Origin of the sequence: Flavobacterium ichthyis (assembly GCF_009915155.1) — a bacterium.
GTDB classification, from domain to species: domain Bacteria; phylum Bacteroidota; class Bacteroidia; order Flavobacteriales; family Flavobacteriaceae; genus Flavobacterium; species Flavobacterium ichthyis.
The window spans coordinates 1-57,671 of sequence record NZ_JAABLM010000013.1 but is presented as its reverse complement, the minus strand read 5'-3'; the positions used below and the strand labels follow the sequence as shown (position 1 = coordinate 57,671).

Sequence of the window (57,671 nt, the reverse complement as noted above, 5' to 3'; positions counted from 1 at the left end):
CCCGTGAAGTTTTAGCCATTGTTCGGTTACTTCGCGATGGGCTTCTGTTCTTGAGGTGAAGAAAAAAATGATGTGTCCTTCATCGTACCAACGGTTTAAGGTTGTCAACGCATCGGGATATACGGCTGCGGTTAACATTCTTTCGGGTTGTTCGTTAGGAATGTCATCGCAAATAGTGCCGTCGATATCAATAAGGTAATTTTTGATTCCGGGTGGCAAAATTGGGCTGATGGCTTCTCCGTTTTCGGTGGCTGACAAAAGGTTTTTATCGATTTCTTCTGGTTTCATGTTGTGTTTTTTTTTCGTCGTGCCTGCGTGAGGGATTACCTCGTCTATTCGCTTCGCTCGGGTGAAGCGGCATCCTTTTGTGAAGTCCCGACACTTCGGGACGGAACAAAAGATACAGCGGAAAGCCCGACCCGGAGTTTACGGAGGGGCACGCCCAAATTATTTTAATTTTCGTTTTTCCAATTTAAACGGTCTTGTTGGCTGTATTGCCATGGTGCCGCGTTATTTTCTATATTGGTCATCATGGCGTTGAGGGACATTGGTGCGGCACTTTGTTCCATGACTAGATAACGACGCATGTCCATGATGATGGAAAGCGGATTGATGCTTACGGGGCATTCTTCTACGCAAGCGTTGCAACTGGTACATGCCCAAAGTTCTTCGGGGGTGATATAGTCGTTGAGCAAGGTTTTATTGTCTGGGACGAAGATGCCTTTGTTGGCATCGATATTTTTTCCTACTTCTTCAAGACGGTCACGGGTGTCCATCATGATTTTTCGTGGGGACAATTTTTTTCCGGTAATATTTGCGGGACAAGCTGATGTACAACGGCCACATTCTGTACAAGTGTAGGCATTTAGTAGTTGTACCCAATTTAAATCCTGAACGTCGCTGGCGCCAAATTTTGCCGGAGCTGCATCCGTTTGTGGTTGTGCGGCAAATGGATCTGCTGTTGGGTCGAGCATTAATTTTACTTCGGCAGTAACGGACTCGAGGTTATTAAATTTTCCTTTTGGGTTTAAATCAGCATAATAGGTATTAGGAAACGCCAGCAAAATGTGGAGGTGTTTTGAATAATACAAATAATTCATAAAGATTAAAATGCCTACGATGTGTAACCACCAAAATGTTCGCTCGAGAATAATTAATGTTTCGCTTGGAATGTTTTCAAACATCGGTGCGATGAAACTGCTAATTGGAAAAGCTCCGGCTTGAATGTAATGTTCGGTTCCTCTTTGTGCCAAAGTTGCATCTGCCGCGTTCATGAAAAGGAATAGCAACATCAGAGCGATTTCAAAATATAAAATATAATTTCCGTCACTTTTCGGCCAACCTTTTAAATCGTTGTGAATGAAACGTTTTAGTTTGATGATATTTCTTCGAACTAAAAAGGTGATGACTGAAAAAAGTACTAAAAACGCTAAAATTTCGAAGGAACCAATTAAAATGTTGTAGAAAGTTCCCATGAAGGCAAAAATTCTGTGGGTTCCGAACAGTCCGTCGATAATAATTTCAAGTAATTCGATGTTGATAATGACAAAACCAACATATACAATAATGTGTAAAACACCCGCAATGGGGCGTTTTACCATTTTAGATTGTCCCAGAGCGATTAAAGCCATGTTGGCCCAACGTTCTTTTTTATTGTCGGAACGATCAACGTCTTGACCGAGTTTGATGTTTCGGACTAATTTTTTAACGTTGAAGGCGAAATAGCCAAAACCGGCAACGAGTATTAGGGCGAAAATAATATTGTCGATGTAATGCATCGGGTTTGTTATTTAATGGTGTCGGTAACTTTTTTAGGCTCGTTTTCTACGTAGGGTGTATTTTTTCTTCCAAATACAGAAAAATGCACGTAACGTTTTGGATTATTTTTCACGTCAGCTAACAATTGCTTGAGTTCGTTTGAAGCACCTTCGAGGTTGTTATACATGCCGTCGTCTTTCATTAATTTTCCTAAAGAACCTTTGCCGGATTGAACATCATTGATAATTTTATCAACGTTGGCAATTGATTTTTCTAACTTTTTCATGCTTTCACCTAAATTCGCTTTATTAAGTGAATCTGAGAGTTTTGCAAAATTGTCTGATGTATGGTCTAAATTAGTGAAAGTATTGTTTAGCTTGCTTCGGTTGTCTGCCATAATGCCGTTTAAATTTTTGGCAGCAATGCTAAATTCTTTCATGGTTGCAGAAAGTTCGGCAATGGCGTTTTGTAGATTGGCTTGCGTTTGTTTGTTGAAAGTGGTGTTGATGTTCATTAGTAAACTATCAGCCGTTACAACGGTATGTTCTAACTTTGTTTGAAGGGGCGAAAGTTTGTCACCCAAAGAAGAAAGCATTCCAGGTTTTACATCAGTAGAAAGTTGTTGTCCGTCTTCGGCTTCCACAGTATCTTTAAAATTAGGAATCAACGCAATGTTTTTCCCGCCAATAAAACTTGGTTCGTAAATTGTAGCAATTGACGAACGCGAAATTGGAAAATCTGTTTTGATTTGCATTTCAACTTTTAATTTTCCATTGTCGTGCAAGGTAATACTGCTTACTTTTCCAACTGCTAAACCGTTGATGGTTACAGGTGCGGAAGGAGCTAATCCTTCTACATCGTCATAAACTGCATAAAATGTTTTGTAATCATTAAAAAGGTCTTTCCCTTTTAAAAAGTTGTAACCCCATACAAATAATGCAACTGAGGCGATAACGATAACTGCGATTTTTACTTCTCTTGATATTTTCAAAGCTTGGTGTTTTTGAACAAATTTAATTAAATAATTTTGACTTGTTTCTTAAAATTATTTTAATGCTTCTTGAATTGATACTTTTTTACCGTTTTTGTAGGCTACTAAAAAGGCAGATGTGTAACCTTTAGATTTTGCTTCCTGCAATAAAACTTTAGCGTTATCATAACTTCCGGTTTCGCCGTACATATATTTGTAAAGATTTCCTTCGGATGACATTGAGATATCATTCAATCCTTTAAAATTTGATGGAGTCAATGCTAATTTTGTTCCACTTGCCGAAATTTGAACTTTAAAAATAGTACCATTTAAAACCGGTTTTTCCGTAACAGGTTCGGGCTTGGTTTCCGTTTTAACTACTGGTTTTGTTTCCACTTTTGGTGTTTCAGGTTCAGCGGTTTCTTTTGGTTTTTCTACTTTTAGTGCTTCTTTGTCAATTTTATTTTCTACAATTACACCGCCATAATATTCTTTTTTATAACTGGCAATTGCGTCGGCAATGGCTTTGGCAATTTCGTTTTGACCATCTTCGCTATTCAAATAAGCCCCTTCATTTTTATTGCTAATGAAACCCATTTCTACCAAAATACTTGGCATGGCTGTTCTGTGCAAAACCAAAAATGGCGCTTGTTTTACGCCACGACTTTTTCTTTTGGCTTGATGAAAATTATCCTGAATTTTGCTTGCTACCGCAAAACTATTCATCAGGTTATCTTCTTGCTGAAGTTTCATTCCCACAATGGATTCTGGTGATTTAGGATCGTAACCTGCGTAAGTTAACTTATAATCTGCCTCCAATTCCACTACTTTATTTTCGGCTTGTGCCACTTGTAAGTTTGATTTTAATTTCGTCAAACCCATCACATAGGTTTCAGTTCCAAACGGTTCTTGACTCGGATTCGCATTACAGTGAATTGACACAAAAAGATTGGCGTTATTTTTATTGGCAATATTGGCTCTTTCGGACAATTCGATGAAAACATCTGTGCTTCGGGTATAAATGACATCAATATTAGGTTGTTTGTCGAGTAAGCGTCCTACTTTTAAAGTTACCGCAAGGGCGATATTTTTTTCGGCATAATTGTGATGAACTGCTCCAAAATCTTTGGCTCCGTGACCTGCATCTAAAACTACTTTAAATTTATCACTTTGTGCTTGAGTTCCTATTGTAAACATCAAAACCGTTGCAGAAACAAGCGGTTTAAAATTTTTGAAAATATTCATATTTTAATAAATGGTTTTTTTAATAAAAAAGACAGGGTTATAATTTTGTTATTTCCGTATTTTTGATGAAAAATATGTGTAAGTTTGGCACGTCAAAAATTAAGCCATATTTTTACAAAAATAGTATTTAAACCTTTGCATACAAACTTATTTCATATCGTTTTATTATCAATTTTTCTAACAATAGGAAGCCAAGTTGGTTATTGTCAGGAAACGCGAACGAACTCTACCACTATACCTACTGAAAAGCAAACCTTTACACCTTTGGATACAGTTAGTGCAAATCTTGCCGATGTGTTGCCACCAACAGATTCGACCCAAGTAGCAAAAGATTCTGTGGCGCCAAAAAAAGGTTTTTTGCAAAGTGTGGTAAAGCGAAAAGCAGCCGGTTACGAAAAATTTGACCAGAAAAAAAAGTTGCTTACTTTATACGATCAAGCCGAATTATACTACGAAGATTACGAACTTAAAGCCGGAACCATCGTAATGAACTACGAAAAAAACGAGGTTTATGCCGGAAGATTAAAGGATTCTCTAGGAAATTATACCCAACGTCCTGTTTTTAAACAAGGCAATAATATCGTCGAACCCGATTCGATTAGGTTTAATACCCAAACAAAAAAAGCGTTAGTTTGGAATTCGCGTTCCACTCAAGGCGATCTGAATATCAAGGGAGAAATTACCAAAAAAGAAAATGATTCGGTTTATTTCATCAAAAATGCACGTTTAACGACTTCAAAAAACATTGACGATCCAGAGTATTATTTTTTGGTGCGAAAATTAAAAATGGTTCCCGGAAAAAAAGTGGTCGTAGGATTGACAAACATGGTCATTGCAGATGTACCCACGCCAATCGGGATTCCGTTTGCGTTTTTCCCAACTACAACCGAATCGCGTTCGGGATTAATTTTACCATCGCCAACAAACTCTAACCGTCAAGGTTTTGCATTGCAAAATGGTGGTTTGTACCTCGCACTTTCAGACAATTATGATTTAGCTATTTTAGGAGATTATTATACAAATGGAAGCTATGCATTGCGTTTCGAATCAAGTTACGCTAAAAGATATCGCTTTCGCGGAAATTTAAACGTACGATTTGAAAATCAAATTCAGAGTGAAAGAGGTTTTCCGGATTACACCAAAACGCGACAGTACAACATTCAATGGTCTCATTCTCAAGACGCAAAATCAAACCCAAACTCTAGATTTTCAGCATCTGTTAACTTAGGAAGTAGCCAGTATTTCCAGCAATCTTTGAACCAAAGTAATGTGAGTTCCGCTTTGAACAACACTTTAAGTTCCTCGATAAATTATTCTAAAACATTCAACACAGTTCCGCAGGTAAACATGTCTTTAACGGCCACACATTCACAAAATACACAAACGCAAACCATTAACATGACATTGCCAACTTTTCAAGGAAGCGTGGATCGTGTATATCTTTTTGCTGGCGAAGACGAAACCAAAAAAGGATTTATCAAAAATTTAAACATTCAGTATAATATAAATGCTCAAAACCGTATTACCACAACTGATTCACTTTTCTTCAAACCACAAATGTTTAGAAACGCCGTTTCAGGATTTCAACATAGCATCCCTATCAATACAAATTTTAAATTATTCAAATATTTCAGTGTAAGTACAGGAGCAAATTATAACGAAGTTTGGACTTTTAAGACCATCCGAAAAAGAATGGGTATTGTGAACGAAACACCTACTGTGGTAAATGACACAGTTAATGGTTTTGACGCTTTTAGAACTTACAACCTTTCGGCAAGTATGGGAACTACTATTTATGGTACTTTTAATTTTGGCGAAAACAAAAAAATTCAGTCTATTCGTCACGTTGTCAGACCTAATATTTCTTATAGCTATACCCCAAGTTTCGATCAGTATTATGATACATATGACCCGAATGGAACCGGACAAATGTTAACAGAATATACCCGATTTGAAGGCGGAATCTACGGAACGCCATCTCGCAGAATGTCAAATATGTTAAACTTTAGTTTGAACAATACGTTTGAGGCAAAGGTTAGAGATCGTGATAGCACTAAAACCGAACCAAAAAAAATTATGTTGCTCAACAACCTAAATTTTACGACGACTTATGATATGACGGCAGATTCCCTAAAGTTAGCACCTTTGAGAATGAGTGGTGGAACGAATTTACTGAAAGATAAAATGAATGTGAACTTTGCTGCCACACTCGATCCTTATGCTTTGGACAACGCCAATAGAAGAATTGAACGCTGGAATATTGACAACGGAGGAAGTTTATTACGACTTTCGAGTGCGAATGTGACGATTAATTACTCTTTTTCCAGTACTGATGGAACCAACCAAAATGATCGAACTGATCCCCTTAAAAATCAAGGTTTAAGGAATGGTGGTCGAGAAGATGATTTATTTGGAACAGCAAGAGATTTAGGCGATCAACGGCAGAGTATGTTTAATGACGATGATATTGAACAAGAAAAAACCAAGTCAAGGTTTTACAACGCTGTTATTCCTTGGGATTTAAGACTTGCCTATTCCCTCACCTACTCTAACTCGCAAAGGCAAAATAGAATTACCAATAATTCCTTGATGGTATCCGGAAACGTTGACCTTTCACCACAATGGAAAGTGGGAATTTCCACAGGTTATGATTTTGTACAAAATGGTGTAACGTTTACCCAACTTCGTTTTGAGCGCGATTTGTTAAGCTGGAGAATGGATTTTAACTGGATTCCGATTGGAGATTATACTTCTTGGGGATTCTTTATCGGAATTAAATCATCAGTATTGAGCGATATTAAGTGGGACAAACGAAGACAACCTGATCGAATCATCAATTAATTGAATATGAAAAAAATAATTTTTACAGAAAAAGCACCAGCACCAATTGGTCCGTACAATCAAGCAGTATTGGCTGGAAACACGTTATTTACATCAGGACAAATTGCTTTGCATCCTGAAACTGGTAAATTGGTTTTAGAAGATATTGAAACCGAAACCAAACAAGTAATGGAAAATATGAAAGCAGTTTTAGAAGCTGCCGGAATGACTTTTGAAAACGTGGTGAAAACTTCTATCTTTATTATGGATATGAGTAATTTTGCGAGAATTAACGCGGTTTATGGTGCTTATTTTGATGAAAAATTTGCCCCTGCAAGAGAAACCGTTCAAGTGTCGTGTTTGCCCAAAAATGTGAATATAGAAATCTCGATGATCGCAATAAAATAGTTTTGTACCAAAATAAAACATTAAAAAAAGCCCTGATATTCAGGGCTTTTTTGCTTTTAGTTCAGCTTGTGGTATTCAATTAATCCGTCGATTGGTCTTCTTAAAACGTTTCCTAATCGGAGTCCGTTTTGTTCAAGAACGGTTTTCAATTCATCTTTCAAATAGAATGCGATGGAGCCTACAAAATGCACCGGAATTTCTCTGGCATTCTCAAATTGAAGGATGTAATTGTCCACAAATTTTTGCATGGCTTTGCGAACAAAAACATTGATAAATTCGTCATCTTTGTGCTGGATCAAAAATTTTGCAAAAGTGGCCAAATACGCATTTGGATTGGGTTCTTTGTACAAATTGTGTTTGATGGTATCCGGATCTAAATCATAATCTTTTTCAAATTGCTCTGCAAGATGTTTTGGCATTTTCCCGAAATGGTATGCCCGAATTAGAGAACGACCAAAACGGTTTCCGCTGCAATCATCCATTGCCATATAACCTAACGATTGAATTTTTTGGTGTAATTCCTGACCGTCAAAATAACTGCAGTTAGAGCCCGTTCCTAAGATTGAAATGATGGCTTTTTCGTTAGTTGGGTTAGTGGCGTAAGCGGCAGCATAAGTGTCTTCCTTTACGAGAATTTCTGCGTTTGGAAAAAATTCGGTGAAAGTTGAAGCCAGTTCGTTTTTCATTCTGTCGGTTCCACAGCCTGCTCCATAAAAAAATAAATGAGTTACATTTTTACGGTTTTGGTAGATATCGAAACGGTCTTCAAGGCGTTCAAGTACTTCGCTTTTTTCGAGTACTTCGGGGTTTAAACCCAGGGATTGTGTGGTGAAAAGCTTGTTTCCATTGTCGTCTAATGCAATCCAATCTGCTTTTGTTGATCCACTGTCTACTAATAATTTCATTTTTTGTTTGGTAATATTTTCCCGCTCTTTTTGGAAAATGTTTAAAAAGCGCCGAATGTTTTGTTTGTTAGCCCCGATTATCTTACAATACGCTTATTTTTATCGGTGTTCGGTGAACACTTCGTGTTTATAGCGAAAATCCTTTTTTTTCGGTTGCCCTGGATTGAAAGTCCGGGGGTAATTGAATAAAAAGATTGCAGCGGAAAGCGGGAAAATGATTCATTTTTAGCCTGAACGATGGCTTCAAATATAAAAATAAAAAAGTCCCGCCAATGGTGTTGACAGGACTTTTTTTAATATTAAAGGTTTGCGATATGAACCGATAAATCGATCAGTTTGCTTGAGTAACCGTACTCGTTATCGTACCATGATACGATTTTGAAGAAGGTAGAATTTAAACCGATTCCAGCTTTTGCATCTACGATTGAAGTGCGAGAATCTGAGATGAAATCTTGTGAAACTACGTCGTCTTCGGTGAAGCCAAGGATGCCTTTCATAGATGTTTCTGAAGTTTCTTTAATGACTTTCATGATTTCTTCGTAAGAAGTTTCTTTTGCCACTTTTACGGTTAAATCTACTACAGAAACATCTGCGGTTGGGACACGCATTGACATTCCGGTTAGTTTACCGTTTAGTTCTGGGATTACTTTTCCTACTGCTTTTGCAGCTCCAGTTGAAGCTGGAATGATGTTTAGAAGAGCCGCTCTTCCACCACGGAAATCTTTTCTTGATGGACCGTCAACCGTTAATTGTGTTGCAGTTGTAGCGTGAACGGTGGTCATCAAACCTTCTACAATTCCGAAATTATCGTTGATAACTTTTGCCAATGGCGCTAAACAGTTGGTTGTACAAGATGCATTAGAAACGATTGTATCATTTGCAGTTGCTTTTTCGTGGTTTACTCCCATTACAAACATTGGAGCGTCTGCTGAAGGAGCCGAGATTACAACTTTTTTTGCACCACCATCGATGTGAGCTTGTGCTGTTTCGAGGGTTGTGAAAATACCGGTACATTCTGCAACTACATCAACATCTACTTTTTCATCGTCCCATTTAATTAGTTTTGGATCTTTTTCTGCTGTAACGCGGATGAATTTATCGTTTACGTAAAGTTGTCCGTCTTTTACTTCAACTTTTCCATTGAAACGTCCATGAACTGAATCATATTTTAAAAGGTAAGCCAAGTGGTCAACATCTAAAAGGTCGTTGATGGCTACTACTTCTACATTATCTCTGTTAAATGATTCTCTGAAAACGATTCTTCCGATTCTTCCGAATCCGTTGATTCCTAATTTTACTTTTGACATTTGTTTGTTTTGCTTATGGCCGAAGTTTTGGTTTTTCAGCCGGTAATTAATACTAATTTGTTTATTTTGAATTTTTGTTTTGGTCGAATTTATTTAGGTTGTCATGATGTCTGAAACTCTGAGCAACTCCATATCGATTTGCGAATTTCCTTTAATAGCTTGTTCTAAGGGTGTTAACTCTACTTTATCATTCATCAGTCCTACCATATAATTGCTTTTCCCTTCAAGGATAGATTCTACTGCTTTTACACCTAAACGGCTTGCTAAAACCCTATCAAAACAAGAAGGAGCTCCACCACGTTGCATGTGTCCTAAAACAGAAACACGAACGTCGTATTCCGGCATATTTTCTTCTACATAATCTTTGAGTTCGAAAACATTTTTACCAATTTTGTCTCCTTCGGCAATGACTACAATGCTGGAAGATTTGCCTGATAATTTACTTTTTCGTAAAGATTCTAACAAACGGTCTAACCCAAGGTCTTCTTCTGGAATTAAAATTTCTTCTGCTCCAGCACCAATTCCGGCATTCAAAGCGATATGTCCGGCATCGCGTCCCATTACTTCTACAAAAAATAATCGGTTATGCGAACTTGCCGTATCCCGAATTTTATCGATTACTTCAACAACGGTATTAAGAGCTGTGTCGTAACCTAAAGTGTGTGTTGTTCCGTAAATATCATTGTCAATTGTTCCGGGAATTCCCATAACAGGAAAATCATATTCTTTATTAAAAACCAATCCACCGGTAAAACTTCCGTCACCACCAATCACTACTAAAGCATCAACACCTTCAGCTTTTAAATGATTGTAAGCTTTTTTACGGCCTTCTTCGGTCATGAATTCTTTAGATCGAGCAGATTTTAAAATTGTTCCACCTTTATTAATAATGTTATTCACACTTCGAGGTCCCATTTCTTTAAAATCGCCTTCAATCATTCCTTGATAACCGCGGTAAATTCCCACACATTCTACATCGTGAAATGCACAAGTTCTCACCACTGAACGGATAGCAGCATTCATTCCGGGAGAGTCTCCTCCAGATGTAAGCACGCCTATTTTTTTTATTGTTTTTGACATTTATTTGCTGTTAATACTGTAAAATTAGCAAACATATATCATTTTTAGGTAGGTGTTTTTAATAATTTAGGAAAGAATTGTAATTTCAAACGATTTCGTTGATAAGTTTTTTTATCACTAAAGAATTAAAGGAGATTTTTTCGTAAATTTTATGGGTTTGCTCAGAAAGTTAGTCGGCTTCTGGAGCCGATTGGGTTTGTGGTTTAGCGGGTTCGGCTTTTTTACGGCGTTCTTGAGTCCATTTAATATATTCCGGAGAAAAGTCCGAATCTGGAAGTTGATCGGTTGCTTGGTTTGTTTCTTCTTTTGCTTTTAAGCCAAAAATTTTAAACCAAAGTTCTCTTAAAGTGTCAAAATCTACTTCATAAGAAATACCAATACCTTGTGTATAATCAATTGCTTCGCCAAGATAATTATAATTAATGTCGTTTTCGCGGTTAAAAACGCGCAGGTTCAAGGTTCCATCATCGTTCACACGGTATCTGATTTCAACATTTCCAACTATTGTAGATTGGTTAACGCCTCCAACGGGAACCCCCACTTTTCCGTCAATGGAAATCCTGTCGTTAATTTGCGTAGTAATTGCAATCCCAAGTTGGCTACTGGTTTCTGCCATTGGGTTTCGATCGGCTTGTTGATAATCAAAAGCTACCTGAAATTTTCCTTCTTCGTCTTGAAATAAATCATTAAAAAGATTTCCGGCACGTTCGAACAAACTGCCGTAAACTGCCGTTCCTGCATTGTCTGAATTGATGAAATTTCCGGTTGCCAAAAGCGATAAAGCTTGGTTAACACGGGTATCTTTGTCATCTAACCTTACTTGTAATTCCGATTTTAAAACTGAACTAACTGTTGGGAAATTTATGGTAAAATCTGGTTCGGGATTGGTTAAATTTCCGGTCAAGCCAATGACAACTTCTACTGGAACTTTCCTGTTAAATGAAGCGTTTTCTTGCAAAATTGCTGGATTTGCCTGCGTTCTGTAAACGGCATCAATGTTTAATCTGGCTCGTAAAGGATCGCCTTCCCAAGAAATTGAACTGCCTTTTTTTACCTGAAATTTTTTATCGATTAATCCGCCGTATTTGAAATTATATTCTCCTTGTGCCACATTATAATCGCCCCACATATTAAATTTTCCGAGGGTACTGATTTCTAATCGCATTGTTCCGTCACCGGTTCCTTTCAATCCATGTCCAGAATTTCGATCGATGACAATTTCCACTTGAGCTTCGGGAGTAATTTTTAAATCAAATTGTAACTCTAAACCTTGATTAGCAATGATTGGTGCTTCAACAATACCTTTTTCTATATTGTATTTTTCTTTTGGACTTAAAAATTTTATAAACGAACTATTTCCGGCTCCAGTTGCAGAGCTAATTGGAATTTTGATGTCGGTACCTTTTTTAGATTCCGCCTGAACGGCAATAAATAATCCGTTTGTCGGCCCGTTAATTGAAGCGTTTCCAGCGATGAAAGCTGTCCCAAAATATAATGCATCATCAGAATCTTGGGTATCTAATGCTAATAATCTATCCGAAACGATATTAAGATCTAACACCCAATTTTTAAAATTTTGATGGCGAATATTTCCAGTTAAATAACCTACAGTATTGTACTTCGTATCGGTCATTTTCGCATCATTAAATCTAAATTGATTTTCGGTAAGATCCACAACGCTTCTTTCCTCAAACTCATAGTCAACGTTAAGATATGGAATTTTCATCCCAACTTTATCTAAATATAATCGGCCGTTTATTTGTGGATTTTCAAGCGTTCCTACAAAGCCAGCGTTTCCGGTGGCAAACCCTCGAATTTTAGAAATGACGTTTCCGCCCAAAGGACTCAAAGCACCTAAATTAAATTTTTCAAATTTAAAATTTAAATCAAAAACCGTTTCTTTATTGAGGATTGCAATGTCTCCAGTGGCGCTAAAATTTTCAACATTTTCATTCCTTAAGGTCGAATTTACACTGAAACGGTTCAAATTTTCATCTCCTTGAATGTCCACAAATAAATCTCCTAAAGCCACATCATTCACGAAAAGGCTATCCACCGAAACTGTTGAAGTAGGTTTATAAACATTTTTATTTTGGAAAAAATTCAGTTTTCCGTTGAGATTTCCTTGAATTCGAAGGCTGTCGATTTCTGGAAGCAATTTGCCCAAATTCACTTTTTCAAAGTTGAGCGAAAGGTCTTTATAAGTAGAATCTTTTAAAATTCCAGAAAGCTCAATGCGTTGGTCATTATGAGTCATCAAAATATTATCGATATTAAAATTCTTCATTTTTTTATCGAAAATAATCTTGTTATCGGCAGTATCTTCTTCGTTTAAAAACCATAAATAGTCTTTAATGTTTACCTCTGATTTTTTAACCCCAACTACGTTGTTGTTATTTTCGTCAATGGTGTGGTAAATATTAAATTTAAAATAATCGCGGTTGAGTTTTCCGCCTTTAAATTCTGTTCTAAAGAAAAGTGTGTCTTCTAATTTTACGTTAATTGTAGAAAATTCAGAAATTTTATAATTTTTAGTTTTAATGCTATCAATACCAATATACGCGTTGTAAAGCGGATTTTTATTGTCAATTTCTAAAAAAACTTCGTCAAAAGTGTTGTTAGCATAATTAATTTCGGGTGAATTAAAATTCAGTTTAAATTCGTTTGTATCTGCAATTAATCTCCCAGAAATTTGGGTGTTAGTACTTAGCGATAACTGTGGCAAAAATATTTCAATCAATTTATTGTAGATTGACAAATTAAAATCTAAATATTGTCCTTTGCTCACCTTATTCGGACGATAATTGGTATATAAACTTCCAATGGCGTTTTCAATAATTTTGCCTACTTCGTTAAACTTGTACTTTCCGTGAATTTCGCCTTCAACAACATCTGGAGAACTAATGGTAATTTTTCGGCTTCCATCTTCACCAAAATTTGAATTGAGTTTAAAATCATCGAAAAAATAAATATCATTTTCGTTTTGATAAGAAGTTTGCGAAATCAAAATATCGCCGTGCATGTTATCTATATTGTTACCAGACATTTGAATCGTAATATCACCTTTAAAAAGGGAAAGTGTATCACGTTTTATCAAATTCAGCTTATGAAGATCCGCATAATCGATGATGGCATGAAAATCATAACGGTTTTCACGTTTGCTTAAATCGACTAATCCATTAAAATCAAGTTTTACGTTTTCATCGTTTACCACAAATTTACCTTGGAAAATAGGATTTTTGAGCGTTCCATCAACTTGAATATTTTTGTAATTATAATTTCTATAATTTAACGCATATATATTTCCAGTTACTTTTGTGTTTAGAAATTCACGCGTGAAACCTTTGCCCACAACATTCATGTCAACTGTTACCGCACCAAAATCTTTTTGACCGAGAAATTTACCAATGTGAAATTGATTCAAATTAATATCTCCATTGTAAGAAGCATTATCAATGTTGTTAATATTGTCAATGTCTAAAACGGCTGCTAACTCTCCTATTTCGGTGGTGAGATATAAATCTGTTTTTACATTTGTTTTAGAAACTTGTGCGTTTCCAGCGATGTCAAACTCACCTAAATACGCCAAAGATGAGGGTAATTTTTCGCCTAAAATTCGAGGTAGAATAGTTTTTAAATTGTTATAATTTGAAGACAATTTTTCAAATTCTCCTTTAATCAAAAAAGCGTTTTTATCAGGATTGAATAGATTTTTAAAATTGATGTCGCCCACAATTTGCGATTTTTTATCCACTACCATTTTTAAATTTCGAGTGTAAAAATCGTTCATCGTTCCGGCAAGAATTGTTGAGAATTCAAAGGTTTTATTCGGGCCAAATTCGCTGTAAAACAAGTTTAAATCATTGGTAGAAATCGCACCAGAATCAATATCAGCATCAATATGAACTTTATTTACGAAATCTCCAAGACCACCTTCTTTATAAGTTAACACAATGTTTCCAGCCATTTTTGATTCTTTCGTGGCAAGCGACATTTCTTTCAACAAAATACTTTCTTTGCTGTAACTAAATTTTCCGGTTAGATTTTTAACTTCTAATTTTCGATGATCTAAAAAAGAAAATTTTCGGATTTCTGTAGTAATATCGCTTCCGTAAATTTTAAATTTTCTGATGCTGGCTTCCATTTTTGTAAAATCAATCGCCACCTGATTTTCAAGATTTTCGTTAGAAACTTTAAAATGGCTTTTAGTCAGATAAATATTATCAGCTGTGAGTTCAAAAGGTTTGGTTGATTTTTTTCCAGTATCAAATTTTTTTACAAAAACATTGATATTCGCTTCCTTCTCATTTTTGTAATTTTTCAGATTGAAAAACAAATTATCTGCATAGATATCTCCAAAAAGCAAATCGCCAGATTGTAATTTCTTAAAACTTAAAATATTGGTTTTTATAGAATTAGCATAAATAAGTGTATCTTTATGATGGTCTCTTATTAAAACCGTTTTTAATTTTACGCTTCCAAAAACTGAAATCGCCACTTTGTCCACATTAATATCTGTGCCATAAGTTTCGTTGAGTTCTTTGGTTACATAATGCGCAATTTTAGTTTGCACAAAAGGTAATGAAAGTGCAATACCAAGTACCAGCAAAAATATAATGATCCCCAAAAGGATGCGAAATACTATTTTTTTAAATTTTTTGATACCCTTAATTGTTTTATTTTTGTAACCTATAAAATTAAAAATTTGCGTAAAAATGGCAAACGAGCCAATCTATCTTTTAGCAATCGAAAGCTCCTGTGATGACACTGCTGCTGCTGTTTTGCAAAACGGAAAAGTGTTATCAAATGTTGTAGCTAACCAAAAAATACACAGCGAATTTGGTGGCGTTATTCCCGAACTTGCCTCACGAGCTCATCAACAGAATATTGTTCCTGTTGTGGAGATGGCGATACGCAAAGCAAATATCGACAAAAAACAGTTAAATGCAATAGCTTTTACACAAGGTCCTGGATTAATGGGATCACTTCTCGTAGGTAGCTCATTTTCAAAGTCTTTGGCTTACGCATTAAATATTCCATTGATTGCCGTGAACCATATGCATGCTCATATTTTAGCTCATTTTATTGACGAAGATGGCTACGATAAACCAAATTTTCCTTTTTTAGCGATGACAATTAGTGGCGGACATACACAAATTGTAAAAGTGAATGATTTTTTTAATATGGAAATTATTGGCGAAACTACTGATGATGCCGTTGGAGAAGCTTTCGATAAAAGCGCAAAAATTTTGGGGCTTCCCTATCCTGGCGGTCCTTTGATTGACAAATTTGCAAAAGAAGGAAATCCAAAAGCTTACAAATTTACCAAACCAAAAGTTCAGGGACTAAACTTTAGCTTTTCAGGATTAAAAACGGCGATTTTATATTTTGTTCAAAAAAATGTAGCTGAAAATCCTAATTTTATTGAAGAAAATTTAGCAGACATTTGTGCGTCAATTCAGCATACAATAGTTGAAATTTTGATGGACAAATTGAAATTAGCTGTTACCGAAACCGGAATTAAACAAGTGGCAATTGGCGGTGGTGTTTCGGCAAATTCCGGGATTAGAGAAACGCTAAAAAGTGCCGAAAAAAAACACGGATGGCAAACTTTTATTCCGAAATTTGAATACACAACAGATAATGCCGCAATGATTGGAATCGTAGGATATCACAAATTTTTGTCAGGGAAATTTGAAAATCACGCGGTAACCGCAAAAGCCAGAATTGAATTCTAAATTATGCAACTTTTTTACAACCAAAATATTTCGACTGAAACCGAAACGTTCTTTTTTGATAAGGAAGAAAGCAAACACATTATTAAAGTTTTACGTAAAAAAAACGGTGATAATTTACTTGTTTCTAATGGTTTAGGTTTTTTATTTAAAACTGAAATTATTTTAGATTCTGATTCAAAATGTCAGGTAAAAATCATTAGTTTTGAAAAACAAGACGCTCCAAAATTTAATTTGCATTTAGCAGTTGCTCCAACCAAAATGAACGACCGTTTCGAATGGTTTTTAGAAAAAGTAACTGAAATTGGCATAAGCGAAATTACCCCAATAATTTGCGAAAACTCGGAGCGAAAAGTGATTAAAAATGATCGTTTTGAGAAAATTATTGTGTCTGCAGCAAAACAATCTTTGCATTATTTTTTACCCAAATTAAATCCGGCAGTTTCTTTTTCGGAATTCATCAAAAAAGAAAAAACTGGTCAAAAATTTATTGCCCATTGTGAAGAAACTGATAAAAAATCTTTGAAAGAAACAATTCAAAAAAATGAAGACGTGGTGATTTTAATTGGTCCGGAAGGTGATTTTTCTTCAAAAGAAATTAAATTAGCTATTGAAAAAAATTACCAGCCTGTTACGCTTGGAAACACGAGATTACGAACTGAAACCGCAGCAGTAGTGGCATGTCATAGCGTGGTTTTTATAAATCAATAAAGATGAAAAAAATTCTTTCTTTTGCTTTTATTTTTGGATTTACTTTCAGCGGATTCGCTCAAGAAATTGCCTTACTGAAATATAACGGAGGTGGTGATTGGTATGGAAATCCTACTGCTTTGCCTAATTTAATTAAATTTTGCAACGCCAATATCAAAACTAAAATAAATTTAAAACCAGCTACGGTAGAACCATCCAGCCCAGATTTATTTTCTTATCCATTTGTTCACATGACTGGTCATGGAAACGTTGTTTTTAATGATAGAGAAATTCAAAATCTAAGAAATTATTTACTTTCCGGTGGATTTTTGCACATTGACGACAATTATGGAATGGATCAATATATAAGAAAAGAATTACAAAAAATTTTTCCAAACAACAGCTTGGCAGAAATTCCGGCAACACATGCGATTTTCCAAAAGCCTTATTCTTTTCCTTTAGGTGTTCCAAAAATTCATGAACACGACAATAAAAAACCCCAAGCTTTAGGAATTTTTATTGACAATAGATTGGTGTTGTTGTACACTTATGAAACCGATTTAGGCGATGGTTGGGAAGACGCTGAAGTACATAATGATCCGAAAGAAGTTCGTGAAAAAGCCCTAAAAATGGGGGCAAATTTAATGCAATACGTATTTATGAATTAAAAAAGTCTTTTGGAAAAAACCAAAAGACTTCGTTATATAGAGTAAAAATAATTTCTAAAAAAAAGGCAAGCGACCTACATCGCACCGCTACAACCGCGTACCCTTGCTGCGTTCCCACCCTGGGGGATTCTGCAGGAGCTGGTCGTGTAGGACTTGCCGGGTGCAAATATACAAAGATTTTATATTTTTGCAAGGACATTTTTTGTTTAAGATTTAGATTGTATATTGTGATAGATAAATTTTCAATGATGAAAAAACATAACTTATTATCCCTCATTTTGTTAGCTACTGCAACCATTGCTTGTGGCGATAGTGAGGCAGACAAAAAAAATCTTTTTTTAATTGATCCAACAGGCTTAAAAGCCAACTATAAACCCGCTGAAAACATTAGTTTACTGGTAAAGAACGATCAAAACAAGTCAATTGATTCGGTAGTATATTATATTTCTGAAAAAAGAATTGGCGCTGTAAAAGGCAACGAAAAATTAAATGTAGCGCTTTCTAACGAACTTTTGCCTGGTTATCATCCGGTGAAAGCTTTGGTTTTTTACGAAGGTGAAAATGTTGAAACGGATGCTAGAATTGAAGTCATCTCTTCGGTAAAACCAAAACTTTTGAAATATACCATTGTCAACACGTATCCTCACAGCGAAACCTCATATACTCAAGGTTTGGAGTTTTACCGGGATACTTTAATTGAAGGAACGGGCCAATATGGTTCTTCAAAGTTGTTGAAAACCGATTATAAAACGGGAAATATCTACAAATCAGTTGACGTTGAAGGAAATTTTTTTGGCGAAGGAATTACGGTTTTAAACAATAAAATTTACCAACTTACCTGGCGTGAAAATGTTGGTTTTATTTATGATGCTAACAATTTAAAGCGTTTGGAAACGTTTCAGTATTTCAAAAAAATTGAAGGTTGGGGGCTTTGTAACGATGGAACAAATATTTATCAATCTGACGGTTCTGAGAAAATTTGGGTCTTAAATCCAATAAATATGAAGCAGGTTTCGCACTTGAATGTTTATTCTGAAGCGAACAAAATTACTGCTGTCAATGAATTAGAATGGGTAGAAGGTAAAATTTATGGAAATGTTTACCAAAAAGACGCCGTTGCCGTAATCGATCCAAAAACGGGCATGGTTGAAGGAATTTTAGACCTTCGGGATTTAAAAACTAAAGTAAATATGATAGGTCATGATCCAGCAAATGATGTTTTGAACGGTTTGGCTTACAATCCTAAAACTAAAACACTTTTTGTTACTGGAAAAAAATGGAATAAAATGTTTGAAATAAAAGTTACAGAATAATTTTAGCAAATTATTTTTTTCAAAATTTATTCAAATAAAAAATCCGCTGAAGATGCGTTCTTTAGCGGATTTTTTGTTTGAATTTATTTTTTAAGCCTTATTCTTTTTGGCTGTTGGCTTTGGTTTTGCATTGGAAACACTCGTTGTTTTTCCGGAAACGTATTTTTTATCGGTTTCACTAAACACAAAATTGTTTTGTTGGGTTTTATTTTTCTGAATTAAATCACCATCTGCGGTAACTTCTAATTCAAAACCTTCTCTTCTAATGCGTTGTTGGGTTTCGCTCGCATTTTTCAATTTATCTAAAAAAACTTTTTCGGTAATATGAGTTGTAATGCTTTCACTAGAAAATAATTTTTCTTTAGTGGCCGGATTAATAATATGGGAAAAAATAGAATTTCTAATCTCCGTTTTTAAATCGGTTTTGGTGGTGGTTTCTTCAGCCCAAGTAATTTGGTACAGAGAAACACCTTTGGCGGTAAATGGCTTGATTGCACAATCTTTCGGGAGAGTAGCTGCAGAAACTTTTTTAATGCCGATGGTATCTTTTCCATTATTTGAAAAATAAAAAAAATCTTTTGAAACTTGTACCGAAGCTTCGCCTGATTTTGCCAAAATTGTATTAGAGGTTGCTCTTGAAACTGCTTTTTTTGTTCCTTTTTTTTGAGCAAAAACTGTAGTTGTTGCCATTGATAAACACAGTAGAAAAATAGTTTTTTTCATATTCTCTTTCTTTTAAAAACGAAAAATTACTAAAAAATTATCAATCACTTTGTTAAATTTTATTTTTTAGGAATTGCCTCTTGAGATATTTCCATAATTTCCGGACCTTTAAAAAGGAGCAAACCTACAATTGCAATTATTTCGATCACGATAAATAATGCCAAACAAATCACTACAAAAAATAATACACGTAGGATAACTTGTCCTACCGATTTTTCCCGATAAAATCCAGAAAAAAACCAGATTAACAAAGGAATTACAAGTAGAGATGATGCCATTGAAATTAATTGAAGCGTTGGTAAATCATCTCTAAAAATATACATTAAGGGATAAATAATCACAAGACTAGAAACCGTATAGAGAGACGAAATAAATGCCCCCATCACGACATGTTCATAATAATTATTTCCCCAATTTATAAAGGCAACCGTTGTAGCGATTGATAATATAGGAATCAAAGCTAACATAATAAATGAATTGTAGGCACTTACAAATGCCATGACTTCGATCATTAATTCTGAAGCAAATTTATTTTTAGCAATATTAGTATCTTGTGAAAATATTGCTAACATTTTATCGTTGAGTCCAATTATTTTTAACGAAACAAATGCCGAAATGGTACTCAAAACAAAAGCCATTAGGATGGGTTTGTAATGATTTACTCGATTACCTTCGATAAAATTTCGAGCAGTTTTACCGGGATTTTTCAGAAGATTTTTTAACGAATAAAAGAAACCTTTATTGGTATGCAAAAGTAAATACTGCATTTCATCGGTAAGGTATTTTTTGTCGATTCGTTTGAATTTTTTTTGCCCGCAATTACCACAGAAATTTTCTGAAATAACATTTTGACAGTTTAAGCAAACGGTTTCGGTAGTGGCATTAGTTGTATTCATCGTGAAAAATTTTTCGTTTCAAATATACAAATTCAGTCATTATTTAAGGAAATTTTAGGAAATTTGAATTAATAAATTTTGTCTCATATAAATTAACTACATTTGAGAAAACACAATAACATGAAAAAATTTTTACTCCTATTTACTTTATTTAGTTTCAAAAGCTTTAGTCAGGACCCGAATTTGGTGCGAACTTGGTATTTAACGCATAAATTTGAAAATGGCCAATATGAACCTGCACCTGCACTATCAGAAATAGGTCGTGAGACGATGTTGACCATTGAAAGTTTAAATAGTCCAACAATTGCAACAAATATCTGCAACGACAATTATATTCAAGGTGTTGTTTTCTCTGGATCGACATTGACATATACTGGAGTTATTTCCACTCTAACCAGTTGCAATGATCATGACAACAATCTTTTTGATCTTTGGTACAGCAGTTTTTTTGGCAGTAACATTTCTACTGGACTTAATTACTCAATAATTTATTTAGGAGATTCTCCCTCCCTTTATTTAACTTCACCATCATCGGGTAGTCAAGCGATTTACCGACCGCAAGCAATGTCAACAGAAGAGTTCAACAAAACCGCATTTTCTTTGGCACCAAATCCGGCTGAAAATTTTATTTCGATAAAAGCGAATGAAAATTTAAAAGATGTTCAGGTGACGATTTATAATAAGTTAGGACAAATTATTGCAACCCAAAAACATGCTTCAGTGCCTGAAAATATTGATGTTTCGATTTTGAATTCAGGCATGTATTATTTGGAAATTGTTTTTTCAAATGGGAAAGAAACGAAGAAATTTATCAAGAAATAATTTTCGAAAAAACACTTAAATAAAAAACCCGCTACCAAATTGGAGCGGGTTTTCTTATTTTAAAATTTGGAATTAGTTTCCTCCTTTTTCCATTTTAGCTTTCAATTCAGCAAGAATGTCATTGTTATCTCCTAAAGTGGATGCAGTAGCATTGTTAGAAGAAGCATTGTTTTCTGCAGCTTTCACGTTTTTCTCTTCTTCCTCACGGAAAATAGCAGTGTGAGAAGCTACCACTCTTTTAAATTCTTTGTTGAATTCGATTACTTTGAAATCAGCAGTATCGCCTTTTTTCAATTTTTTACCGTCTTCTTTTTCAAGATGACGCGTTGGGATGAAAGCAACGATATCGTCACCAAACTCTACAGTTGCACCTTTGTCAACAATTTCAGAGATTTCTCCATTGTGGATTGTTCCCACAGCGAAAGCATCTTCGTATTTATCCCAAGGGTTTGCAGTTGTTTGTTTGTGACCTAAAGATAATTTACGTCCATCAACATCTAACTCTAATACCACTACGTCAAGTTTTTCTCCAACATTTACAAATTCTGATGGATGTTTGATTTTCTTAGTCCAAGAAAGGTCAGAAATATAGATTAATCCGTCGATTCCTTCTTCTAATTCTACAAATACACCAAAGTTTGTAAAGTTTCTCACGATTCCTGTGTGTTTAGAACCTACTGGATATTTCGCAGTAATGTCAGTCCAAGGATCTTGAGTTAATTGTTTAATACCAAGAGACATTTTTCTTTCATCTCTATCAAGTGTTAATACAACCGCTTCAACTTCGTCACCCACTTTTACGAAATCTTGTGCACTTCTCAAATGAGTTGACCAAGACATTTCAGAAACGTGGATTAAACCTTCCACACCTTCAGCAACCTCGATGAAAGCACCGTAATCAGCAATTACCACTACTTTACCTTTTACTTTGTCACCCACTTTTAAGTCAGAGCTCAAAGCATCCCAAGGATGAGCGTTCAATTGTTTAAGACCAAGTTGGATTCTTGTTTTCTCATCATCGAAATCAAGGATTACAACATTTAACTTTTGGTCTAACTCAAGAACTTCACTTGGATGGTTAATTCTTGACCAAGAAAGATCCGTAATATGGATTAATCCGTCAACACCTCCAAGATCAATGAACACACCGTAAGAAGTAATGTTTTTCACAACACCTTCTAATACTTGTCCTTTTTCTAATTGACCAATGATTTCTTTTTTCTGTACTTCAATATCAGCTTCGATAAGCGCTTTGTGCGAAACAACAACGTTTTTGAATTCGTGGTTAATTTTCACAACTTTGAACTCCATCATTTTGTTTACATACTGATCGTAATCTCTGATTGGTTTCACATCAATTTGAGATCCTGGCAAGAAAGCTTCAATACCAAAAACGTCAACGATCATACCACCTTTAGTTCTGCATTTCACAAAACCGTTTACGATTTCTCCAGTTTCGTTAGCTGCAATAACTCTGTCCCAAGCTTTAATAGTACGTGCTTTTCTGTGAGAAAGAACCAATTGACCTGTTTTGTCCTCACGAACATCAATTAATACTTCTACTTTGTCACCTACTTTAAGGTTCGGGTTGTAACGGAATTCGTTTAAAGAAATTACACCTTCAGATTTTGCATTGATATCAACAATTGCATCTCTGTCAGTAATTCTAACTACCACACCTTCAACTACTTCTTCTTGATCAGTTGAGATAAAGGTTTTGGCAACCATATCTTCAAACTCTTGCAAGTTTTTTTCATCTACAGCATCAATCCCTTCTTGAAAGTTGTGCCAGTTAAAGCTCTCTAAAAATTCCGCTTGTGTTTTTGTTTGTTCAGACATAATGTTCTGATTAAAAAATTTGTATTCCGTCTTTTCTCTGCGTTTCATTCTTTGCGAATAAAAAAAGAACAGAAGTGTTTTACATAAATAGTTGAAACCTAAAGGAAACGCTTCTTCGCCAAAAGGTTTGCAAAATTAAAAAATAAATTCCATTTTACAAAATATTTTCTCGAGCAAAATTCACCTAAGCCACTGACAATCAAAATTTAATTTTTAGAAGCAATCCCGAAGTGTCGGAAAGGGCATATTCAGCTCCCGAAGCTTTGGGACATTTTCCCGCTTTGGCCTTTATCCATGCCAAACCTACATCGTCTTCAGGCGTGGGATATCGGCTCTATCGGGCTAAAAAATAATTTTGGGAGAGAAAAAATCTAATTCTTCGAGAAATTCGAAGAAATCATTCGAAATTCCAAAAAAAAAAAATAAAAATTCTTGCATTTGTAGAGATTTAATATAAACCAAAAAAAAGACCTAACTGTTTAAAAAAGTTAGGTCTAGGATATATTTTTGAAATAAAAATTAATGCGTTACTTGGTCAATCACCTTTGGATCATGCTTGTGTTTAAACAAAAATGCAAAAGCAAAAGCTATAATCAAGGCATAAGCTGCGAATGCTAACCAGATGTTGTGCCAATCTCTTTCACCATTATGTGTAAAATATTTTTCAATTGCCCAACCCGAAGTAAAACTTCCTAAAACCGCTCCAAAACCGTTGGTCATCATCATAAACAATCCTTGAGCCGAAGAACGAATTTTAGCATCGGTAGAAGTTTCTACAAAAAGTGATCCGGAAATATTGAAAAAATCGAACGCCATTCCATAAACCACACAACTCAAAATAATCATCCATAAACCATCAGTTGGATTTCCGTAAGCAAAAAGCGCAAAACGCAATACCCAAGCCAACATCGAGATTAACATCACTTGTTTGATTCCAAATCGCTTCAAGAAAAACGGAATCGCTAAAATAAACAAGGTTTCAGAAACTTGTGAGATTGACATAATAATGGTAGAGTATTTCACCACAAAAGAATCAGCATATTCCGGAATGTTTTTAAATTCATCTAAAAAAACATCTCCATAAGCGTTTGTTAATTGCAATGCACCTCCTAAAAACATGGAAAAAATAAAAAACAAAGCCATTTTATAACTTCCAAATAATTTAAAAGCTTCTAAACCTAATGCTTCAATTCCGCTGGTATTTTGACTTTTCGTATGTAAAGGTGGACATTTTGGCAGCGTAAAAGAATATAAACCTAGTAATACTGCTGCAATCCCAGCGATATAAAATTGGTAATCAGTTGCTTTATTTCCGGTTAAATTGGTAAGCCACATTGCCGCAATAAATCCAATGGTTCCCCAAACTCTAATGGGTGGAAAATCTTTCACCACATCACTATCAGGACTATTTTTTAAAGCTGTATATGAAATGGAATTGGAAAGTGCAATAGTTGGCATATAAAAACACATTGCCAAAAGCATCACGTAAATAAAATTATCGGGCGAAGTAACTTGTGGCAAATAAAACAAAACACCTGCGTAAAGAATATGAAGAATTCCGTATAATTTTTCGGCATTAATCCATCTATCTGCCAAAATTCCGGTGATGGTTGGCATAAACAGTGATGCAATTCCCATGGTTCCAAACACTAGTCCAAATTGTGTTCCTTCCCATTTTTTTGTTCCGAACCAAAAGTTGGCAATGGTGATTAACCAAGCTCCCCAAACAAAAAACTGAAAGAAGTTCATGGTAATTAATCTATTCTTGATACTCATATTTTAGATGGTATTTGTTTTTAGCGGGCGTAAATCTACTATTTTAATTGAGATTCACAAAAAATTACAACGTTTTAGTTGTTTGATGTATTAGGTGCAAAACTTTGTCAAATTGTGCCGTGATAGAAAGGGTTGAATTGTCGATTTCTATAGCATCTTCGGCTTTCACTAATGGCGAATCTTCTCTATTTGTATCAATAAAATCACGCTCTTGCACATTTTTCAATACTTCATCGTACGATACGTTTTGACCTTTTTGACTTAATTCGTCAAAACGTCTTTTGGCACGGGTTTCGGGACTTGCCGTCATAAAAAGTTTTAGTTCAGCTTTTGGAAAAACCACGGTTCCAATATCGCGACCATCCATTACAACGCCTTTGTTTTCGCCCATTTTTTGTTGTTGTTCCACTAATTTTATACGAACTTCTGAAACTTCTGCTACTTTACTAACTAAGTTAGAAACGGCAAGCGTGCGGATCTCTTCCTCTACATTTTTTTCGTTGAGATACATTTCGGCAAAACCTAAATTGGGATTGAACAAAAACTGCAACATAATTTTATGAAGATTTTTAATTAGTTCATCTTTGTTAAAATGATCCGAATTTATAAAATTTTCCTGCATCGCATAAAGCGTAACGGCGCGATACATCGCTCCTGTATCCACATAAACGTACCCCAAATGTTTGGCTAATTGTTTGGCAAGGGTACTTTTCCCGGTTGAAGAAAAACCATCGATGGCAATTGTAATTTTTTTATCCAAAATATTTTTATTGAAGATTAATCATCAGTCCAAAAAGACTTGTGTTAGCTGCAGCCGTGTATCGTGAATACGAATAATCAAAGCGAATTTTATTGAATCTAATTCCAAAACCGGCTGAAATTCCGGAAAAATTTCGCTGATCTACAATTCGCAATTCTTCCGCTCGACGGAAATTATAACCCAAACGAAGTGAAAAACTTTTCTCCGGAAATAATTCGGCGCCTACAATCACGTGGCGTAAAGCGTTATTAAAAAAACTTACTTTTTCTTCAGAACTTCCACCATCAAGCGAACCTTCTGCCCTATTTGGATTAGAAAATGCAATGTTCCACTGTTGCAAATTTTCTAAAGTTAGATGCCATCTGATAGGCACATTTTCTAATTCTTGAGAAATTCCGGCGATGATTTCAAGCGGTAATTTTTCGTTAGTATCCTGAAAAGGTTTGATTTGGTAACCAATATTTCGAATGGCTAGACCAATATTGATGTCATTTCTGTCATCCACGTACAAAGCGCCAATATCTATTGCAGCCCCAAAAGAACTGTAACTTTCTAAGGTTGAAGAAATTAATTTTGCATTAGCTCCAACATAAATATCGGTCCAAGGAATATTGTACGCATAACCAAACGACACGGAAATGTCGCTTCCTGTGAAGTCTCCGGTTCGTTGACCATTTTCGTCATAACCTTCAAAACTACCATAATTAACATAGTTAACCGCTCCATGAAAAGTTTGTACGTGGCGATCCCAAGTGTAGGCATAAGCCGCAGTTCCGTAAGAAATTTCTCCGTAATAATTTCCGTAATTGGCAGCAAGATGGTTGTCCATTTCTGGATTAATTGTTGCCGGATTGAATGAACCTTGGTTAACATCGTAATCGTGAATAGTTACCGTTTTGCCGCCAAGAGCCGCTTGTCGTGGGGAAGTTACCAAATTTAAAAATTGGTAAACGTACCTACCGCCAATTTGACTGAACGCTTCGGAACAAAATAATACGAGAAAAACGATTGTCAGTTTTTTGAACATGGAGGGCTTTTGCTTATTTCTAAATTGAATAACGCAGTTGCGAAGATATTATTTTTATGGGAATTGATAAATTAGAAAAAGGCAAAAGTTTGCGTTGCGCTTACTTTTGCCTTTTTGATGAAAATTAAAAAATATTTTTAAGGAAGAATTTTCGCGTTTTTGGCGTTTTGATCGGTAATCGCTACTGCTAAAACTTCGCTCATTTCTTTCACGTAATGAAATGTTAGGCCTTGTAAATATTCAGCTTTTATTTCATCAATGTCACGCTTATTTTCGTGACACAAAATAATTTCTTTGATGTTAGCCCGTTTTGCTGCTAAAATTTTTTCTTTAATTCCACCAACTGGTAAAACCCTTCCACGAAGCGTAATTTCTCCGGTCATGGCAATACTTTTCTTAATTCTTTTTTGTGTAAAACTCGAAACTAACGAAGTTAACATAGCGATTCCTGCACTTGGTCCATCTTTTGGTGTGGCACCTTCCGGAACGTGGATGTGAACGTTATATCCTGACAAAATTTCTTGTTTGATACCCAATCTTTCTGCATTCGACTTTATATATTCTAAAGCAATTGTTGCCGATTCTTTCATCACCGTTCCCAAATTTCCAGTCATGGTAAGACTTCCTTTTCCTTTGGATAAAATCGATTCTATAAATAAAATATCACCACCAACGCTTGTCCATGCTAAACCTGTTACTACTCCAGCCGTATCATTGTTTTCGTATTTATCGCGTTCCATTCTTGGAGCTCCCAAGACTTTCACAATGTCTTCGTCCGTGATTTTCACATTGTATTCTTCTTCCATTGCAATGGATTTTGCCGCAAAACGAACCATTTTGGCAATTTGTTTTTCTAAACCACGAACACCGGATTCTCTTGTGTAACCTACGGCAATTTTTTCTAATTGTTTTTTTCCAATAGACAAATCTTTAGGTTTTAAACCGTGTTCTTTAATTTGTTTTGGCAAAAGATGTTGCTTGGCAATTTCCACTTTTTCCTCAATCGTATAACCTGTCATGTTGATGATTTCCATTCTGTCGCGCAAAGCCGGTTGAATGGTTGCCATATTATTTGAAGTAGCGATGAACATTACTTTCGACAAATCGAAGCCCATTTCAAGGTAATTATCGTAAAATTCCGAATTTTGTTCCGGATCCAAAACCTCCAAAAATGCCGAAGAAGGATCACCATTGTGGCTGCTCGACAATTTGTCAATTTCGTCTAAAACAAAAACTGGATTAGATGTTTTTGCCTTTTTCAAACTCTGAATAATTCTTCCCGGCAAAGCACCAATATACGTTTTTCGATGACCACGAATTTCCGCTTCATCGCGCAAACCAGCCAAAGAAATTCTCACATATTCTCTACCTAAAGCTTCGGCAACAGATTTTCCAATCGAAGTTTTTCCCACTCCTGGAGGACCGTAAAGACACAAAATAGGCGATTTCATATCGTTTCGAAGTTTTAAAACTGCCAAATGCTCAATCATACGTTTTTTTACTTCTTCTAGACCAAAGTGATCGCGATTGAGAATTTTTTCGGCACGCTTTAAGTCAAAATTATCTTTGGAAAATTCATTCCAAGGTAATTCTAAAAACAATTCGAGATAACTTCTTTGAATGCCAAAATCCGGTGATTGCGGATTCATGCGCTGCATTTTCGACAACTCTTTTTCAAAATGTTCTTTAACTTTCAGATTCCATTTTTTCTTTAACCCTTTCTGTTTCATCTCGTCAATTTCTTGCTCTTGCGACACGCCACCCAATTCTTCTTGAATGGTTTTCATTTGCTGATGCAAAAAATATTCACGCTGCTGTTGGTCAAGATCAAAACGAACTTTCGACTGAATGTCGTTTTTTAATTCGAGTTTTTGCAACTCCAAATTCATAAAACGAAGGGTTTCTAAAGCTCTATCTTTTAAGTTATTAATCATCAATAATTCTTGTTTTTCTTTAACTGAAAGATTCATGTTAGAAGAAACAAAATTGATGAGAAAAGATTTGCTTTCAATGTTTTTTATGGCAAAAGTAGCTTCGGTTGGAATATTTGGGCTTTCCTTGATAATTTCAATTGCCATTTCCTTTATGGATTCAATGATAGTCGAAAATTCGGCATCAGTCGTTTCGGGTAAATTCTCCGGAACTTCTTTAATTGTCGCTTTCATGTAAGGAATTTCGGAAGTTACTTTATCAATTTCAAAACGTTTTTTTCCCTGTAAAATCACCGTCACATTGCCGTCAGGCATTTTCAACACCCGAAGAATTCTGGCAACCGTTCCAACAGAATTTATCTGCGAAGGATTTGGGTCTTCATCGTCTTCATTGATTTGCGAAGTCACGCCGATGGTTTTGCCCAGAGCATTTGCATCGTTGATTAATTTAATTGATTTATCGCGACCTGCAGTAATGGGAATCACAACTCCCGGAAATAAAACCATATTTCGCAAAGGCAAAATAGCTAGTTCTTCTGGCAATTGTTCGTTGCGCATTTCCTCTTCATCTTCGGGAGTAAGCAGCGGGATTAATTCTGATTCGGCGTCGAAATCTTGGAGTGACATATTGTCAAGGGTAATTATTTTTTGATTTGGCATAGTATTTTTTAAAGTCATTTTGTCATTAAACAAAAAATTCTCCAACCAAAATTGGCCGGAAAGAATTTATAAATATCTGAAAATCAATTTAAAATAAAATCTTAAGTGTGATTTTCCATTATAACAAGTCAATCATTGTGCCATAAAAAATCCCGAACTTTTACGGTTCGGGATTGTAAGATGATATGAGTAAGAACTATTCTATGACTAAATCAAAACTGCCGTTGGTAATTTCTATTGCGCCATCGTCTTGATTTGTTCCAGTACCAGAAAATGTCCCAACAATTCTATTCCCTTGTCTTTGCGTTATAGATAATACTCCAGATTCCAACATTGCAGATCCTTCCGTTGGATGCATTACAGTCAAGGTAATCCCTTCAAAAGGGTTTGACATTATAGGATAATTTCCAACGGAAATATTTGCAGGAGCTAAGATGTTTATTGATTCTAGAGTTTCTGGATTCATTCCTAAAATCATAAGCGACTCTCCTTCTACTCTAGCTCCAGCGACTGAAAAAGACATTGGTGTATTATTGATTGAAGCTGTAAAGTTATCAACAACGGGAAATTCTGGTGTTTCGTAAGTAATATTGGTAAAAACGCCGTTCGTAAGTACAATTGTCTCACCTTCTTCATTATAAACCGTTCCAGAAAAAGTTCCAGATATTTGACCATTTGCAATTGATGAAATCGTTATTGTTCCCGTTGGCATTTCAGGTTCATCTATATTTATTGAAACATATTCCATTTCTTCTTCGTCATTAATATTTGGAAAATAAGCGATAAAATTTTCAGCAGCGGGAAAAACACCAACTCCAATGTCATTTATTGATAGCATAAAAGTTTCTCCATTTGCTGCACTTGCGATGATGCTCGTTTGTGGACCAACTGTGACCGCAACAACAGATGTAGTCGAATAAGTCTGTCCGTTAAAATCTACGCTAAAAGCACCCAACTCATTTCCTGGATTTTCTGGATTTTCGCCGTTGTTTAAACTAGGATCAATTGGTTCATTGTCACAAGAAACTGCAAAAAGCGAAAGCATCGCAAATAGTAGGGTAAGAAATCTAAAATTTTTCATTATGTTGAATATAGGTTTTTGATTTTTTTTCAAAAATATAATTTTTTGCCAACATTCCTACTTTTTTGGGATTCTAAATAGCAAAAGGATTCCAACTATGAAAAATAATGTGAGAAATACGATTGAATTTCGCATCGATCCGGTGATTTGATCAATTAAGCCATATAAACACATTCCAATTACAATTCCTATTTTTTCGGAAACATCATAAAAACTAAAAAATGAAGCGGTGTCTTTGGTTTCCGGCAAATATTTAGAATAAGTAGAACGAGAAAGCGACTGAATTCCCCCCATTACTAAGCCAACAAATCCGGCCGTGATGTAAAATTCGACAGGTTCTTTTACAAAAAATGCCCAAATGCAAATAATGGCCCAAATAAAATTGATGCCAATTAGAGTTTTAATATTTCCAAATTTTCCCGAAGCTCTCGAGGTTAAAAAAGCACCTAAAATTGCGATCAACTGAATTAATAAAATACTGATAATTAATCCGCTGGTTTTTTCTGAATCGGTGGCCCAATTTATTTCTTGTTCGCCAAAATAAGTAGCCACTAACATCACGGTTTGAACCGCCATACTGTACACAAAAAACGCCGAAAGATATTTCGCCAAATACGGATTTTGAACCAATTGGTCTTTTACTTTTTTCAATTCTTTAAATCCTCTAAAAAATAAATCTTTGTGGATTTTTACTGTAGAATGATTGCCTTTCGGCAAATAATAAAAAGAATATTGACTGAATAAAATCCACCAAATTCCAGTTGCTGCGAAGGAAATCCGCATCATGTGAAGTGCCGCTTCGCTTTCTTGACTTAAAATGATAAACAAACAAATTACGAGCAAAATCACACTTCCAATATATCCCAAAGAATATCCTTTGGCACTCAAAGCATCTTGCTGTTCGTTATAAGCAATATCTGGCAAATACGAATTGTAAAAAACCAAACTTCCCCAGAAACCTATTAATCCGAAGAAAAAACACAAAATTCCGAAGTAAATATTTTCTTTGGTAAACCAATACATTCCAATACACGAGAACGCTCCTAAATAGCAAAAAAATTGCATGAAACGTTTTTTATTTCCTACAAAATCAGCAATTCCGGAAAGTATTGGTGATATAATTGCCACCACTAAAAACGCAAAAGCGGTTACAAAACTGATTAATGCCGTGGCTTTAAAATCGTAACCTAAAAAAGCAATAAAATCTTCCTTGGCAAATAAATACCCAAAATACAAGGGAAAAATTGCCGATGAAATAACCAAACTGTAGGTTGAATTTGCCCAATCGTAAAATGCCCAAGCGTTCATCAACTTTTTATCGCCTTTTTGTAATGGTGTTTGCATAAATTTTGAAGAATAAAAAAACCACGCCATTTTTAGCGTGGTTCGAAGATATTATTTTTTATTTAATGGAAAGTGAAGTTCTATTTAAATTTCACGCCATATTTTGCAGCTTCTGCTTTTGCTTCCGGAATCAAAGCTTTTAAATTAGCGATTCTGGTTTGGTTTGATGGATGCGTACTCATAAATTCTGGTGGAGCTCCACCACCTGAATTTGCTGCCATTCTTTCCCAAAAAGCAATCGAAGCATCAGGATTATAACCTGCAATTGCCATTAATGTCAATCCCACTTTGTCTGCTTCACTTTCATGTTTTCGGCTAAATGGTAATAAAGCTCCATATTGTGCTCCAACTCCGTAGGCTTGCATCGCTAAATCTTGGGTTGCTTGACTTTTTCCGCCAGTTGCCGCTCCAACCCCAACAGCTCCAAGCTGCGTTAAAACATCAGCACTCATACGTTGTTGCCCATGATTTAACAAAGCGTGGGCAACTTCGTGACCCATTACAACTGCCATTCCAGTTTCGTCTTTAGTGATAGGAAGAATTCCTGTATAAAAAACGATTTTCCCTCCTGGCATACACCAAGCGTTTACTTCTTTACTTTCTACCAATTTATATTCCCATTGATAGTCTTTAAGATAACCTTGATTTCCGGTTGCCGCTAAATATTTTTCTGCCGCATTTTTAATTTTTGTCCCAACGCTTGTCACACGGTTAGCATCGGCGGTGCCTGAAACTACTTTATTTTGTTTCAAAAATTCGTTATATTGTGCAAATGCCGAAGGCAAAATTTGCGAATCCGGAACTAATGCTAAAGTGCTTTTTCCTGTAAATGGATTGGTTGCACAAGAATAAATAATTCCAAAAAGTACAAGCGGAATTAATAAATACCTTCTTTTCATTGTTTTTTTTTAAATGGTTTATAATCAAATTTACTAATTTCCGATGATATGTAATTCGGAAAAATCTTTATTTATTGTTAAAAAATTATCATTTCCTGATTGCAGATCTAAAATACTCACTTCTTCATTATCTATTTGAATTGATCTGATTTCGAACGGTAAATTTATCAGATTAATTTTAAATGAATGATATCCCGTTACAAATTTTCCTTCTTTATGTTGGGTAATGATTAATTCGTTTTCTTTTCCGGTAAGTTTAAACGTTCTTAAACTGTATCTGCCTTTGGCATAATCATAACCATCTTGAGCATCTTCATATACTACTGAAGTTTCTTTTCCTGATTTAAAATAAACCTCGAGCGTAACTTCGTCAAAATCTTTTTCACCCACATATTGCTGAACGGGATACTTCGGGATTATTGCACCGCTTTTTACAAATACTGGAATTTCATCGTATTGGCTGTCAACCCAAATTTCTTTGCCGCCCGAAACTTTTTCGCTTGTCCAATAATTATACCATTCGCCAGCCGGAATGTACATGCGTCTTCCTTTTGAATTGGGTTCCAAAATTGGGCAAACTAAAATTTGGTTTCCAAAAATAAATTCGTCAGTGCGATAGTGCGTTTGCGGATCTTGTTGGTCAAAATACACCAAAGGTTTCAGCATTGGAATTCCTTCGGAAATATATTGGTAAAACATGGTGTACAAATAAGGTAATAATTGGTACCGAAGATTCACAAATTTTCTGGTGATATTGATAACTTCTTCGTCAAAAGCCCAAGGTTCTTGTTCTCCATGATGTCCGGAAGAATGTGTTCGGCAAAAAGGATGAAAAACGCCTAATTGAATCCATCTGGCATATAATTCGCCGGAAGGCTGTTCGGCAAATCCACCAATATCAGAACCTGTAAAACCCATTCCGGAAAGTGACATTCGCTGCATTTGAATATTGGCAATCCAAAGATGTTCCCAACTTGCTACGTTATCTCCCGTCCAAGATGACGTATATTTTTGCGCACCAGAATAAGCCGAACGTGTAATGACAAAAGGACGTTTCGGATAGGCGAATTTTTTCACGCCTTCGTACGTTGCGCGAGCCATTTGGGTTCCGTAAATATTATGTGCTTTTCTGTGACTGCAAGGATTTCCGTCGTAATCATGACGAACGTCTAATGGAAAAGTTTTAGTTGGAACTTCCATCACCGCTGGTTCATTCATATCATTCCAAACGCCTTTCACTCCTATTTCACTAATTAATTCTTTAAATAAACCAGCCCACCATTGTCTTACCTCTGGATTGGTATAATCCGGAAAATTACATTCTCCTGGCCAAACTTTCCCTTTCATCAAAGGTCCATCGGCTCTTTTGCAAAAATAATCGTTTTCAATTCCTTCGTTATAAACCCAATAATCTCGGTCAATTTTGATCCCGGGATCAATTATTACTATGGTTTTAAAACCGTCTTCCGCCAATTCGGCCACCATTTTTTTCGGGTCTGGAAAATAATCTTTGTTCCATGTAAAACATCTAAAACCATCCATATAATCGATGTCAAGATAAATTCCGTCACAAGGAATTTGCAGTTCGCGGAATTTTCCGGCTATTTCTTTCACTTTTGCTTCCGGATAATAACTCCATTTACATTGGTGATAACCTAAAGCCCAAAGTGGCGGTAATTCAGGTTTTCCAGTTAAATCCGTGTATGAAGTAACCACATCTTGCATTTCCGGACCGTAGAAAAAATAATAATTCATCTCTCCTCCTTCGGCCCAAAAACTGGTTACATTTCTTCGCTCGTGAGCAAAATCAAAATAAGTTCTAAAAGTGTTGTCAAAAAAAACACCGTAAGCTTTTTTGTCTTTTAATCCAATGTAGAAAGGAACTGATTTATACAAAGGTTCCTGATCTTTAGAAAATGCGTATTGATCAGTTGCCCAATTTTCTAATCTTTTGCCTTTTAAATTTAAATGAGTGGCTTTGTCGCCTAATCCATAAAAACTTTCACCGTCTTTTGAAATTTTACTCATTTTCACCACATTTCCGCCGTATTCGTACATTTCTTCCCAATGAAATCCAAGTTCATCTTCGAGAATTACATTATTTTCCACATCTAAAAGGCGGTGTTTCATGTCCTTTTTACCTACTTCACAAATCACTTTGCTGGTGGTGATGAAGTAAAAATTTTCGTCTTCGGAAACTTCTAATTTGTTAAAACCTCTTGTATGATTTTCATCAATAGCGTAAGAAAAATCGGCATTAAAATAGCCTTTTGTGGTAAATCGAAAACGAAAAAGACTGTCTCTTAAAACTGTAATTTTAAGCACCACGTTATTTTCAGAATAGAAAAAAACGCTGTCGCCGTCTCGTTCAAAATTAATTATTTTGGAAGGAAAAAGATCTCCTTTGTGTTCTAATTCGGTATTTGTAATCATATTTTTTCTTGCTTTGGAACGGTTCAAACTTACCAAGTTTTCACGCCATCACCAATATTTTTTATATTTTTTCACGAAAACGTTATTGTTGATTGTTATGCTTTCACTTTAAAAACCATCAACGATAAAGCCGGCAAAGTTAATGCTGCCGAAAAATATTTTCCGTCCCATGGAATTTCTTCAATTTTAATTTTATTTTGACTGATTTCGCTTCCGCAAAATTGACTCGCGTCACTATTAAAAAGCAATTGCCAATTTCCATTTGAAGGAAAACCTATACGGTAATTTTCCCGAACCATTGGCGTTAAGTTACACACAATCACCAAATTATTTTCCGGAAGATTTCCTTTTCTGATAAACGCCAAAACTGAATGTTCGTGGTCTTGATAGTTAATCCACTCAAATCCTTCATGCGAAAATTGCTTCTCGTACATAGCCGGTTCGTTTTGGTACAAAAAATTTAACTCCGTCACCAAAGTTTGAATTCCCTCGTGAAAATCGTATGATAACAAATGCCAATCCAAACTTTGCTGAAAATTCCATTCCGCACTTTGGGCAAATTCGCTTCCCATAAAAAGTAATTTCGCTCCCGGATGCGTGAACATATAAGAATACAACAAGCGTAAATTGGCAAATTTTTGCCATTCATCGCCAGGCATTCTCCCAAAAATTGATTTTTTGCCATAAACCACTTCATCGTGAGAGAGTGGCAACATAAAATTTTCGGTAAATGCATAAGTCATGCTAAATGTGAGTTCGTTTTGGTGGTATTTTCTATGGATGCCTTCTTTTTTAAAATATTGAAGTGTGTCGTGCATCCAACCCATCATCCATTTCATTCCAAATCCTAAACCGCCCATAAAAACGGGTTTTGAAACCATCGGGAAAGACGTGCTTTCTTCGGCAATGGTTTGGATTCCTGGGAAACTTTGGTACAATTCTGTATTTAATTCTTGCAAAAAAGAAATGGCTTCGAGGTTTTCTCTTCCACCAAAAATATTTGGTTCCCATTCGCCATCTTCCCTTGAGTAATCGAGATACAACATGGAAGCGACGGCATCCACCCGAAGCGCATCAATATGATATTTTTCCATCCAAAAAGCGGCATTGCTTATTAAAAACGACCGAACTTGATTTCTGCCATAATTAAAAATCAAACTTTTCCAATCCGGATGATAACCTTTTTTTCTATCAGGATGTTCGTACAAATGCGAACCGTCAAAATACCCCAAACCGTGTTCGTCTTCCGGAAAATGTGAAGGAACCCAATCGAGAATCACGCCAATTTCCGCCTGATGAAACGCATCAATCAACGCCATAAAATCTTCAGGATTTCCAAAACGCGACGTTGGCGCAAAATATCCCGTGATTTGATAACCCCACGAAGGTTCGTAGGGATATTCCATAATTGGCATTAATTCTACGTGGGTAAATCCGGTTTTTTTGACATAGTTTACCAATTCTTCCGCGTGTTCGCGATACGTGAGCGAGCGATTTTCGTCAACTTTTTTTCGCCAAGAAGCCAAGTGAACTTCGTAAATAGAAAAAGGTTTGTTGAGATTATTTCGATTGATACGATCTTGCATCCAAAAATCATCAGTCCATTGATGCGGAAAATCCCAAATGATGGAAGCGGTTCCGGGAGCATTTTCGCAAAAAATAGCGTAAGGATCGGATTTTTCTACAATGTAATTATTGTGGTTAGAAAAAATTTTGAATTTATACTTCTCACCTTTTTTGGCGTTTGGCACAAATCCTTCCCAAATGCCGGAATTATCCCAACGAACCAACAGCGGATTTTGCTCATCATTCCAATAATTAAAATCGCCAACGACCGAAACTTTTTTTGCCGAAGGTGCCCAAACCGCAAAGTAAACACCTAAAGTATTTGCGACTTCTATAATATGTGCTCCAAATTTTTCGTACAACCGGAAATGTTTTCCCGAATTAAAAAGATTAATGTCGAAATCAGTAAATAAGCTGAATGGAATGGTTTGCATGGGTAGCTTTATCGTTTGGTTTTTATTTTTACTGAAACAATGATTACGAATTTATAAAATTATCGGGTTTATTGTTGTAATTATTTGCATAAAAAATTCCCTGCATTGCAGGGAATAATTTAACTGTTAGTAGCTGCACTTCCGGTGCTTCCGGCTCCTCCACTATTATCGTTCTTGTTTTCTCCGTCGTAACCCTCGCTTTGCGTTTCGGATTCGTCCCGTTGTTTGTTCCAATCGCCATTATTAGCTTTTTCCCGTTCATCTTTTTGATTTTTTTCTGAATTTTCCATAACAATATTTTTTTAGAAATATAAATTTATGGTTTCAAAACGACAACATCATTACAACAATAAAATTGAATTTTACGTAATCTTTTAACTCCGCAAAATTTTTTCCATACTCTTGCCTTTGGCCAATTCATCAATTAATTTATCTAGATACCGAATTTTCTGCATCAACGGATTTTCGATTTCTTCTACACGGTAACCGCAAATCACGCCGGTAATCTTATCAACATTTGGATTTAATTTTGGAGCTTCATTAAAAAAAGTTTCAAAGTTAGTTTTGTTCTCCAAAATTTTATCCAGCATCTTCTGATCATAACCTGTCAACCAAAAAATAATAGAATCAACTTCATATTTCGTACGGTTTTTCTTCTCGGCTTTCGCAATATAATGTGGATAAACTGACGCAAATGCCATGGTGAACACTTTCGTATTTTGCATAAAAATTAATTTTGTAACCATAAATGTAGTGATTTTATAAAAAAAATCAAGCTGGTGGGAAATAAGAAAATGCTTCCTCAACAATTATCATAATTTCTTGTTCTGAGGTATGGTGATACAGTTTTAATTTTCTTGATAAAACAGCATGATAACCAGAGTTTCCTATTGTTAAAAAAAAATCACTGGCGTTATCGTCTATTAAAATGCCACGGATTCCATTCCTGTAAAGCCAAAGTTCAATGTAATTTGATTTCTCCGCACGAAGATTTTGCACCAGCTGAAAAATGGCAGCAATAAGCTCTGTTTTTGTTTCGTTTGAAAGAATAGATTTCGCCACAACATTATATTTTAGTAAAAATATATTTACGAAAATCATTGTCAAGCAGTTTCGATATCCTTACAACGTTTTAGGTTTGGAAAAAATAATTTAATGTTTTCCTATAAATTATTTTTATTTTGCAATTCGGGATTATCATAATTTTAACCTGAAAGAATACTTGCGTATGTGTGCTTTTATTTACCAAAAATTTCAATTAAAACACTTACTTTTGCGCCATGGGAAGAAAAAAAACTGATAGGATAATTTTTGAAGATATTAAAGTTCTCGATGCTGGAGCCAAAGGAGTTTCGGTTGCGAAAGCTCCGGATGGAAAAGTAATTTTTATTCCAAATGTGGTTCCGGGAGATGTGGTAGATGTGCAAACTTTTAAAAAACGAAAAGCGTATTACGAAGGAAAAGCCATTGCTATAAAAAAATTCTCCGAAGATAGAATTGAGCCTGTTTGTCAGCATTTTGGCGCTTGCGGAGGTTGTAAGTGGCAAAATATGACTTACGAAAAGCAACTTTATTATAAAAATAACGAAGTTTTTAACCATTTAAAAAGAATTGGAAAAATTGATTTACCCGAATTTGACCCGATTTTAGGTTCTGCAAAACAATTTTTTTACAGAAATAAAATGGAATTTTCTTTTTCGAACGCACGATGGATGACCGAAAAAGAAATTGAAAGCGGTGAAGCACTCGACAATAAAAATGCACTTGGTTTTCACATCCCAAAAATGTGGGACAAAATTCTTGATGTAACCGAATGTTTTTTACAACAAGATCCTTCAAATGCCATTAGAAACAGCATCAGAGATTATGCTAATGAACATCATTTAGCGTTTTTCAATCCTAGAAATCACGAAGGTTTACTGAGAACGCTGATGATTCGTACGGCTTCAACCGGAGAAATCATGGTTTTAATTCAGTTTTTTGAAGATAACAAACCGCAACGTGAAGCTTTGCTTGATTTTTTATTGGAGAAATTTCCAAATATCACTTCGTTGCAATACGTGATTAACAGCAAAGCAAATGATACAATTTACGACCAAAATGTGATACTGTATAAAGGTAGAGATTATATTTTGGAAGAAATGGAAGGGTTGAAATTTAGCATTAATGCTAAATCTTTTTACCAAACTAATTCCGAGCAAGCCTATGAATTATACAAAATTACCCGCGATTTTGCTGGCTTAACCGGAACTGAATTAGTTTACGATCTTTACACCGGAACCGGAACGATTGCACAATTTGTATCGAAAAAAGCCAAAAAAGTAATTGGTGTAGAAGCTGTTCCCGAGGCAATTGCTGATGCCAAAGAAAATGCTAAACGTAACAATATTACCAACTGCGAATTTTTCGTTGGTGATATGAAAGAAGTTTTTAATGACGCTTTTATTGCCCAACATGGTAAACCTGATGTAATTATTACTGATCCACCACGAGACGGCATGCACAAAGACGTTGTGGCTCAAATTTTAAATATTGGCGCCGAAAAAATTGTGTATGTAAGTTGCAGTTCGGCGACACAAGCACGAGATTTGGCATTAATGGATGAAAGGTACAAAGTGGTAAAAGTTCGTCCGGTTGATATGTTTCCGCAAACGCATCACGTGGAAAATGTTGTACTTTTGGAAAAACGCTAATGTCAAAATGAAAAAATATTTAACTTTTTTGGGACTTCTTTTTTTAGCAATCCTTTCGGGTTGTGAGAAAGATGATATTTGTGCCGAAAGTACACCAACAACGCCACGATTAGTGATTAATTTTTTTGATCAAACCAATTCTTCTGTTGCCAAAAACCTGACAAATTTTTCTGCCAGAGAAATATCTGAAGAAAACAGATTGGTTTTTAATCCGGAAAGTGAAGGCGAAGCACGTTTTTTAACAAATGCAAATTCTATTGCCTTGCCACTTCGTTTAGACAGCGATGTAACCACTTATATTTTGACTAATTTCAACGGTTCTTCACAACAAAATACCGACACTTTAACTATCGATTATTCAAGAATGCAAATTTACGTTTCACGTGCTTGTGGCTATAAAATGAATTTTTCTTTAACCGATGTTACCCGAACCGGCGGCAACGATGCTAACTGGATTCAAACCATTACAAACGAACAAAACACTATTGAAAATGAAGATGAAGCACACCTCAATTTTTATTTTTAATTTTTTCTGTTTGCTGTTTTGTGCGAACATTTCGGCTCAGGAACCTGCAACAGACACGATTGTTGCGCAAAAATTTCCAGACAGATACGGTTTGAGAGTTGGCGTAGATTTGTTTAAAATTGCCCGTAGTTTCTACGATAAAGAATACAAAGGTTTTGAAATTACAGCCGATTATCGTTTCAATAAAAAAATATACATCGCTGGCGAATTTGGAAATGAAAACAAAACTACTAACGAACCCCAACTGAATTTTACCACTAAAGGAACTTTTGTAAAATTTGGAGCCGATTATAATTTATATGACAATTGGTTAGACATGGAAAACATGATTACCATTGGAGCACGATACGGTTTTAGTACTTTTTCTCAGGAATTGAACAGTTATACAATTTATAATCCTAATCCGTATTTTAGCAATGAAAGTGTCATTACCGAAAGCAGAAGTTTTGACGGCTTGTCAGCGCATTGGCTGGAATTTGTGGCGGGAATGAAAGCGGAAATTTTCGATAACCTTTTTATGGGATTTAGCGTAAGATTAAATTATTTGGTATCAAATAAAAAACCTAACGATTTTGACAATCTTTACATTCCAGGCTTTAATAGGACTTATGACGGAAGTTTTGGCGTAGGATTTAATTACACCGTGAGTTATTTTATTCCGTTGTATAAAAAGCAGCAAAAAGTAAAAAGCATAGAAAAGCCATAAAAAAAGCGGAATCAATTTGGTTCCGCTTTTTTATTTTTTGTTAAATGACAGCTACAACTTTAAATAATTTTTGGAACAAGTTTGACAATACCATAAATCATAATTAAGCTAACAGTAACTACGTTAGTAAAATATATTTGTTTCCAATTTTTCGAAGTATAATCAAGTCTAAAATTTTCGAAATAAACGATAGATACGATGCTTATTGGAACCAACCAACGCATTTCGACATAAGAGATAATAATTAAAGAAAATATAAAATAGGTCAATAATGATATTAACGGAATTACAAACCCTTCAATTGGTTTTCTACGAATATATACAAGTGGGATAATAAAAATTATTATTTGTGTCAACCCCATTTGCCTAATAGAATCTTTTAGCATGTAAAGAAAATCTTTTACAAATTCTTTTAACGTTAGACTAATATCAAAATATAAATGTTCAAAACTGTTTTTAGGCAGTGAATTTTCTCCATATTTAAGCTTATAATCGCTGACTTCATTCCAAGAAACATGCGAATAATTTTTTATTTTTCCTTCGTTGGCATACAACTGAGACAAATATTGTCTTTCTACCCATGTGTTCCCACCCACTCCATCTTTCTTCTCATAAGAAAGGGCGTGGTTTTCGCAGATACTTGGTATATTTAGAATGATAAATATTAAAAAAGTAATTATCGCTGGCGCAAAATCCGCTAATTTTTCAAATTTACGAACTTTATAAGCCCCAAGTAGTAAAAATAGACAGCAAGGTAAATATAGAATAAACATCTCCCTTGTAAAAAATGCAATTGTCAAAAATACTAATGCTATTGATAAAGATTGCTTTTTACTATTGATATATAAATAGCTTTCTAGAATAAATATCACCAATGAAAAGTGAAATAATCCATCATTTGTTCCAATAAAAAATGCGCTTCCCGAAAACAAATAGAACAATAGTAAAAAATAATTTCTCCATTTAAATTTTTTAAAAACATAAATAGTTAAAGTAATTAGCAAGAGTAAATTGACAATTCTCAAAGCAATGTGTGTTTCGAAAATAAGTGTCAAAGGATACACCAAAATCGAATGTGGTACGGAGATTTGGCTTTCCACGGCAGCAATAAATCCAGCGGTTTTTAGGTATTCAAGATTAGAGATAAAAATATTTTCATCTCCATAACCCGCCTCCATTGAGCTATAAAATAGAAATCTTGTGACGCAATAAATGAGCAACACAAAATTTATAAAATAACCAAAAAATACACTTTCTATAAATTTTAAATGGCGCATATATTTTTTACTTTATTTAATCTGTTTAATACCTTTCATAAAAATCCATTTCATAAATAATTTTTCGCCCTCATTGGTTCTAACCGCCTGAAATTGTGGAGCCAAGATTGTAGCAATTACAAACGCTGTCAAGGGAATCCAAAATCCGGTGAGATTGGTGAAAGCGTCAATTAAAAATCTGAAAAGAATAAATAACGCTGCGAAACACAACAATTGATAGACGAAAGCTCTGGTTTTTAAACTCATTTTTTATTGAATTTGCATTTTAAAAATAATTTTCTTTAGAAATTGTATAACTACGAGTCCTGAAATTTAGCTCTTTTTGAACCTTCGTACATTTCGTATTTTACCAACCGAGACTCTAAACTACCGTTAAACAACTTAATTTTTCGGGAAGGTTTTAATCCTACAAATTTTAGTGCTTCAAGATTTGCCGTAATGAACCATGCGTTTGTTCCGGGATAATTTTGCTTCAAAGTATCGCCAATATTTTTGTAAAAACGCTCCATTTCAATATCCAATCTTTCGCCATAAGGTGGATTAAAAACGATGTGTAATTTACTTTCAGACTCTTTTTCGCTTTGGAAAAAATTATGTTCAGATACCGAAATATATTCTTCTAAATTGGCATTTTTCACGTTGTCTTTTGCCTTCATAACCGCCGAAGGAGATTTGTCAAAACCTTTAATCGTATAGTTGAAGTCACGCGTTTTATTTAACAGTGAATCAGTAACTTTATCAAATAATTCATTATCCCAATCGTTCCACTTTTCGAAAGCAAATTCTCTTCTGTTAATATTCGCTGGAATGTTACAAGCAATCATTGCGGCTTCCGCCAAAAATGTTCCGGAACCACACATAGGATCTAAAAAATCACTTTGTCCGTCCCAACCTGAAAGCAACAAAATTCCGGCCGCTAAAACTTCATTTATAGGTGCAATATTTGTTGCCGTTTTATAACCACGATGATGTAAGGAAGCACCAGAAGTATCTAAAGAAACCGTGATTTGGTCGCGATCAATGTGAATATTAATTCGTAAATCCGGGTAATCTTTATCAATGCTTGGTCGAGAACCAAATTTATCCCGAAACTGATCTACAATTGCATCTTTGGCTTTTTGCGCCACAAATTGCGAATGACGAAAAAAATCGGAATGAACCGTAGCATCTATTACAAAAGTTTTACTTGAATGAAGGTATTTTGACCAATCAATGCTGCGAATACCGTGATACAAGCCATTTTCATTTCCTGCACGAAATTTATGAATGGGTTTTAAAATTTTTAAAGCGGTTCGCAAAGCCAAATTCGATTTGTACATAAAACCTTTATCCCCCACAAACTGCACCATCCTCACGCCTTTTTCCACTTGTTGCGCTCCAAGTTTCAACAATTCTTGTTCTAATATTTCTTCAAAACCAAAAAAGGTTTTGGCAATCATCTTAAAATTTTCCATGATAAAGTGTCATTTCCCATGCAAATAATTTATTTACATTCGGCAAAAATACACTAATTTTGCGGCTTAATTCAAACTGATGCTCAAAGAAAACAACCCTTGGTTTGCTTCGTGGTTCAACACACCATATTATCACATTCTTTACAAAGACCGCGATTATGCAGAAGCACAAGTGTTTATGGAAAATATTACCCAATATTTAAACCTTCCCGAAAACGCAAAAATTTTAGATTTGGCTTGTGGCAGAGGTCGTCATTCCATCTATCTCAATCAAATTGGTTATGATGTCACAGGAGTAGATTTGTCGGAAAATAGTATCAACGAAGCCAAAAATTTCGAAAATGAAAACCTGCATTTTGCCGTTCACGATATGCGCGAACCTTTGGCAGAAAAATTTGATGCTATTTTTAATTTGTTCACTAGTTTTGGTTACTTCGAAAATCCCGAAGACAACCAAAAAACCCTCAAAGCTATTCATGAAAGTTTAAATGAAACCGGTTTTGCCGTAATCGATTTTATGAATGTGCATCAAGTGATTAAAAACCTCGTTCCTGAAGAAACTAAATCAGTAGAAGGCATTGATTTTCATATCAAAAGATACGTTGATGACGGATATATTACCAAAGAAATTTCGTTTAAAGATAAAGGCGAAGACTACCATTTCACCGAAAAAGTAAAAGCCATCACGCTGGAAGATTTCGAAAAAATGATGGAAAATTGTGGCATTTATCTGCTCGATATTTTCGGCGATTACAAATTGAGAAAATTTTACAAAAATGAGAGCGAGCGTCTCATAATGGTTTTTAAATAAATAAAAAATGTTTCCAGGATCGTATTATATTTTACCTTTACTTTCGGTAATTTTGGGTTATGCGGTAGCCTTATTTTTAAAACCTACCAAAAAAACCAACCTTAAACTATTAATGGCATTCAGCGGTGCTTTCTTGCTGTCTATCACTGTAATGCATCTTTTGCCGGAAGTTTATGAATCGGCTAATAATCACGGTTTAGAAACTCAAATAGCAGAATCTCACACTCCTGAAATCCACGATCACAATCATACCAATCACAATCATCACGACCAAGTAGCACACGAACATCACGACCATGAACACCATCATCCATCGGGAAAAATTGGCATTTACATTATGCTTGGAATTTTATTCCAAATTATCTTAGAATTTTTCTCAAAAGGTGCCGAACACGGTCACGTTCACGGACACCACGAAATGACAAAAATGCCGTGGCTTTTATTCCTAAGTTTGTGTATTCATGCGCTTTTAGAAGGATTTCCTGTAAGCCATCACAACGATTTAGCATTAGGAATCGCCATTCATCACTTACCAATTGCCGTCATTTTGACTTCCTTTTTTCTCAACGCAAAACTCAACAAAACCGCCATATTTTTCTTCATGATCACTTTCGCGTTCATGACACCTTTGGGAACTTTTGCTTCAGAATTTTCGCCGCAACTTGAGCAATATTACACCGAAATTTCTGCTGTAGTCATCGGAATTTTATTCCACATATCGTCAACTATTATTTTCGAAAGCAGTGAAAATCACAAGTTTAACTTTGCCAAATTGGCCATGATAGCCATCGGAATTGTGTCGGCTTATTTTTTAAGTTAAATAAAATTTATTTTTTGGGCGTGTCCCTTCGGGTCGCGCTATTCGCTACAATCTTTATTTTTTTCTGTTGTCTTCACCAAGCACAATCTTTACAAAAAAAATAAAGGATTTTCGCTGCTATCGCTCACGCAAACCCGTGCAAACTTCGTATATTTGGGATATAATTTCGTACCGTTTATGACATTTATCAAAACCACAGAACAATCCTCAAAATACAACCACCTCGAAAAAATGCCGGTTTCCGAACTCTTGAAAAACATCAATCAAGAAGATCAAGCCGTTCCACTTGCGGTAGAAAAAGCACTACCGGAAATAGAAAAACTCGTGGAAAAAATTGTATCGCAAATGAAAAAAGGCGGCCGATTATTCTATATTGGAGCCGGAACTTCAGGACGCTTGGGAATTGTAGATGCTTCAGAATGTCCGCCCACTTTTGGCGTTCCTTTTGATTTGGTTATTGGAATTATTGCCGGAGGCGACACCGCCATTCGCAAAGCGGTAGAATTTGCCGAAGATGACAAAAACCAAGCTTGGATAGATCTTTCTGAGTGGAAAATTAACGAAAATGATGTGGTGATTGGCATAGCTGCTTCGGGAACAACGCCTTATGTTATTGGTGGTTTGCAAAAATGCAACGAAAATAATATCACCACCGGAAGCATTTCCTGTAATGCCGGAAGTCCCTTATCGCAAACCGCACAATTTCCCATCGAAGTGATTGTGGGACCAGAATTTGTTACGGGAAGTTCTCGCATGAAAGCCGGAACCGCACAAAAATTAGTCTTGAACATGATTTCCACGGCAACGATGATTCAGCTGGGAAAAGTGAAAGGAAATAAAATGGTGGACATGCAACTGAGCAATCATAAATTAGTGGGTCGCGCTGTAAAAATGGTGATGGATGAACTGTCAATCAACGAAAATGAAGCGACAAACCTAATTGAAAGATTCGGCAACGTTCGCAACGCCATTGAAAATTACAAATCATAAAACATGAAAACCGACAGAAAAATTTTACAAAAAGGGATTTTATATTTGTCCATGGCTTTACCACTATTTTTTTTAGGACCGGTAGTCATTCATAGTTCGTTTAAAAACGAAGACCATCCGTTTTTTATTCCGGTTTTGGGCATGGGAATCATTGCGAGTTTGGCCGCAATTTTCTTGATGTTTTCTGGAATTAGAAAAATAATGAACAGCATGTTTGGAAAATCATGAAAAAAGCAAAATTTTCTTTCGAAAGTCGCAGGTGTTTTTTTAGAAAAATATGATATGAAATTTTTTTTAAATATTCTGCAGATTGGTGAACAAGTTTTAGCCCCGTCCCGAAGTTTCGGGAGAAGCGAAAAACTGGATTGGCTTCTTAAAAATATAAACATGAAAAGATTGTTACTACTGACGGTTTTAGCAGCAACCACAATGTCTTGCTATGAAGTGAAACGCGAATGCCAAGATTTTAAAACGGGCAAATTTGAGTTTGAATATGAAGTAAATGGCGTCAAAAAAAAGTCGTTTTTTGTAAGAAATGACTCGATTGAAATTGACACTTATGAAGGAAAAACAGACACCTCGACAGTACGATGGATTAACGATTGTGAATTTGTTTTAGAAAAATTGCGCCCAAAAAATATTGCGGAAAAAAAGGCAATTCACATGAAAATTTTATCGACTACGGAAAATTCTTATACCTTTGAATTTTCAAATTTGGGCGAAAGCCAAAAACAAAAAGGAACGGTTACAAAAATTAAATAACATCAATTTTAAATGGAAGTTTTTTCAAACCCAGATGCTTGGATTGCCTTGCTAACATTGACTTTTCTTGAAATAATTTTAGGAATTGACAACATCATTTTTATCTCAATCGTAACCGGAAAATTACCCGAAGAAAAGCGAAAAAAAGCTACCCGACTCGGATTATTCTTGGCGATGTTCATGAGAATTGCATTGCTTTTTGGAATCACACTTTTAATCGCCATGAAAAAACCTTGGTTTAGCTTTGATTGGGGATTTTTAAAGGCAGATATTACCGGTCAAGCCCTGATTTTGCTATTGGGAGGTTTATTTTTGATTTATAAAAGTACCAAGGAAATTCACGAAAAAGTGGACCATAAAGGCGAAGAAGAAAAGGAATTGAAAATTTCAGCGAAAAAATCTTTCGGGAATGTGATTTTCCAGATTTTGTTGATTGATTTAATTTTTTCGGTCGATTCCATTTTGACGGCTGTTGGAATGACCAGCGGGATTGAAGGTGCGTTGCCAATTATGATTACGGCTGTTGTGATATCGGTTGGGGTGATGATGCTTTTTGCGGTTCCGGTAGGAAATTTCGTAAACAGAAATCCGTCGATCCAAATTTTAGGTTTGGCGTTTTTAATCCTAATTGGGTTTATGTTGATTACCGAAAGTATGCATCTATCTGGTGCGGAATTGGCAGGACAACACGTTGGGGCAGTTCCAAAAGGTTATTTATATTTTGCGATTGCTTTTTCGCTTGCGGTGGAATTTTTGAATATGAAAATGCGGAAAAAAGCGAGTTAGTTTTTTTTAAGCTACGAATGATTGTTGCCACTGATTATTTGTTTAGCCACGAATTCACGAATTTATTATCAATTTGTGAATTCGTGGCTTTATCTATAAGGAAAATTCTTTATTACAATTTTCGCAGTGGTATTTGTATTTGGTGTAAAACGGCAGTATCACAAAAAACATAGAAACGAGGAACGAAATCAGCGATTTAAAATCGGTGATGCTGGTAAATAGTTGTGCTTTTTGAGCACCACAGTGCGGACATTCAATAGGTTTTCCACTATCGTCTAAAGAAAAATCGCTGATTTCCGATAAAATTTTTGTTGCATTTTCGTAATCTGTTTCTTTTACAAAAAGTTTGACACCACCAATTGCGTTACTTACCATCGGATCTGTATCGATTGTAAAATGATCCCGCAAAAATACTTCTATACCTTCCGATTCTAACTTACCTTTCACAACAATTGCCTCGCTCGAGTACGTATATTGTGCGAGTTTTTTGAATGAATTTTCCATGTTAGCAGATTTCTATTTTGATTTATAAACGCCAATTTAGCTGTTTAAAATATCCTTTTTTATTTGCTATTGTCAAAAGCTCTAATCTATTTGCCACTTCTCTCCAATTCCTGAGTTGCGGTTTAGGAATGACAAGATTACTGCTTTTTAATTTTATAAAAATATGGAATTTGGTTTCGTAAACCGTTTCCAGTTGAGCAATATCGAACTTGGTTTCAATTTGCTCCATTTTTATTTTAAAATATTGATCTTCAATTTCTAAAAATACAAGTTGATTGAAATCATGCATATATCGTTTTCGAACCGCTTTTTGCATTTGCCTCAGTCTTATACCTTTATAGGATGCGATATATGAAATAATCTGGATTATAGAAAATCCAGCAATTACGTAAAAAGCTTCGTAGCTTTCAACTAAATAAAGTAGAAGACAAAGAAACAGCATGTTTCCTATCATCCAAATCACGATATACTTTAAGGATTGCTTTAATTCCCCAGATACCTTATCTAAAAACAAATTCATCTGAAGAAAATCGTTTTCTTGTATTTTGTATTCAACAATCATAACCTGAAAAATTATTATTAAATCAATCCAAACTCATCGTTATTTGTCCGTCGTCGTCAGAATTTACATCGCCAGAATCTTCAATCTCTGAAGCGGAAGGTCTCACAGGTTCTGGTTCAATTTCTTCTTCGTAAGGCAACGATTCTAACAAGTTTATTTGTTTGATTTTATCCGTTGTCAATTGATTTCCAAGCGCTTTGATGCCTTTCACCGCAATAAATTCTTCGAAATTTACCGTTTGGTTTTCTTTTTGAATTCCTTTTGCTTTCGCAAAAACAACTTCCGCAACCGGACGGTAATCTGTTGAAACAATTTCTAACTGAGATTTCGCATGTTCTGTAATGAAAATTTCTTCTTTGTTTTCATTTTCCACCAAAAATCTTTTCACAAAATATCGGTCTTTTTCTCCATCAAAATAAATGGCAGAAATTGGTTTTTTCGGTTTCCATTTTTCTAGAACAATCATATCTTCGTCGAAATGCGTGGTCAATTCCGGAACGATGGTTTTCACTTTTCCGCTTTGCGAAATGATTAAAATTCTGTCATTCGGGCGAAATTCTCCCAGAAGTTCTCCTCTTCCATCTACATTCAATCGCTGAACAGTATCGTCAAACCACACTTTTCGCGGTCTCAAAGTAGAAATTCCCTTTTCTTTGAGTTCGATTTTTTTAATCGGATATTTCGTTACGGTATTTCCTCGAGAAGCACGACCTTTTATGGCAATATCGGCAAAATCTAAATCCCATTTTAATTTTTTTACACTTCCCACTTGACGAAGCAAAATCGTCACCGTTTCGGCTTCACCATTAGGATTTGCTGAAAAATACGTTACCATCGAACCTGGTTTTTCCTGCGTTAAATCGTAAAATTTATCGCGGGTAATCCCGGAGACGTTAAAACGCTTGATGAATGTAGAACCATTTTTGCCATCACGATAAATCATGTTGTAAATGGTTCGTTTGTCGTTTTTATCAAAAACCGCAATGTGAATGATGTCTTTGCCCACAAATTTCTTTTCGTCCACTTTAGAAACCATCATTTTTCCGTCACGCAGAAAAACAATTACATCGTCAATATCCGAACAATCAGCAACATATTCGTCTTTTTTCAATCCGGTCCCGAAAAAACCTTCTTCTTTATTGACGTAAAGTTTGGTGTTTCTGAGTACCACTTTTGTCGCTTCAATGGTATCAAAACTGCGTAATTCGGTTTGGCGTTCACGGCCTTTTCCAAATTTTTCTTTTAATTTTTGAAAAAATGCTATTGCAAAATCAATCAGGTTGTCCAAATGATTTTTCACTTCTTCCATCTCGGCTTCGAGCTTAGCAATCGCGTCATCTGCTTTATCCGAATCAAAACGGGTAATACGAATCATTGGAATTTGCGTGAGCTTTTGCAAATCATCGTCGTTAATTTCTCTAACTAAAATTGACTGAAACGGCTCAAATCTTTTGTATAAATATTGGTACAAAGATTCTCTGTCTGAATACAATTTGAAGTCAATGTACATTTCTTCACGAATGAATATTTTTTCCAAGGTTGAAAAATGCCACTTATTTTCTAGTTCGTCCAACTGAATTTCGAGTTCGCGTTTGAGCAAACCTACGGTTCTGTTAGTCGAAATTTTCAGCATATCCGAAACCCCAATAAACAGCGGTTTATTATCCTGAATCACGCAACCCAACGGAGCAATCGAGGTTTCGCAAGCCGTGAAAGCATACAATGCATCAATGGTTTTATCTGGCGAAACACCAGCCGGAAGGTGAATTAAAATTTCAACTTCTGCAGCGGTATTGTCTTCAATTTTTTTAATTTTAATTTTCCCTTTTTCATTCGCTTTCAAAATACTGTCAATCAGCGAACCCGTATTGGTAGAAAAAGGAATTTGTGTGATGGTAAGCGTTTGTTTGTCGAGCTGATTTATTTTGGCACGAACCCGAACACGACCACCACGTAGTCCATCGTTATAGTTGGATACATCAGCAATTCCTGCAGTTGGAAAATCCGGATAAAGTGTAAACGGTTTGTTTTTTAAAATTTTAATCGAAGCATCAATCAGTTCATTAAAATTATGTGGCAAAATTTTGGTAGAAAGACCCACGGCAATCCCCTCGCCTCCTTGTGCCAAAAGCAACGGAAATTTCACCGGAAGGTTGACAGGTTCTGCACGTCTTCCGTCATAAGAAACACCCCATTCGGTAATTTTTGGGGAATATAAAATATCGTGACCTAACTTAGAAATTCTGGCTTCAATGTAACGGGAAGCTGCGGCACCATCTCCTGTAAGAATATTTCCCCAGTTTCCTTGCATGTCAATAAGCAAATCTTTTTGACCGATTTGCACAATGGCATCACCAATACTGGCATCACCGTGAGGATGATATTGCATGGTATGCCCCACAATATTGGCCACTTTGTTGTAACGACCGTCATCCAATTCTTTCATAGAATGCATGATGCGTCGTTGAACCGGCTTGAAACCATCTTCAATTGCGGGAACAGCTCGTTCGAGAATTACATACGAAGCATAATCCAAAAACCAATCTTTGTACATTCCGGTAACTTTGGTAATGGTATCGTCTGGGTTTTCGTTATTTTCATAAAAATGATCTCCCGAAGAAAGCCTGATTTCGTCTTCAAATCCTTCTTCATTTTTATTGTCAAACGATTGGTTTTGGCCGTTATTTTCGTCTTCGTTTGGGATAATGTTGTCGTCTTCTTCGTTGTTCATATAAAAGTTGGAAAGTTTCAGAGTTGCAAAGTTTCAAAGTCAAAGCCTGATAAAGAGTTTGTTACTTTAAAACTAAGTCACTTTGTTACAATTTCGTTTTAATTTTTCTCCACCAAATCTAATTCTACCTTCAAATTGTTGATGATAAAATCTTGTCTGTCGGGCGTATTTTTTCCCATGTAAAATTCAAGCAACGTTTCAATTGAAGTGGCTTTGTCTAACATCACGGGATCTAAACGGATATCATCGCCAATGAAATGTTTAAACTCGTCCGGAGAAATTTCTCCCAAACCTTTAAATCGCGTGATTTCGGGTTTTGGTTTTAATTTTTCTATGGCGTTCACACGTTCTTCTTCGGTATAACAATAAATGGTTTCTTTTTTATTTCTCACCCGAAATAAAGGTGTTTGCAAAATATACAAATGTCCTTCTTTGATTAATTCCGGGAAAAATTGCAGGAAAAAAGTAATCAGTAGCAAGCGAATATGCATACCATCGACATCGGCATCTGTAGCAATTACGATGTTGTTGTAACGCAAATTTTCGTAATCTTCCTCAATATCTAATGCCGCTTGAAGCAAATTAAATTCTTCGTTTTCGTACACAATTTTTTTAGTCATTCCGTAGGAATTAAGCGGTTTTCCACGCAAACTAAAAACGGCTTGTGTATTCACGTCACGACTTTTGGTAATACTTCCAGATGCAGAATCTCCCTCCGTGATAAAAAGTGTACTTTCTAAACAACGTGGGTTTTTGGTATCGGGCAAATGAACTCTGCAATCGCGTAATTTTTTGTTGTGCAAACTCGCTTTCTTGGCACGTTCTTTCGCCAATTTTCTAATTCCGGAAAGTTCTTTGCGTTCGCGTTCCGCCTGAAGTATTTTTTTCAGCAAAGCTTCGGCGGTTTCCGGATTTTTGTGTAAAAAATTATCCAATTTTGTGGTGACAAAATCGTGAATAAAAGTTCGCACGGTTGGCCCATTCGGACCCATGTCGGTTGAACCTAATTTGGTTTTGGTTTGGCTCTCAAAAACCGGTTCTTCAACTTTTACCGAAATTGCCGCTACAACCGATTTTCGAATATCCGAAGCCTCAAAACCTTTGTTGTAAAATTCCCGAATCGTTTTTACTACCGCTTCGCGAAAAGCATTCAAGTGCGTTCCACCTTGCGTGGTATTTTGTCCGTTTACAAACGAATGGTATTCTTCCGAATATTGTGATTTACTGTGGGTTAAAGAAAACTCGATGTCTTCGCCACGCAAATGCACAATTGGGTAAACCATATCTTCTTCAGCAATATTTTCTTCTAATAAATCTTTTAGTCCATATTCCGAAAAATATTTTTCGCCGTTGTAATAAATGGTCAATCCGGTGTTGAGATAACAATAGTTTTTCAACATCCGAATTACGTATTCATTGCGGTATTTGTAGTTTTTAAAAATGGTATCGTCTGCGACAAAAACGACTTTAGTTCCTTTGCGTTTGGTGGTTTCCTGAACGTCTTCTTCGAGCGTTAAATTTCCGGCAGAAAATTCGGCGGCTTTTTGCTGGTTATCTCTCACCGATTCTACTCTGAAATAATTAGACAAAGCATTGACAGCCTTGGTACCAACTCCGTTTAATCCAACAGATTTTTTGAAGGCTTTGCTGTCATACTTTCCTCCAGTATTCATTTTGGAAACTACATCAACAACTTTTCCCAATGGAATTCCTCGACCGTAATCGCGAACGGAAACCGTTTTATCTTTGATGGAAACTTCAATGGTTTTGCCGGCTCCCATAACAAATTCATCGATACAGTTGTCGATAACTTCTTTGAGTAAAATATAAATTCCGTCGTCTGGCGAAGATCCGTCGCCCAATTTTCCGATGTACATTCCGGGACGCATACGGATGTGTTCGCGCCAATCGAGTGATCGAATATTGTCTTCGGTATATTGATTTTGTTCTGACATTGAAAATTTACGGTTTTTGCGCTAATATACGGCATTCACCCGGAAAATTAAAACAGGATGCTTCAAAGTTTTCAGCCAGATATTGACAAATTTTTATGGTTGAATTTGGAATTTTTTGTGATGTTTTGCAGGGGTTTGCGTGAGGGATTGAGCCTTTGTTTGAGCTCGTTTTTTTGGTGTAACGAAGTGGAACCAAAAAAACAGCGAGTGGCGAAAGCCCGACCCAATTTTTTTCGGTAAATTTCTGTTTTGCAGTTTGGTACTAAAATTGGGGTCACGCCCAAATTAAAAAAATTTAGGAAATGAGGTTTAATTTACTCTTTTTTCGGCTGTAAGAAAAATAGATAATTAGTCCTATGATGAGCCATATGGTGAAATAAATCCAGTTCCAAACGCTGAGTTCTGCCATCATATAGAGGCATGAAACCAGGCCGAGAAGCGGTATTAATGAGAGGTTTTTTCGGAAGGCCCAAACGGCGAAAAATAACAGTGAAATCAGGAAAATCCACATTGGAATTTTGTGTTTGAAGAGCTGAAATCCGGTTTCGTATTTGAGGTTTTGGTCAATTGGTAACGAGGCGACAATGGTTTCGTATTGGTCGCTTTGGTTGTGATATTCTGTTAAAATGCGTTCGAGATCATTGGTTTTGTTGGTGTACACATTTTCTTTATCGATTGATACCAAATAATCATACACTTGTTTGGTTTCGGATTTTGAAAGCGAAGTGACGATTGCCGCGGGTTGGTTGACCTGAGGCACGTTGTTGATGAAATCGAGTGTGGCTTTTTTGTTTTGGGTGAAAGCCATTATTACTCCAACGATTAATAGTAACGGAAAAATAAATTTGGCATTAATGTAAGGCGTTTTGAATTTTCCGCGAGGAATGATCGGGCGATTTTGCAGGACTAAAACACCTGCGCAAACCAAGACAAAAGCGAATAATGTTCCTATGCTACAAAGATCTGTTACTAATGTTAAATTTAAAAATAAAGCAGGAATTGCCACGACAAATCCGGTAACGATGGTGGCAAATGATGGCGTTTTGAACCGTGGATGTACTCTGGAAAATTTTTCTGGCAATAATCCATCTCGGCTCATGCTCATCCAAATTCTGGGTTGTCCCATTTGAAAAACTAAAAGTACACTTGCCATAGCAACAACGGCACTTACTGCGATAATTCCGGACAGCCATTTTAAGTCTAATTCGTCAAAAACAAAAGCCAACGGATCGCCAACATTTAACAATTTATAATTGACCATTCCGGTTAAAACCAAGGCGATGGCGATATAGAGAATTGTACAGATGATTATTGCCCACATCATACCTTTTGGTAAATCTTTTTGCGGATTTTTACATTCTTCGGCGGTGGTGGAAATGGCGTCAAAACCAATGTATGCAAAGAAAACAGCGGAAACTCCTTTAAGAATACCTCCTACTCCATTTGGCGCAAACGGATTCCAATTATTAGTATCCACATAAAAAATTCCCACGGCAATTACCAATAAAATGATACATAATTTAACCACAACCATCATATTGCTGGCGTTTCGAGATTCTTTCATTCCTCTGTAAACCAATGCGGTGATAATAATTATAATGAGTAAAGCGGGTAAATCTGCCACAACATGAAACGAGCCAATTGTGGGAGAAGTTGTCCAAGCAGTATAGGCGTTTTGGAGGCTCGAATCTAAATCTTCGAAAGATTTTCCACCTTGCATTAAAGCCGTTGCATCGCTAAAACCGTTGGATGCCGTGAGATAATCCATCTGAATCCATTGCGGAAGATATAAACCGCCACTTTCGAGCAATCCTGTAAAATAATCGCTCCAGGAAATCGCAACTGTAATATTCCCGATGGCATATTCCATAATCAAAGCCCAACCTATTATCCAGGCAATCAATTCGCCAAAAGCCACATAAGAATAAGTATATGCACTTCCAGACACGGGAACCATTGAGGCAAATTCGGCATAAGCGAAAGCGGCAAATCCACAAGCCAAAGCCGTGAATAAAAATAAAAAAATTACTGCAGGACCTCCGTCAGCACTTGCTTTTCCAATGGTTGAAAAAATTCCTGCACCTACAATTGCCGCAATCCCAAAAGCGGTTAAATCTTTTGCTGTTAAATGTTTTCCGAGTGAGGCATGACCCGCTTCCTTATTTTTTTCAACTTGATCTAAAATTTCTTCAACGGTTTTTTTTCGGAATAAACTGGAAAACGACATGGTGCAAAAATTTAAAGTGGGTTTGTGAAAAACAAATATATGAAAGCAATTGCAATAATGAACAGTAAGATTTTTTCTTTTGATAAACAAAAACTATTATAAAATAAAAATATATAATTAAAAATTATAGATATTACTACTTCATTAAGCTAAATTTGCCATAACAAAATAACTCAAGTCTAATTTAATAAAAACATAATTATGTCATTAGTAGGTAAAAAATTTCCAAGTATTGCAATTGATGCTATTTCAGAAATGGGTGATAACATGAAAATCAACATTTTTGAAGAAGCTGTAAATAACAACAAAAAAGTAATATTGTTTTGGTATCCAAAAGATTTCACATTCGTTTGTCCAACAGAATTACATGCTTTTCAAGCTGCTTTGCCAGAATTTGAAAAAAGAAATACAATTGTAATTGGAGCTTCATGCGATACTAACGAAGTTCATTTTGCTTGGTTAAATACACCAAAAAACAACGGTGGAATTGAAGGTGTAACTTACCCGCTTTTAGCAGATACCACACGCAACCTTTCTAACATTTTAGGAATTTTAGATGTTGAATCTACCAGTTTTGACGATGAACTCGATAGCATCATCATTGAAGGTTCTAACGTGACCTATCGTGCTACTTATTTAGTTGACGAAACCGGAAAAATTTTCCATGAAAGCGTTAATGATATGCCATTAGGAAGAAATGTAAACGAATATTTACGTTTAATTGATGCTTACACTCACGTTCAAACTAAAGGTGAAGTTTGTCCTGCAAACTGGGAAGAAGGAAAAGAAGCTATGAATGCAGATAGAAATAGTACTGCTGCTTACTTAGCATCTAATTAATCATTTGAGGTTTTAAAGTTGCAGTGTTGCAAAGTATTGTTGGTACCAAAATAAAAATCCGGTATTTGTAACCCTGCAGCCTTAAATCTTCGTAACTAAAAATCAAAACTATGTTAATCGATTTAAGCGAAGATACATTACAAAATTTGGTAGAAACCAATGAAAAAGTAATCGTACAATATTCGGCATCATGGTGTGGCAACTGCCGAATCATGAAGCCAAAATTTAAAAAAATGGCAACAGAAAACGAGCAGATTGCGTTTGTTTTGGTTGATGCAGAAAATTCACCAGAATCAAGAAAATTAGCAAACGTTTCTAATTTACCTACATTCGCTACGTTCGTGAACGGAAAATTAGTGAACCAAACCCAAACCAACAAAGCTGAAGTTTTGGCAGAATTGGTAACGGAAATTGCGTAATAAGACCTTTAGCGCTTTGGACGTCTTAGACGACTTAAACGTTATCTATCTCTAAAAATGTTCAAAAAAATCTAATTGGTCTAAAAATCTAACCCTCTAAGAAGCCCAAAATGAAATTACCCGTTATCAAACACCTCACCCAATTTATTGAGGAAAACGATCAGGATTACATCATAGAAACCATCGAAGTCTTGGAAGCGCTAACTGAAATACCATCGCTAAAAGACGAAGAACTAGACGTAATTGGTGAACTGATTTCCAATATGTATGGAGCTCTAGAGGTTCACAAAATGGTCAAGGACGGTACCGAAAAAAAGGAAGCGCTCAACAATTTTATGAAACGCGTCCTCGGTTCTATTGACAAATAATTTCCAACAACGAAAACGCCTCAGTTTGAACATGCCCCAAAAAGTTAGACACTATTTGGGGCATTTTTTATGGAAAGAAAAGTTAAGTATGATTACGCATTTAAATTAGAATGTGTTAAGTTAGTTTTAGAGAAACATTATTCTGTTTTG

The 57,671-nt window shown here is 35.6% G+C and carries 50 protein-coding genes and 1 other RNA gene (1 of these 51 running past the window's edge); 19 read left to right on the top strand and 32 right to left on the bottom strand.

The window, feature by feature from the left end; genetic code table 11:
• The 4 genes from GV828_RS10890 to GV828_RS10875 form a co-directional block, all read right to left on the bottom strand.
• On the bottom strand, nt 1-288 hold the 5' portion of the coding sequence (locus GV828_RS10890) for an LNS2 domain-containing protein (protein ID WP_166537523.1). Its footprint begins 156 nt before the window's first position; 288 of the gene's 444 nt are visible here — the first part of the coding sequence; its start codon is at nt 286-288; the stop codon falls past the left edge of the window.
• Between the two features lie 164 nt (nt 289-452).
• Complete coding sequence (locus GV828_RS10885) at nt 453-1,778, bottom strand: (Fe-S)-binding protein (protein WP_166537522.1); 1,326 nt, start codon at nt 1,776-1,778, stop codon at nt 453-455.
• Between the two features lie 8 nt (nt 1,779-1,786).
• Complete coding sequence (locus GV828_RS10880; RefSeq protein ID WP_166537521.1) at nt 1,787-2,749, bottom strand: MlaD family protein; 963 nt, start codon at nt 2,747-2,749, stop codon at nt 1,787-1,789.
• 54 nt (nt 2,750-2,803) lie between these two features.
• A complete protein-coding gene (locus GV828_RS10875) occupies nt 2,804-3,973 on the bottom strand; it encodes an N-acetylmuramoyl-L-alanine amidase (protein ID WP_166537520.1) in 1,170 nt (389 codons plus the stop codon).
• Between the two features lie 84 nt (nt 3,974-4,057).
• Here GV828_RS10875 and GV828_RS10870 point away from each other — a divergent pair, with 84 nt between their 5' ends.
• Nucleotides 4,058-6,814 (top strand): putative LPS assembly protein LptD, encoded by a 2,757-nt coding sequence (locus GV828_RS10870; RefSeq protein ID WP_166537519.1) that lies wholly within the window; start codon nt 4,058-4,060, stop codon nt 6,812-6,814.
• 6 nt (nt 6,815-6,820) lie between these two features.
• Nucleotides 6,821-7,201 (top strand): RidA family protein, encoded by a 381-nt coding sequence (locus GV828_RS10865; RefSeq protein ID WP_166537518.1) that lies wholly within the window; start codon nt 6,821-6,823, stop codon nt 7,199-7,201.
• A gap of 56 nt (nt 7,202-7,257) precedes the next feature.
• Here the strand turns inward: GV828_RS10865 and GV828_RS10860 are convergent, their stop codons facing one another.
• The 4 genes from GV828_RS10860 to GV828_RS10845 all read right to left on the bottom strand — a co-directional run bounded on the left by GV828_RS10860 (nt 7,258) and on the right by GV828_RS10845 (nt 15,066).
• The gene (locus tag GV828_RS10860; protein ID WP_166537517.1) at nt 7,258-8,106 is read right to left on the bottom strand and encodes an N-acetylglucosamine kinase; all 849 of its coding nucleotides are present in this window, start codon (nt 8,104-8,106) and stop codon (nt 7,258-7,260) included.
• A 299-nt stretch (nt 8,107-8,405) separates the two neighbouring features.
• Complete coding sequence (gene gap, locus GV828_RS10855) at nt 8,406-9,413, bottom strand: type I glyceraldehyde-3-phosphate dehydrogenase (protein WP_166537516.1); 1,008 nt, start codon at nt 9,411-9,413, stop codon at nt 8,406-8,408.
• Nucleotides 9,414-9,506: 93 nt separating this feature from the next.
• Nucleotides 9,507-10,493 (bottom strand): 6-phosphofructokinase, encoded by a 987-nt coding sequence (gene pfkA, locus GV828_RS10850; RefSeq protein WP_166537515.1) that lies wholly within the window; start codon nt 10,491-10,493, stop codon nt 9,507-9,509.
• Between the two features lie 169 nt (nt 10,494-10,662).
• Nucleotides 10,663-15,066 carry a translocation/assembly module TamB domain-containing protein gene (locus GV828_RS10845; protein WP_317163826.1) on the bottom strand — a complete coding sequence of 1,468 codons (4,404 nt, stop codon included), beginning with the start codon at nt 15,064-15,066 and terminating at the stop codon, nt 10,663-10,665.
• 142 nt (nt 15,067-15,208) lie between these two features.
• Between GV828_RS10845 and tsaD the strand changes: the two genes are divergently transcribed.
• Genes tsaD through GV828_RS10830 form a run of 3 tightly spaced genes read left to right on the top strand, consistent with a single transcriptional unit; the run spans nt 15,209 to nt 17,586 of the window.
• Nucleotides 15,209-16,231 carry a tRNA (adenosine(37)-N6)-threonylcarbamoyltransferase complex transferase subunit TsaD gene (gene tsaD / locus GV828_RS10840; RefSeq protein ID WP_166537513.1) on the top strand — a complete coding sequence of 341 codons (1,023 nt, stop codon included), beginning with the start codon at nt 15,209-15,211 and terminating at the stop codon, nt 16,229-16,231.
• A 3-nt stretch (nt 16,232-16,234) separates the two neighbouring features.
• Nucleotides 16,235-16,939, top strand: a complete 705-nt coding sequence (locus tag GV828_RS10835) for a 16S rRNA (uracil(1498)-N(3))-methyltransferase (RefSeq protein ID WP_166537512.1) — start codon at nt 16,235-16,237, stop codon at nt 16,937-16,939.
• 2 nt (nt 16,940-16,941) lie between these two features.
• Nucleotides 16,942-17,586, top strand: a complete 645-nt coding sequence (locus tag GV828_RS10830) for a DUF4159 domain-containing protein (protein WP_166537511.1) — start codon at nt 16,942-16,944, stop codon at nt 17,584-17,586.
• Between the two features lie 60 nt (nt 17,587-17,646).
• Here GV828_RS10830 and ffs read toward each other — a convergent pair.
• Nucleotides 17,647-17,745, bottom strand: an RNA gene (gene ffs, locus GV828_RS10825) — signal recognition particle sRNA small type.
• An 86-nt stretch (nt 17,746-17,831) separates the two neighbouring features.
• Here ffs and GV828_RS10820 point away from each other — a divergent pair.
• On the top strand, nt 17,832-18,899 hold the full coding sequence (locus GV828_RS10820) for a glutaminyl-peptide cyclotransferase (RefSeq protein WP_317163825.1): 1,068 nt from the start codon (nt 17,832-17,834) through the stop codon (nt 18,897-18,899).
• A gap of 90 nt (nt 18,900-18,989) precedes the next feature.
• Here GV828_RS10820 and GV828_RS10815 read toward each other — a convergent pair whose 3' ends face one another.
• Together GV828_RS10815 and GV828_RS10810 are read right to left on the bottom strand one after the other, a co-directional pair.
• Complete coding sequence (locus GV828_RS10815; protein WP_166537510.1) at nt 18,990-19,622, bottom strand: hypothetical protein; 633 nt, start codon at nt 19,620-19,622, stop codon at nt 18,990-18,992.
• 59 nt (nt 19,623-19,681) lie between these two features.
• Nucleotides 19,682-20,518 carry a DUF3667 domain-containing protein gene (locus tag GV828_RS10810; RefSeq protein WP_166537509.1) on the bottom strand — a complete coding sequence of 279 codons (837 nt, stop codon included), beginning with the start codon at nt 20,516-20,518 and terminating at the stop codon, nt 19,682-19,684.
• A gap of 120 nt (nt 20,519-20,638) precedes the next feature.
• Here GV828_RS10810 and GV828_RS10805 point away from each other — a divergent pair, with 120 nt between their 5' ends.
• Nucleotides 20,639-21,340, top strand: coding sequence for a T9SS type A sorting domain-containing protein (locus tag GV828_RS10805; RefSeq protein WP_166537508.1), 702 nt, complete (start codon nt 20,639-20,641; stop codon nt 21,338-21,340).
• 72 nt (nt 21,341-21,412) lie between these two features.
• On the opposite strand, the gene rpsA is transcribed toward GV828_RS10805, so the two are convergent.
• From rpsA to GV828_RS10740, 13 genes are all read right to left on the bottom strand, one after another.
• Complete coding sequence (gene rpsA / locus GV828_RS10800; RefSeq protein WP_166537507.1) at nt 21,413-23,179, bottom strand: 30S ribosomal protein S1; 1,767 nt, start codon at nt 23,177-23,179, stop codon at nt 21,413-21,415.
• 519 nt (nt 23,180-23,698) lie between these two features.
• The gene (locus GV828_RS10795) at nt 23,699-24,955 is read right to left on the bottom strand and encodes a nucleoside permease (RefSeq protein WP_166537506.1); all 1,257 of its coding nucleotides are present in this window, start codon (nt 24,953-24,955) and stop codon (nt 23,699-23,701) included.
• Between the two features lie 64 nt (nt 24,956-25,019).
• Nucleotides 25,020-25,715, bottom strand: coding sequence for a (d)CMP kinase (gene cmk, locus GV828_RS10790; protein WP_166537505.1), 696 nt, complete (start codon nt 25,713-25,715; stop codon nt 25,020-25,022).
• A 7-nt stretch (nt 25,716-25,722) separates the two neighbouring features.
• Nucleotides 25,723-26,742: a type IX secretion system protein PorQ gene (gene porQ, locus GV828_RS10785; RefSeq protein ID WP_166537504.1), complete on the bottom strand. Its 1,020-nt coding sequence runs from the start codon at nt 26,740-26,742 to the stop codon at nt 25,723-25,725.
• A gap of 137 nt (nt 26,743-26,879) precedes the next feature.
• Nucleotides 26,880-29,333, bottom strand: coding sequence for an endopeptidase La (gene lon / locus GV828_RS10780; protein ID WP_166537503.1), 2,454 nt, complete (start codon nt 29,331-29,333; stop codon nt 26,880-26,882).
• Between the two features lie 196 nt (nt 29,334-29,529).
• Nucleotides 29,530-30,414 carry a DUF6252 family protein gene (locus tag GV828_RS10775; protein WP_166537502.1) on the bottom strand — a complete coding sequence of 295 codons (885 nt, stop codon included), beginning with the start codon at nt 30,412-30,414 and terminating at the stop codon, nt 29,530-29,532.
• A gap of 57 nt (nt 30,415-30,471) precedes the next feature.
• Nucleotides 30,472-31,788, bottom strand: coding sequence for an MFS transporter (locus tag GV828_RS10770; RefSeq protein ID WP_235935454.1), 1,317 nt, complete (start codon nt 31,786-31,788; stop codon nt 30,472-30,474).
• Between the two features lie 50 nt (nt 31,789-31,838).
• The gene (locus tag GV828_RS10765; protein WP_166537501.1) at nt 31,839-32,657 is read right to left on the bottom strand and encodes a M48 family metallopeptidase; all 819 of its coding nucleotides are present in this window, start codon (nt 32,655-32,657) and stop codon (nt 31,839-31,841) included.
• A 33-nt stretch (nt 32,658-32,690) separates the two neighbouring features.
• Nucleotides 32,691-35,090, bottom strand: coding sequence for a glycoside hydrolase family 31 protein (locus GV828_RS10760; protein ID WP_166537500.1), 2,400 nt, complete (start codon nt 35,088-35,090; stop codon nt 32,691-32,693).
• A 95-nt stretch (nt 35,091-35,185) separates the two neighbouring features.
• The gene (gene glgB / locus GV828_RS10755) at nt 35,186-37,090 is read right to left on the bottom strand and encodes a 1,4-alpha-glucan branching protein GlgB (protein ID WP_166537499.1); all 1,905 of its coding nucleotides are present in this window, start codon (nt 37,088-37,090) and stop codon (nt 35,186-35,188) included.
• Between the two features lie 119 nt (nt 37,091-37,209).
• A complete protein-coding gene (locus GV828_RS10750) occupies nt 37,210-37,380 on the bottom strand; it encodes a hypothetical protein (RefSeq protein ID WP_166537498.1) in 171 nt (56 codons plus the stop codon).
• An 84-nt stretch (nt 37,381-37,464) separates the two neighbouring features.
• A complete protein-coding gene (locus GV828_RS10745; RefSeq protein WP_394350655.1) occupies nt 37,465-37,836 on the bottom strand; it encodes a DUF2200 domain-containing protein in 372 nt (123 codons plus the stop codon).
• Between the two features lie 25 nt (nt 37,837-37,861).
• The gene (locus tag GV828_RS10740; protein WP_166537497.1) at nt 37,862-38,191 is read right to left on the bottom strand and encodes a hypothetical protein; all 330 of its coding nucleotides are present in this window, start codon (nt 38,189-38,191) and stop codon (nt 37,862-37,864) included.
• Between the two features lie 179 nt (nt 38,192-38,370).
• Between GV828_RS10740 and rlmD the strand changes: the two genes are divergently transcribed.
• Genes rlmD through GV828_RS10725 form a run of 3 tightly spaced genes read left to right on the top strand, consistent with a single transcriptional unit; the run spans nt 38,371 to nt 41,015 of the window.
• Complete coding sequence (gene rlmD, locus GV828_RS10735; RefSeq protein ID WP_166537496.1) at nt 38,371-39,783, top strand: 23S rRNA (uracil(1939)-C(5))-methyltransferase RlmD; 1,413 nt, start codon at nt 38,371-38,373, stop codon at nt 39,781-39,783.
• 7 nt (nt 39,784-39,790) lie between these two features.
• Nucleotides 39,791-40,309, top strand: a complete 519-nt coding sequence (locus GV828_RS10730) for a DUF6452 family protein (RefSeq protein WP_166537495.1) — start codon at nt 39,791-39,793, stop codon at nt 40,307-40,309.
• Nucleotides 40,281-41,015 (top strand): DUF6048 family protein, encoded by a 735-nt coding sequence (locus GV828_RS10725; RefSeq protein ID WP_166537549.1) that lies wholly within the window; start codon nt 40,281-40,283, stop codon nt 41,013-41,015. The genes GV828_RS10730 and GV828_RS10725 overlap by 29 nt, the downstream gene beginning before the upstream one ends.
• Before the next feature lie 59 nt (nt 41,016-41,074).
• Here the strand turns inward: GV828_RS10725 and GV828_RS10720 are convergent, their stop codons facing one another.
• Genes GV828_RS10720 through GV828_RS10710 form a run of 3 tightly spaced genes read right to left on the bottom strand, consistent with a single transcriptional unit; the run spans nt 41,075 to nt 43,746 of the window.
• Nucleotides 41,075-42,292 (bottom strand): hypothetical protein, encoded by a 1,218-nt coding sequence (locus tag GV828_RS10720; RefSeq protein ID WP_166537494.1) that lies wholly within the window; start codon nt 42,290-42,292, stop codon nt 41,075-41,077.
• Between the two features lie 12 nt (nt 42,293-42,304).
• Entirely contained in the window at nt 42,305-42,538 is a 234-nt protein-coding gene (locus tag GV828_RS10715) for a hypothetical protein (RefSeq protein ID WP_166537493.1), read from the bottom strand.
• A gap of 50 nt (nt 42,539-42,588) precedes the next feature.
• Nucleotides 42,589-43,746, bottom strand: coding sequence for a THUMP domain-containing class I SAM-dependent RNA methyltransferase (locus GV828_RS10710; RefSeq protein ID WP_208103182.1), 1,158 nt, complete (start codon nt 43,744-43,746; stop codon nt 42,589-42,591).
• A 79-nt stretch (nt 43,747-43,825) separates the two neighbouring features.
• Here GV828_RS10710 and GV828_RS10705 point away from each other — a divergent pair, with 79 nt between their 5' ends.
• From GV828_RS10705 to GV828_RS10680, 6 genes are all read left to right on the top strand, one after another.
• Complete coding sequence (locus GV828_RS10705) at nt 43,826-44,557, top strand: class I SAM-dependent DNA methyltransferase (RefSeq protein ID WP_166537492.1); 732 nt, start codon at nt 43,826-43,828, stop codon at nt 44,555-44,557.
• Between the two features lie 7 nt (nt 44,558-44,564).
• Nucleotides 44,565-45,377, top strand: a complete 813-nt coding sequence (locus tag GV828_RS10700) for a ZIP family metal transporter (RefSeq protein WP_166537491.1) — start codon at nt 44,565-44,567, stop codon at nt 45,375-45,377.
• 177 nt (nt 45,378-45,554) lie between these two features.
• On the top strand, nt 45,555-46,367 hold the full coding sequence (gene murQ / locus GV828_RS10695) for an N-acetylmuramic acid 6-phosphate etherase (RefSeq protein WP_166537547.1): 813 nt from the start codon (nt 45,555-45,557) through the stop codon (nt 46,365-46,367).
• Between the two features lie 3 nt (nt 46,368-46,370).
• On the top strand, nt 46,371-46,595 hold the full coding sequence (locus GV828_RS10690; protein ID WP_166537490.1) for a DUF6095 family protein: 225 nt from the start codon (nt 46,371-46,373) through the stop codon (nt 46,593-46,595).
• 54 nt (nt 46,596-46,649) lie between these two features.
• Entirely contained in the window at nt 46,650-47,129 is a 480-nt protein-coding gene (locus GV828_RS10685; protein ID WP_317163824.1) for a DNA topoisomerase IV, read from the top strand.
• Between the two features lie 12 nt (nt 47,130-47,141).
• Entirely contained in the window at nt 47,142-47,915 is a 774-nt protein-coding gene (locus tag GV828_RS10680; protein WP_166537489.1) for a TerC family protein, read from the top strand.
• Nucleotides 47,916-48,008: 93 nt separating this feature from the next.
• Here the strand turns inward: GV828_RS10680 and GV828_RS10675 are convergent, their stop codons facing one another.
• From GV828_RS10675 to GV828_RS10655, 5 genes are all read right to left on the bottom strand, one after another.
• The gene (locus tag GV828_RS10675; RefSeq protein ID WP_166537488.1) at nt 48,009-48,419 is read right to left on the bottom strand and encodes a putative signal transducing protein; all 411 of its coding nucleotides are present in this window, start codon (nt 48,417-48,419) and stop codon (nt 48,009-48,011) included.
• Nucleotides 48,420-48,441: 22 nt separating this feature from the next.
• Nucleotides 48,442-48,981 carry a hypothetical protein gene (locus GV828_RS10670; protein WP_166537487.1) on the bottom strand — a complete coding sequence of 180 codons (540 nt, stop codon included), beginning with the start codon at nt 48,979-48,981 and terminating at the stop codon, nt 48,442-48,444.
• A gap of 22 nt (nt 48,982-49,003) precedes the next feature.
• Nucleotides 49,004-51,712, bottom strand: coding sequence for a DNA gyrase/topoisomerase IV subunit A (locus GV828_RS10665; RefSeq protein ID WP_166537486.1), 2,709 nt, complete (start codon nt 51,710-51,712; stop codon nt 49,004-49,006).
• Nucleotides 51,713-51,810: 98 nt separating this feature from the next.
• Nucleotides 51,811-53,667: a DNA topoisomerase IV subunit B gene (locus GV828_RS10660; RefSeq protein ID WP_166537485.1), complete on the bottom strand. Its 1,857-nt coding sequence runs from the start codon at nt 53,665-53,667 to the stop codon at nt 51,811-51,813.
• 295 nt (nt 53,668-53,962) lie between these two features.
• Nucleotides 53,963-55,894 (bottom strand): amino acid permease, encoded by a 1,932-nt coding sequence (locus GV828_RS10655; RefSeq protein ID WP_166537484.1) that lies wholly within the window; start codon nt 55,892-55,894, stop codon nt 53,963-53,965.
• A 201-nt stretch (nt 55,895-56,095) separates the two neighbouring features.
• On the opposite strand from GV828_RS10655, the gene GV828_RS10650 reads away from it, so the two are divergent.
• The 3 genes from GV828_RS10650 to GV828_RS10640 all read left to right on the top strand — a co-directional run bounded on the left by GV828_RS10650 (nt 56,096) and on the right by GV828_RS10640 (nt 57,521).
• Nucleotides 56,096-56,734, top strand: coding sequence for a peroxiredoxin (locus GV828_RS10650; protein ID WP_166537483.1), 639 nt, complete (start codon nt 56,096-56,098; stop codon nt 56,732-56,734).
• Between the two features lie 110 nt (nt 56,735-56,844).
• Nucleotides 56,845-57,153: a thioredoxin family protein gene (locus GV828_RS10645; protein ID WP_166537482.1), complete on the top strand. Its 309-nt coding sequence runs from the start codon at nt 56,845-56,847 to the stop codon at nt 57,151-57,153.
• Between the two features lie 110 nt (nt 57,154-57,263).
• Entirely contained in the window at nt 57,264-57,521 is a 258-nt protein-coding gene (locus GV828_RS10640) for a DUF6952 family protein (protein ID WP_166537481.1), read from the top strand.
• Nucleotides 57,522-57,671 lie beyond the last annotated feature (150 nt).

Bases quoted from the DNA above. Each gene is read 5' to 3' on its own strand.
- GV828_RS10665 (WP_166537486.1), bottom strand. From the start codon at position 51,712: ATGAACAACGAAGAAGACGACAACATTATCCCAAACGAAGACGAAAAT.
- GV828_RS10830 (WP_166537511.1), top strand. From the start codon at position 16,942: ATGAAAAAAATTCTTTCTTTTGCTTTTATTTTTGGATTTACTTTCAGC.
- porQ (WP_166537504.1), bottom strand. From the start codon at position 26,742: ATGTTCAAAAAACTGACAATCGTTTTTCTCGTATTATTTTGTTCCGAA.
- lon (WP_166537503.1), bottom strand. From the start codon at position 29,333: ATGCCAAATCAAAAAATAATTACCCTTGACAATATGTCACTCCAAGAT.
- gap (WP_166537516.1), bottom strand. From the start codon at position 9,413: ATGTCAAAAGTAAAATTAGGAATCAACGGATTCGGAAGAATCGGAAGA.
- GV828_RS10730 (WP_166537495.1), top strand. From the start codon at position 39,791: ATGAAAAAATATTTAACTTTTTTGGGACTTCTTTTTTTAGCAATCCTT.
- GV828_RS10795 (WP_166537506.1), bottom strand. From the start codon at position 24,955: ATGAGTATCAAGAATAGATTAATTACCATGAACTTCTTTCAGTTTTTT.
- GV828_RS10690 (WP_166537490.1), top strand. From the start codon at position 46,371: ATGAAAACCGACAGAAAAATTTTACAAAAAGGGATTTTATATTTGTCC.
- GV828_RS10655 (WP_166537484.1), bottom strand. From the start codon at position 55,894: ATGTCGTTTTCCAGTTTATTCCGAAAAAAAACCGTTGAAGAAATTTTA.
- GV828_RS10640 (WP_166537481.1), top strand. From the start codon at position 57,264: ATGAAATTACCCGTTATCAAACACCTCACCCAATTTATTGAGGAAAAC.
- murQ (WP_166537547.1), top strand. From the start codon at position 45,555: ATGACATTTATCAAAACCACAGAACAATCCTCAAAATACAACCACCTC.
- GV828_RS10765 (WP_166537501.1), bottom strand. From the start codon at position 32,657: ATGAAAAGAAGGTATTTATTAATTCCGCTTGTACTTTTTGGAATTATT.
- GV828_RS10860 (WP_166537517.1), bottom strand. From the start codon at position 8,106: ATGAAATTATTAGTAGACAGTGGATCAACAAAAGCAGATTGGATTGCA.
- GV828_RS10885 (WP_166537522.1), bottom strand. From the start codon at position 1,778: ATGCATTACATCGACAATATTATTTTCGCCCTAATACTCGTTGCCGGT.
- GV828_RS10645 (WP_166537482.1), top strand. From the start codon at position 56,845: ATGTTAATCGATTTAAGCGAAGATACATTACAAAATTTGGTAGAAACC.
- GV828_RS10700 (WP_166537491.1), top strand. From the start codon at position 44,565: ATGTTTCCAGGATCGTATTATATTTTACCTTTACTTTCGGTAATTTTG.
- GV828_RS10715 (WP_166537493.1), bottom strand. From the start codon at position 42,538: ATGAGTTTAAAAACCAGAGCTTTCGTCTATCAATTGTTGTGTTTCGCA.
- GV828_RS10725 (WP_166537549.1), top strand. From the start codon at position 40,281: ATGAAGCACACCTCAATTTTTATTTTTAATTTTTTCTGTTTGCTGTTT.
- GV828_RS10680 (WP_166537489.1), top strand. From the start codon at position 47,142: ATGGAAGTTTTTTCAAACCCAGATGCTTGGATTGCCTTGCTAACATTG.
- tsaD (WP_166537513.1), top strand. From the start codon at position 15,209: ATGGCAAACGAGCCAATCTATCTTTTAGCAATCGAAAGCTCCTGTGAT.
- rpsA (WP_166537507.1), bottom strand. From the start codon at position 23,179: ATGTCTGAACAAACAAAAACACAAGCGGAATTTTTAGAGAGCTTTAAC.
- glgB (WP_166537499.1), bottom strand. From the start codon at position 37,090: ATGCAAACCATTCCATTCAGCTTATTTACTGATTTCGACATTAATCTT.
- GV828_RS10865 (WP_166537518.1), top strand. From the start codon at position 6,821: ATGAAAAAAATAATTTTTACAGAAAAAGCACCAGCACCAATTGGTCCG.
- GV828_RS10685 (WP_317163824.1), top strand. From the start codon at position 46,650: ATGAAATTTTTTTTAAATATTCTGCAGATTGGTGAACAAGTTTTAGCC.
- GV828_RS10815 (WP_166537510.1), bottom strand. From the start codon at position 19,622: ATGAAAAAAACTATTTTTCTACTGTGTTTATCAATGGCAACAACTACA.
- GV828_RS10810 (WP_166537509.1), bottom strand. From the start codon at position 20,518: ATGAATACAACTAATGCCACTACCGAAACCGTTTGCTTAAACTGTCAA.
- pfkA (WP_166537515.1), bottom strand. From the start codon at position 10,493: ATGTCAAAAACAATAAAAAAAATAGGCGTGCTTACATCTGGAGGAGAC.
- GV828_RS10875 (WP_166537520.1), bottom strand. From the start codon at position 3,973: ATGAATATTTTCAAAAATTTTAAACCGCTTGTTTCTGCAACGGTTTTG.
- GV828_RS10670 (WP_166537487.1), bottom strand. From the start codon at position 48,981: ATGATTGTTGAATACAAAATACAAGAAAACGATTTTCTTCAGATGAAT.
- GV828_RS10750 (WP_166537498.1), bottom strand. From the start codon at position 37,380: ATGGAAAATTCAGAAAAAAATCAAAAAGATGAACGGGAAAAAGCTAAT.
- GV828_RS10720 (WP_166537494.1), bottom strand. From the start codon at position 42,292: ATGCGCCATTTAAAATTTATAGAAAGTGTATTTTTTGGTTATTTTATA.
- GV828_RS10805 (WP_166537508.1), top strand. From the start codon at position 20,639: ATGAAAAAATTTTTACTCCTATTTACTTTATTTAGTTTCAAAAGCTTT.
- GV828_RS10675 (WP_166537488.1), bottom strand. From the start codon at position 48,419: ATGGAAAATTCATTCAAAAAACTCGCACAATATACGTACTCGAGCGAG.
- rlmD (WP_166537496.1), top strand. From the start codon at position 38,371: ATGGGAAGAAAAAAAACTGATAGGATAATTTTTGAAGATATTAAAGTT.
- GV828_RS10770 (WP_235935454.1), bottom strand. From the start codon at position 31,788: ATGGCGTGGTTTTTTTATTCTTCAAAATTTATGCAAACACCATTACAA.
- GV828_RS10710 (WP_208103182.1), bottom strand. From the start codon at position 43,746: ATGGAAAATTTTAAGATGATTGCCAAAACCTTTTTTGGTTTTGAAGAA.
- GV828_RS10745 (WP_394350655.1), bottom strand. From the start codon at position 37,836: ATGGTTACAAAATTAATTTTTATGCAAAATACGAAAGTGTTCACCATG.
- GV828_RS10705 (WP_166537492.1), top strand. From the start codon at position 43,826: ATGCTCAAAGAAAACAACCCTTGGTTTGCTTCGTGGTTCAACACACCA.
- GV828_RS10740 (WP_166537497.1), bottom strand. From the start codon at position 38,191: ATGATTTTCGTAAATATATTTTTACTAAAATATAATGTTGTGGCGAAA.
- GV828_RS10660 (WP_166537485.1), bottom strand. From the start codon at position 53,667: ATGTCAGAACAAAATCAATATACCGAAGACAATATTCGATCACTCGAT.
- GV828_RS10650 (WP_166537483.1), top strand. From the start codon at position 56,096: ATGTCATTAGTAGGTAAAAAATTTCCAAGTATTGCAATTGATGCTATT.
- GV828_RS10760 (WP_166537500.1), bottom strand. From the start codon at position 35,090: ATGATTACAAATACCGAATTAGAACACAAAGGAGATCTTTTTCCTTCC.
- GV828_RS10820 (WP_317163825.1), top strand. From the start codon at position 17,832: ATGATGAAAAAACATAACTTATTATCCCTCATTTTGTTAGCTACTGCA.
- GV828_RS10835 (WP_166537512.1), top strand. From the start codon at position 16,235: ATGCAACTTTTTTACAACCAAAATATTTCGACTGAAACCGAAACGTTC.
- GV828_RS10775 (WP_166537502.1), bottom strand. From the start codon at position 30,414: ATGAAAAATTTTAGATTTCTTACCCTACTATTTGCGATGCTTTCGCTT.